The organism is Caulobacter sp. CCNWLW153, assembly GCF_036889365.1.
Lineage (GTDB): Bacteria > Pseudomonadota > Alphaproteobacteria > Caulobacterales > Caulobacteraceae > Caulobacter > Caulobacter radicis.
This window is the reverse complement of sequence record NZ_JBAKFV010000023.1, coordinates 1-53972: the sequence shown is the minus strand read 5'-3', so window position 1 is coordinate 53972 and position 53972 is coordinate 1. Positions and strand designations below refer to the sequence as shown.

The window sequence follows — 53972 nt, the reverse complement described above, 5'->3', positions numbered from 1 at the left end:
GAAGCCGTTCAAGGCCGTCCAGTTCGACCTGTCGGGCGAATGGTACTTCCGTCCGGAAGCCCTGGTCGCCCTGGCCTACTACTACAAGGACGTCGACACCTACATCGGCTGGACCCAGACGCCCGAGACCTACAACGGCACGACCTACGCCGTGGCCACTCCGGTCAACGGCGGCGGCGGCTACATCCAGGGCGTCGAGGCGACCTTCCAGACGCCGTTCTTCTTCCTGCCGTCGGGCCTCGACAAGTTCGGCATCTACTCGAACTACGCCTTCGTCGACTCGGACCTGAACGAGATGACGCCTTCGACCAAGCCGCTGTCGCTGACGGGCCTGGCCAAGCACACCGCGACGGTCGACCTCTGGTACTCCAACGGTCCGATCGAAGCCCGCCTGGGCTACAAGTACCACAGCCCGATGACCGTGATTTACGGCTGGAACGGCTCGGAACTGCAGACCCTGGGCACCGAAAAGACCCTGGACTTCAGCACCTCGTACCAGATCAACGACATGGTCGGCGTGCGCTTCCAGGCCAACAACCTGACCAACCGCGCCATGCGCACCTACCGCGACGGCGACGAGAACCGCCTGGGTCGCTACGACATCTATGGTCGTCGCTTCCTGATGGACGTCACGGTGAAGTTCTAAATCCGTCTATCCTCCCCCTCGCTTCGGCGAGGGGGTCTTTTCCAGGACGTCATTCCTCCCCGACGATCCTTTGCTGGGGGAGGAAACCTCGCCGGTTTCCTCCCTTCTTTTTTGCTTTGAGAGGTCCCCGATGGTCGAGTTCAGCCGCCGGCAAGCCCTGGCCGCCACCGCAGGCGTCGCCGCTTTCGCCGCCGCGTCTTCCGCCCACGCCGCCCGAGCCGCCAAGCCCGCCGCCGCTTCCGCCAAGAAGGCAGCCCCGGTCGTCGTCGATCTTGGCCCGCGCGAGCGCACCAGCCTGGACTTCGACTGGAAGTTCCACCTCGGCCACGCTCAGGATCCCGCCCGCGACTTCGGCTACGGCGCCAACCAGCGCACCTACGCCAAGGCCGGCGCCGACGCGCCCAACTGGTGGGTGGCCGCCGCCGCCCAGAAGGACTTCGACGACAGCGCCTGGACCCCGGTGACCGTGCCGCACGACTGGGCCGTCACCCTGCCGTTCGAGAACAACCCTGACTACAAGCCCAGCGGCAAGCCCGACGACGAGGACCTGCGCGCCGCCCACGGCTACAAGGCCATCGGCCGTGAGTTCCCCCAGAACAGCATCGGCTGGTACCGCAAGAAGTTCACCCTGCCGGCCGTCGAGACTGGCACGCGCCTGTCGATCGAGTTCGACGGCGTCATGCGCGACGCCGTGGTGATGGTGAACGGCTACGTCCTCGAGCACGAGGAAAGCGGCTACGCCAGCTTCCGCGTCGACATCACCGACATCGCCAATGTCGGGGCTGAGAACCTGATCACCGTCCGCGTCGACGCCAGCCTGGGCGAAGGCTGGTTCTACGAAGGCGCGGGCATCTATCGCCACGTCTGGCTGGTCAAGACCGCCCCGGTGCACGTGCCCCAATGGGGCGTGTTCGTGAAGTCCAAGGTCGACGGCACGCTGGAGATCGAGACCGACCTGGCCAACGAAGGCGACGAGGCTGTCGCGTTCGAGTTGGTCCACACCGTGCTGGACGGCGCGGGCAAGCCGGCCCTGGCCGTGGCCCCGGCCGCTGGCCGCCTGCCGGGCTGGCAGCGCCAGTCGCTGTCGCAGACCGTGACCCTGGCCAATCCGGTGCTGTGGTCGCTGGAGAACCCGCACCTCTACACGCTGGTCACCGAGGTGAAGGTCGGCGGCGCCGTGGTCGACCGCTACGCCACGCCGTTCGGCGTGCGCTCGGTGCGCTTCGACCCGAAGGAAGGGCTGTTCCTCAACGACAAGCACGTCAAGCTGCAAGGGACCTGCAACCACCAGGACCACGCTGGCGTCGGCGCGGGCATCCCCGACACCCTTCAGACCTGGCGGATCGAGCAGTTGCAGTCGATGGGCTGCAACGCCTATCGCGCCTCGCACAACCCGGCCACGCCCGAGCTGATGGACGCCTGCGACCGCCTGGGCATGCTGTTCATCGCCGAGACGCGCCGCATGTCGAGCGATCCGACCTCGCTGGACGAGATGGAGCGGCTGATCCGCCGCGACCGCAACCACCCGTCCATCATCCTGTGGTCGATCGGCAATGAGGAGCCTCAGCAGGGCACGGCGCGCGGCCGCAAGGTGGCCAAGACCATGCGCCGCCTGGTCAACCGCCTCGACCCGACCCGCGGCGTCACGGCGGCCATGGACTCGGGCTTTGGCGACGGCATCACCGCCGAGCTCGACGTCATCGGCTTCAACTACCGCCACGAGAAGATGGACGACTTCCACGCCCGCTTCCCGAACCTGCCGATCATCGGCAGCGAGAGCGGCAGCACGGTCACCACGCGCGGCGAATACCTGCGCAGCGACGCCAAGAGCTACGTTCCGGCCTACGACACCGACCACCCCTGGTGGGCGACCACGGCCGAGAAGTGGTGGAGCCACGCGGCAGACCGTCCGTGGATGGCCGGCGGCTTCATCTGGACCGGTTTCGACTATCGCGGCGAGCCGACACCCTTCAACCGCTGGCCCAGCATCAGCTCGCACTTCGGCGCGCTCGATACCTGCGGCTTCCCGAAGGACAACTATTACTACTATCGCGCCTGGTGGCGGAAAGAGCCGCTGCTGCACCTGTTCCCGCACTGGAACTGGGAAGGCCAGGAAGGAAAGCCTGTTCCGGTCTGGGTCCACAGCAACTGCGACAAGGTCGAGCTGTTCCTGAACGGCAAGAGCCAGGGCGTGCGGGAGGTGAAAGCCAACCACCACGTCGAATGGTCCGTGCCCTATGCCCCGGGCGTGATCGAGGCCCACGGCTACAAGGACGGCAAGGTGATCCTGCGCCAGCGCCGCGAGACCGCCGGTCCCGCCGCCGCCGTGCGCCTGACCACTGAACGCGCGGCCCTTGCGGCCGACGGCCAGGACGTGGGCATCCTCAAGGTCGAGGTGGTCGACGCCAAGGGCCGCGTGGTTCCGAAGGCCGAAGACCTGGTCACCTTCGCGGTGACCGGCCCGGGCGAAGTGATCGGCGTCGGCAACGGCAACCCGACCAGCCACGAGAGCGACGTCGCCAGCCAGCGCAAGGTCTTCAACGGCCTGGCCCAGGTGATCGTCCGCACCAAGCGCGGCCAGGCCGGCGAAGTGCGGGTGCTGGCCTCGGCCCCGGGCTTGAAGCCGGCGTCGCTGGCGCTGAAGGCGGGCTGAGGCTTCCGCGCAAGATCCTTGCGCGAGGTGCGGAATTAGGGGTGGACGCTGGGCGTTAGCGCGGCAGTATCCACCCCTTCTTTCGCAAGCTTCGCCAGGATCGCCCATGCGCCGCCCGACCAAACTGCTGCTCGTTTCGCTGCTGGCCCTGGCGGCGGCGAGCCCGATGGCCGGCGTCGCCGCCGTGCGAGAGGCGCCCCAGGCCCTGTTCACCGGCCGTGATCTGTTCGGCCTGGAAGTCGCCTCCGATCCGCAGATCCGTCCCGACGGCGACCTGATCGCCTATGTCCGGGCCTCCAACGACATCATGGTCGACCGCGCCGTGCGCTCGATCTGGCTGGTCGACGCGAAGACCGGCGCCCAGACGCCGCTGGTGGCCGGGCAGGGGTCGGCGATGTCGCCCCGCTGGTCGCCGGACGGTCAGCGACTGGCCTATGTGCTGGTGACGCCCGACGCCGGCGCCCAGCTCTATGTGCAATGGGTCGCCACCGGCCGCACCGCGCGCCTGGCCACACTGGTCGAGGCGCCCAGCGATCTCACCTGGTCGCCCGACGGCAAGACCATCGCCTTCACCATGCTCACCGCCGACGACGGCGCCAAGCTGGGTTCGGCCCCGGAAGGCAAGCCCGAGAACGCCAAGTGGGCGCCGCCGCTGACCGTCGAGACCCGGGTCACCTTCCGTGGCGACGGCGAGGGCACGCTGAAGGCCGGCTTCTCCAAGATCTACACCGTGTCGGCCGAGGGCGGCGCGCCGCGCCAGCTGACCTTCGGCAAGTTCGACGATCGCGGGCCGCTGTCCTTCACCAAGGATGGCCGCTACCTGCTGTTCTCCGCCAATCGCGCCGAGGGCTGGGAGCGCAATCCGGCCGAGGCCGAGATCTGGCGCCTGACCCTGGCCGACGGCGCGCTGAAGGCCCTGACCACCCGCGTGGGCCCCGACGCCAATCCGGTGGTGTCGCCCGACGGCCGGCAGGTGGCCTATGTCGGCTATGACGACGCCCGCCGCCGGGGCTACGAGAACACCCGCCTCTACGTGATGGACATCGACGGCGGGAACAGCCGCGTGCTGACCGGCGACCTCGACCGCTCGATCGACAACCCGGTGTGGTCGGCCGACGGCCGCAGCCTCTATGTCTCCTACGACGAGAACGGTTCGGTGCGCGTCGCTCGTGTCGGCGCGGCTTCGGGCGGCGTGGAGACGGTGGTCGCCGGCCTGACCGGCGCCGGCCTTGACCGGCCGTATAGCGGCGGCGCGTTCAGCGTGGCCCGCGACGGGACCGTGGCCTTCACCCAAGGCTCTACCAGCCGTCCCTCCGACATCGCCGTCGCCAGGAAGGGCAGCGAGGCCAAGCGCCTGACCGCCCTCAACGCCGACCTGCTGGGCGCCAAGACCCTGGGCAAGGTCGAGCCGCTGCCGGTGAAGTCGTCCTTCGACGGCAAGGACATCGGCGCCTGGATCGTCACCCCGCCGAACTTCGACCCGGCCAGGAAGTATCCGCTGATCCTCGAGATTCACGGCGGGCCGTTCTCGGCCTATGGCCCCAGCTTCTCGACCGACAACCAGCTCTATGCGGCGGCCGGCTATGTGGTGGTCTACGCCAACCCGCGCGGCTCGACGTCTTACGGCGAGGCCTTCGCCAACGAGATCGACCGTAACTATCCCAGCCACGACTACGACGACCTGATGAGCGCGGTCGACGCGGCCGTCGCCAAGGGCTTCGTCGACAGCGACCGGTTGTATGTGACCGGGGGCTCGGGCGGCGGCGCCCTGACGGCCTGGATCGTCGGCAAGACCAACCGCTTCGCCGCAGCCGCCACCCAGAAGCCGGTGATCAACTGGTCCAGCCAGGTGCTGACCACCGACGCCTACAGCTTCATGGCCTCGTACTGGTTCGGCAAGATGCCGTGGGAGGACCCGCAGGGCTATTGGGCCCGCTCGCCGCTGTCGCTGGTCGGCAACGTCAAGACCCCGACCCTGGTCGTGGTCGGCGACCAGGACCTGCGCACGCCGGTGGCCGAGTCCGAGCAGTATTACCAGGCCCTGCAACTGCGCGGCGTGCCGACGGCGCTGGTGAAGGTGCCCGGCGCCAGCCACGGAGGCCTGGCCGTTCGGCCCTCGCAGTCGGCGGCTAAGGCCTCGGCGATCCTGGCCTGGTTCGAGAAGTTCCAGACACCGCCGAAGTGAAGATCCTCCCCCTGAAGGGGGAGTTGGCCCGAAGGGCCGGAGGGGGAAGTTCCTGACGAGGTCCAAGCGGCTGCTGACATGCCGCTATCACTTCCCCCTCAGTCGCTCCGCGACAGCTCCCCCTTCAGGGGGAGCATCTGGCGCCCAAAGAAAAAGCGGCGGGGCCTTTCGACCCCGCCGCCTGATCTTGTCCTGGACCCGAAGGCTTAGAACTTGGCCTTCACCGCCACGTAGAAGCGGCGGCCGAGCACGTCGTAGGTCGACGGATCGGTGTTGGCCTGCACGTAAGAGGTGAAGTACGGCGGCTGCTTGTCGGTCAGGTTGGTGACGCCGCCCCGGATCGAGTAGGTGTCGTTGATCTGCCAGCTGCCGTTCAGGTCGAAGTAGTCGACGGCGTCGATCTTCTCCGAGGAGTCGGCCGCGTCGACCATCTCGCCGATGTGGCGCCAGCGCACGCCCACGTCCACCGGACCCACGACCCAGCTGGTCGAGGCCGCGAACTTCCACTCGGGGTGGGAGACGGCCACCGAGCTGATCGAGGTGTTGCCGATCGTGCCCTTCAGCTCCTGGAATTCCTCGCCGGCCAGGCTCTGGACCTTGAAGCTGTCGAGGTAGTTGCCCACAACGTTGAACTTCAGCATGCCGTATTTGTCGTCGAGGCCGACCGCGCCCAGGCCGAAGGCCCAGTCCGCCTGGAAGTCGACGCCCGTGGTCTTGTAGCGAGCCAGGTTCAGGTTGGTCAGGGTGAGGGTGTCGATCTCGCCCGTCGAGCTGTTGCGCGAGAACAGGCTGCAATAGTAGGCGCTGTTGGCGTCGCCGTTGTAGCACTTGTCCAGCACGGTCGAGGCGTCGATGGTGCCGATCGCGTCCTTGATGTCGATCGAATAGTAGTCGACCGACAGCGACAGGCGTTCGAACAGCGGGTTGTCGAAGCGCGGCGACCAGACGAAGCCGACATTGTAGGTGTTGGCGGTCTCTTCCTTCAGGTCCGGGTTGCCGCCGGTCAGGGCGTTCACCTGGCTGTTGGCGTAGGTGTAGCTGTCGATGATCGCCGACGGCACGCCTTGCGACAGGCAGAGCGTGCGGACGTTGGCGGCGTTGGCGCCGGTCCGGTAGCTGCTGTTGTAGGCGCAGGGGTCTTCGCTGATCGACGGGTAGTCCTGGTTCTGCGGCGAGTAGAGCTCGCCGATCGACGGGGCGCGGACGGCGCGTTGGTAGCCGCCGCGGATGCGGAAGCCGTCGACGACTTCCCAGTCGCCGTCGACCTTGTAGGCGCCGACGGTGCCGATGGTCTGGTAGTCCGACATCCGGTAGCCGGCGTCGAGGTTCAGCGACTTGATGAACGGCAGGTCCTTCAGGACCGGCACCAGGATTTCGCCGTACAGCTCGTAGACGTCGGTCGAGGCGTCGATGGCGTCGGCGGCGTTGAAGCCGACCACGTCGCCGGTCGAGAGCAGGCTGTCGGGCACGTACTGGAAGCTGTCGAACTTGTAGTCCGCGCCCCAGGCGCCGCGCACTTCGCCGGCCGGCAGGTTGAACAGGCCGCCCTGGAAGTTCAGCTCGACCATGCGCTGTTCGGCGGCCGTCCAGTTCTTGGTCGTGCGCGAGATGTACGAGCGGCACGAGTCCGACAGGGCGTTGTTGCCGAACGGGTCATAGCCGCCGGTGCAGATGCTGGCGCCGCCGTCGGCCGCGTCGAGCAGGGTCTGCACCGCCGAGTGGCTGACGTTGCCCGACTGGGTCTCGTTCTGCTCCGAGCGGCCGAATGAGGCGTACAGGTCGTAGGTCCAGTCCTTGAAGCCGGTCGCGCCACGGACGCCGCCGGCCAGCTGGAAGACGTTGAAGGTGGTTTCCGAGATCCGTGAGCCGACGTCGGTGAAGCGCTTGCGCAGCAGGAAGTCGGCGGTCGGGTCGGCGCGGCTGGCCAGGATGGTCGACAGGTCGGTCGGGATGAAGGGGTTGGTGACCGGCACCGAGAAGCCCGTCGAACCGGCGGCCGGCGACGGGGCCAGGATGGTGCGCGAGTCGTAGTGGGTGAAGTTGAACGAGCCGTAGACCTCGGCGTGCTCGTTGACCTCGTACTCGGTGGCCGCATAGGCCGAATAGCGGGTCAGCGGCAGCTGCAGCAGGTTCAGGGCGCCGGTGTTGTAGGTGCCGTTCACGGGGATCGTCGAATAGTCGATCGCGTCCGAGCCGGTGTAGTTGACACCGTTGTAGAACAGCGTGCCGTCGTCGTTGAAGCCGAGGTTGGCCGAGCGGCCGACCGAGCCGGCGGCGTAGCCGTACTTGGCGAACACGGCGTCGATGGCGGCCTGGCTGGGCAGGTTCGTGCCGGTGGCGTCATAGCGGCCGTACGGGGTGGTCGACGAGGCGCCGGAGACCTTCGCGAAGTCGCGGGCGGCGTTGTAGACCTCGCCGCGCTGCGAGTAGCTGACCGAGAACACGGCGTGGCCCTTGTCCTCGGCGTACTTGCCGCCGGCGGTCAGGCTGAGCGAGCTTTCCTTACCGTCGCCCTGCTCGGTGATCCCGTACTGGGCGTCCATCTGCAGGCCGGTGAAGTTCTTGTTCAGCTTGAAGTTCACCACGCCCGACAGGGCGTCCGATCCATAGGTCGCCGAGGCGCCGCCCGAGATTACCTCGATGTTCTGGATCAGGGCCGAGGGAATGATGTTGACGTCGACGGTGCCGTCCGAGTTCGACGGAACCACGCGGTGGCCGTCGATCAGCACCATGGTGCGCTGGGTCCCCAGCCCGCGCAGGTCGATGTTGGCCTGGCCGCCGTTCGACGGGTTGTTCGAGGTCGACGACACGGCCGGCACGAACTGCGGCATCTGGTTGAGCAGGGTGTCGACCGTGACCGAACCGGTCTTCTCGATCGCTTCCTGGCCCATGGTCACGATCGGGCTGTTGGAGACGTAGTCGCGGCGCGCGATGCGCGAACCGGTGACCACCACTTCTTCGACGGCGGAGGCGTCGTCGGTCGTCTGGGCCTGCGCCAGCATCGGCGCGGTCGTCATGGCGATGACGAGCGCGGAAGCGCCCAGCAGATAGGTATTTCTAGCCATTCATAGTCCCCAGTATTCGCCAAGGCTTCGCGGCCAAGGCCATGGTGGCGGAATAAAATTTCGCCGTGGGGCAGGGATGGGCGGGGTTTGTTTCGCGATTGTGAGGTGAAAGTTCTGTAACGTTCCGATGAATTGCCAGAACGTCGGGATGTGGTTTGTCTCCAATCGTATACCGCAGGCTTTCGGTTGGATCGGATATCTGGCGGAAACCTAAGGCGCGATCTTTGAAGTAAATCGCCGTTTTGTGTTGTGCTTGACGCAAACTGGCCGCGTGGCCCGGCAGCCACACCCCGTGTTCGTCTTTCGCCATGGCGGCGGCGGCGCCCAAACTGTAGTCTTCGCGCCATGTCCGATGCTTCCGCCCGCCTCCGATCCGCCCTGGAATGGCGCGCGCCGGGGCGCGCCGCGCCGACCGACCGCTGGACCCCCAAGGAGGTCGCCGTAGGCCTGTCGTTCGACGGCCGGCCGCACACCGTGCTGATGGCCACGCCGGCGCAGGTCGAGGACCTGGCGCGCGGCTTCACCATCACCGAGGGCGTCGCCCGCGCCGACGAGATCGTTTCGGTCGAAGCGCGGACGGAAGATCTCGGCATCCTGGTCGATGTGCGCCTCGCCGAGGGCGTGGTTCGCCGCAAGGCCCGGCCGCGCAATCTGGAAGGCCGCTCCAGCTGCGGTCTGTGCGGCGTGCAGCGCCTGGCCGATGCGGTCCGGCCGCTGCCCCCCGCCGTCGAAGGCGCTCGCATCGCTCACGCGGCGGTGCCGGCCGCCCTGGCCAACCTGGAAGTCGCCCAGGCCCTGGGCCGCAGCACCCGCGCCACCCACGCGGCGGCCTTCTGCGATGTCGACGGCCGGGTGCTGCTGCTGGCCGAGGACGTCGGCCGCCACAACGCGCTGGACAAGCTGGCCGGGGCCATGGCGCGCGAGGGTCGCGACGCCGGGGCTGGCTTCGTTCTGGTCACCAGTCGCTGCTCGTTCGAGATGGTCGAGAAAGCCGTGCGCATGGGCGCGGGCGCGATCGTCGCGGTGTCGGCGCCGACCGACCTGGCCGTGAGCCGGGCCGAGGAATCGGGCCTGACCCTGGTCGCCCTGGCTCGGGCCGACGGTCACATGGTGTTTTCCCGTCCCGACCGCCTGGTCGAGGCGGCGCTGGAGGTTGCGTGATGGCCGATGACAGCAAGATCCCGGGCGTGAAGCCCTATGACGCGCCGGCCGGCGGCTGGGGCGCGCTGAAGGCCGTGGCCGGCGCCCTGGCCGACCAGGAGGCCATCGTCGAGGGCGGCAAGACCCTGATGCGGGCCAACCAGCCGGAGGGCTTCGACTGCCCCGGCTGCGCCTGGCCCGATCCCAAGCACACCTCGTCGTTCGAGTTCTGCGAGAACGGCGCCAAGGCGGTGGCCTGGGAGGCGACGACGAAGCGCGCCACGCCCGAGGTCTTCGCCGCCCATACCGTCAGCGAGATGCTGACCTGGAGCGACCACGCCATCGAGGACCTGGGCCGCCTGACCCATCCGATGGCCTATGACGCCAAGAGCGACCGCTACCTGCCCATCGAGTGGAGCGAGGCCTTCGCCCGCACAGGCGCGGCCATCCAGGCGCTGGAGAGCCCGCACGAGGCCGAGTTCTACGCCTCGGGCCGCGCCAGCAACGAGGCGGCCTTCCTGTTCCAGCTGCTGGGCCGCAAGGTCGGCACCAACAATTTCCCCGACTGTTCGAACATGTGCCACGAGCCGACCAGCGTCGGCCTGCCGGACTCGATCGGCATGGGCAAGGGCTCGGTCAGCCTGGAAGACTTCGACCACGCCGACCTGATCCTGTGCTTTGGCCACAACCCCGGCACCAACCATCCGCGGATGATGGCGACCCTTCGCGAAGCGTCGCGCAGAGGCGCGACGATCATGGCCTTCAACCCGCTGGTCGAGCGGGCTCTGGAGCGGTTCGCCTCGCCGCAGGACCCGGTCGAGATGGCGACCCTGTCGTCCACCCCGATCGCCTCGCGCTATTATCAAGTGAACGTGGGCGGCGACGCGGCCGTGGTGCAGGGGCTGGTGAAGGCCGTCCTGGCCTTCGACCACGCGGCGCGCGCGGCCGACGAGCCGGCCGTCCTCGACGACGACTTCATCGCCGAGCATACGGCGGGCTTTGACGCCCTGGCGGCCCACCTCGACGCCCTGTCCTGGGACGAGATCGTCGCTGTCGGCGGCCTGTCGCGGGCCGAGATCGAGGAAGCAGCGGCCATCTACGCCCGGTCCAGCGCCACCATCCTCTGCTACGGCATGGGCCTGACCCAGCACCGCAACTCGTCCAGCACCGTGCAGCAGCTGGTGAACCTCTTGCTGCTGCGTGGAAACATCGGCCGGGCGGGAGCGGGGATCTGTCCGCTGCGAGGCCACTCCAACGTTCAGGGCGACCGCACGGTCGGCATCTGGGAGAAACCGTCGGCGGCGCTGCTCGACTCCCTGGCCAAGGTGTTCGGCTTCACGCCGCCGCGCGATCACGGCCACACCGTCGTCGAGGCCATCGAGGCCATGGGGGCGGGGCGGACCAAGGTGTTCGTCGGCCTGGGCGGCAACTTCGCCGTCGCCGCGCCCGATCCGGTCCGCACCCACGTGGCCATGCGGATGGTCGACTTCGCGGCCCACATCGCCACCAAGCCCAACCGCACGCACCTGCTGGTCGGCCGCGAGGCGCTGCTGCTGCCGTGCCTGGGCCGCACCGAGATGGACCTGCAGGGCGGGGTGCGCCAGTCGGTGACCGTCGAGGACTCGATGTCGATGGTCCACGCCTCGCGCGGCCTCAACCCTCCCGCCTCCGAGCACCTGATGTCCGAGCCGGCCATCGTCGCCGGCGTCGCCCGCGCGGCCCTGGGGGCTGATGATCCCGTCGACTGGGAGGGGCTGACGGCCGACTACGACCGCATCCGCGACCTGATCGAGCAGGTCTTCCCGACCCAGTTCACCGACTACAACACGCGCATCCGCCAGCCTGGCGGTTTCCGCCTGCCGGTGCCGCCGGCCGAGCGCAAGTGGACCACGCCGTCGGGCAAGGCCAACTTCCTGCCGCACACGGGACTGGACGATCCGCGCCGGGGCGACGCCTCGGTGATGCTGCTGACCACCCTGCGCAGCCACGACCAGTACAACACCACCATATACGGCGAGAACGACCGCTATCGCGGGGTGTTCGGTCGGCGCGACGTGGTGTTCGTCAATCCGGAAGACCTGGCGGCGCTGGGCGTGGCGGAGGGCCAGCGCATCGATCTGGCGGCCGCCTTCGATGAAACCGGCGCGCGAGTCGTGCGTGGCTTCACGGCCGTGGCGCGAAAAATTCCGCGTGGGTGCGTGGCCGCATACTATCCGGAAACCAATGCTCTAGTAGCACTTGAGGATCACGACCGGCGTAGTGGCACGCCGGCCTACAAGTCAGCGCCTGTGCGGTTAACCCTGCACGGCGGCTGACTGAGGGCCGCCGATCCACGCCCGGCGTAGTCCGCAAGGACGGGGAGCAGGGTGCTGGATACGGGATTGCAGGCGCGGGTCATCGAGGTCGCCGACCTCAACACCGCCGAGCGCGCGCGCTGGAACGCCCTGCGCGCCGCCGAGCCGGTGCTGGGCGGTCCGTACTTCGATCTCCGCTATGTCGAGGCGGCCGCGGCCTGCGCGCCCGGCTCGCGGATCGCCGTGCTGGAGCGCGGCGACCGCATCGTCGGCTTCCTGCCCTTCCAACGCCGCGGTTCGTCGATCCAGCCGCTCGGCGCGCCGATGAGCGATTTCCACGGCCTGATCGCCGAGCCCGATGTCTGCCTGCCCGCCGTGCTGGCGCTGCTGGGCGTCGAGCGGATGCGGGTCAGCGGCCTGATCTCGCCCGTGCCCCTGCCTGAACTTTCCGTGCGCTACGCCATGGCCGCCGACCTGTCGGCCGGCTTCGAGGCCTATCAGGCCACGCGCAGTTCCGCCTTCCTGAAGGACAAGCGCCGCCGCGCCCGCGCCCTGGAGCGCGATCACGGCCAGATGGTCTTCACCTTCGAGCGGCCGGCGCTGGATCTGCTGGCCTGGCTGGTGGCCCAGAAGCGCGCCCAGATCCGTCGCACCCACCAGCATGACATCTTCGCCTGCGGCTGGACCATCGATCTCCTGAACCGCCTGGCCGAGTCCGAGGCCGATGACTTCGGCCTGCGCCTGGCCGTGCTGCGCGCCGGCGGGACGATCGTGGCGGCCGAGCTCGGCCTGACCGCCGGCGACCGTCATCACCTGTGGTTCCCGATCTACGACCCGGCCTTCGCGCGATACTCGCCGGGCGCCTTGATGACGCTGGAGACCCTGCGGGTCGCGGCCGAGCGCGGGATCGCCCGCGTCGACTTCGGGCCCAGCGAGGAAGCCTACAAGGAAGACTTCGCCGTGCCGATGGAGCCGGTGCTGGAGGGCGCGGTGGCCATGCGGCCGTCGCTGATGACCCACCTGCGCGGCGCGCCTGGCGTCGAGCGCATCGACGAGGTCGGCAAGCGTCTGGCCCGCCGTCTTGACCGCATCGCCGCCTGCGAGCCTGGCCTGATCGGCCAGGTCAAGGGCGGCGCCAGTTTCGTCACCGGCCTTGGCCGGCGTCACCCGGCCGTCGGGGCCGGGATCGGCGTCGGCATCGGCCTCGGCTTGAGTCTCGGCCTGCTGGCCGACTGAGGGAGGAGTAAGGCTTATGACCCGTCTCGTCGCGCCCTGGTCGGACGACCAGATCCAGGCCTTTCGCAAGGCCCCGATCACCTTCCGCCACAACCTCGCCGAAACAGGCCTGTTCGACGACGACGCCCTGGCGCGCCTGCTCGACGCCTATCCGGCCGAGCTCTACGACATCAACCTGTTCGACTTCGACGCCGAGGGGCAGGCGACCATGCGCACCGGCGCGCGCGGGCGGTTGCCGGGGCGCGAGGTGCTGGAAGGCGTCAAGCAGGGCCGCATCTGGGTGCAGCTGCGCCGGGCCGAGGCCTGGTATCCGGCCCTGACCCCGCTGATGAAGCAGGCCTTCGACGAGATCGCGGGCGAGGCGAGGGGCTTTTCCCCCGTCCAGCTGAACGGCCAGCTGATCATGTCGGCCCCGGGCGCCAAGGTGCCGTTCCACGCCGACGCGCCGGGCGTCATCCTGTTCCACCTGCGCGGCCGCAAGCGGATCTGGATCTATCCGGTCGACGAGGCCCACATGCCCCAGCAGGGCATGGAGAACATCATGCTCAAGCAGCAGACCGAGGACCTGCCGTACAGTCGCGACATGGACGCGGCCGCGACGGTGTTCGACCTGGAGCCGGGCATGGCCGCTAGCTGGCCGCTGCATGCGCCGCACCGGATCGAGAACCTCGGCACCTTCAACGTCTCGCTGTCGGTGGACTACCAGACCTGGGGCTCGCGCCTGACCAACGGCGCCCACTTCGCCAACGGCATGCTGCGCCGCTGGGGCCTGCCGGTGGCGGCCATGGACAAGACGCCGATGGCGGCGCGCGCGGGCCTCTGGGCGGCTTCGCTGGGCCTCAAGCGGCTGGGCCTGGTCGAGGACAGGATCAAGGGTTTCGAGCGCAGCTTCGAGATCGGCGACGCCCAGAAGGCGGCCTGACGCGGTTCGTGACAACAGCGTCATGACCTCGAATTAAGTCGTGCGGCGCGGCCTCGCCGACTAGCGTTCCCTCAACGCAAAGCCATCCGAGGGGACTTAAAGATGCGCGCAATCATCAGCCTGGCCGCCGGCGCGGCCGTTGTCGCCCTGGCCGGCGCGGCCGCCGCCGAGCCGACGGTCAAGATCAAGGACGCCGTCGCCCGCGTCACCATCATTCCCGAAGCCCGTAGCGACGTGAAGGTCGAGTTCCTGACCACCAATGGCGGCCTGCCGCTGGAAGTGCGCAAGGTGGGCAGCCAGACGATCATCGACGGCAACCTGCGCCTCAAGCGCATCCAGAGCTGCAACAGCCGGGGCGAGGGCTCCGCGGTCCGGGTGCGCGATCTCGGCGAGGTCCAGTGGAAGGATATCCCGCAAGTGGCCATCCGTGTGCCGATGAACGTCTCGGTCGGGGCTTCGGGCGCGGTCTATGGCAGTGTTGGCCGTAGCGACAGCGTCGAGCTGGCCAACGCCGGCTGCGGGGATTGGACCATCGCCAACACCCGGGGCAAGCTGGAGATCAGCCTGGCGGGCTCGGGCGACACCAAGGCCGGCAGCGCCGCCAAGGCCGAGATCAACCTGGCCGGCTCGGGCGACATCAGCCTGCAGGACGTGTCGGACCTTGAGGTTTCGATCGCCGGCTCGGGCGATGTGAAGGCCGCGTCGCTGCGCGGCGGCGATCTCGACGTCAGCATCGCCGGTTCGGGCGGGGTGAAGATCACCGGCGGCCGGGCCCGCGACATCGACGTCAGCATCATGGGCTCGGGCGACGTGAACTTCGGCGGCGAGGCCGACCGGGTGTCGCTGTCGGTGGCCGGCTCGGGCGACATCCGCGTGGCCAAGGTCAATGGCTCGGTCAAGAAGTCGGCCATGGGCTCGGGCAACATCTATATCGGCCAGTAGCCCAGCGAACCGGGGGCGCCGTTCGGCGCACATCGGTACATATATATAAAAGAGAACGCCCCCGGAGCTTTCGCTTCGGGGGCGTCTTGCTTTCGTCGGAACCCGCCCGGGTAGGAGGGGGAGGGCGGGTCCCTTGAAACGCTGTCCGTGATCTTCCGGTGGGCGCCGGAAGATCACGAAGCTTCCGGCTTAGCGGACCAGGAAGCCGAACAGGTCGCTGCCGGTGGCCAGGTCGGCGCCAGCGGCGTTGCGGGCCTTCAGGCTGCCGCCGAAGGTGTAGCGCAGGCCAACCTTCACGGCGTCCGACTTCAGGTCGGCCAGGTCATCGGCTTCGCTGTGGGTGTACTTGGCGAAGGTCGACCAGCCGGTGTTGGCGAACTTGTATTCGCCACCGACGTTGATGTCCCAGATGTCGGCGTCGACGAGGCCATCGACGTTCGACCAGCCGAGGCCGGCGTCCAGACGGAAGTCGTCCGAGACGAAGTAGTTGGCGCCGGCGCGGACGGTCCACAGGTCGGCGTCCAGGTCGTTCGACTGACCGTAGGCGGCGAGACCCGTCAGGGTCACGTTGCCGAGGTACTTCTGGGCTTCGCCGCCGACGGCCCACAGGGTGTCGTTCGACGGGCGCGACAGGGCGGTGAAGCCGCCGATGCGCAGGCCGTTGCCGACGACGGTCGTGGCGTGCACGGCGCCGGTGGCGACGGTGCGTTGCGAGACGTCGCTGTCGGCGATCGAGACGTCGGCGGCGCCGGTGATCGTCCACGAACCGGTCGGGATGGCGACCGAGCCGTCGATGACGACCGAGGTGCCGTCGGCGTCGCCGGCGCGGGTGTCGATGTTGTTGTAGTCAACGGCGGCGCCGACCGAACCGATGTTCTGGGCGAAAGCGGGAGCCGAGACGGCGACGGCCAGCACGGCGGCGGCGGCGAACAGTTGGGTCTTCATAGTGGGTAATCCCCTTACTCATGTGGTCTCGACGGCGGGCGGTCGTTTTGGGGAGGGCCTCCCTACCGTCGAGCGGGGCGGATCTATGAAGGTTCGATGACGGCCGCAAGGCTCTGTCAGACCGTTCGGGGCGTTATGGTGCGCAAATACTACACTTGCAGGAACGAATTGAGTTTCTATACGCGCGGGTCGCGCACAAAGATTGTGTGTATCGGGCTCAAGTCGGTGAACATTGCTTTTTGGTCAGCCGCGTTTTGGCCATAAGTGTTAAGCCGCCGTGGTCGAGGCGAGGGCTTTACGTCTTGTTAAACAAGCCGGCGCGAAAGCCCGTCGGGACCGCTTGACGAAACCGATTCAGGCACGTAAAAGCGCCCCTCTGTTGGACCGGCTGTGAGCTCTAGGGCTCAAACGCGGTTCGCAAGCGACCCGTAACCAGGCGTCCTTCTCATCCAGAGGAGGGTTCTCCTCGGAGGACGGCGTGGTTGCGGATCACCGGCCCTCGCAAGCGATTGCGCGGGCCAATTTGTTTTGCGGACGCTGCGTTCGGACGTCTCGAAAGAGGAGTCCGGGTTGGTCTTTGAAATGGTTCGAGACGCGGGCGCAGCCCACTAGGAAACCGAGCGATATGGATCGTCAGAACATCCGCATCCGGCTCAAGGCCTTCGATCACCGCGTGTTGGATCATTCCACGCGCGAGATCGTGAACACGGCCAAGCGCACGGGTGCGACGGTGCGGGGCCCCATCCCCCTGCCCACGCTTATCGAAAAATTCACCGTCAACCGTTCGCCGCACGTCGACAAGAAGTCGCGCGAGCAGTTCGAGATCCGTACGCACAAGCGCGTCCTCGACATCGTTGACCCGACTCCGCAGACCGTGGACGCGCTGATGAAGCTCGACCTGTCGGCCGGCGTTGACGTCGAAATCAAGCTGTAAGGAGGGCCGAACTGATGACTCTCCCCGCTAACCGCACCGGCCTGATCGCCAAGAAGCTCGGCATGACCCGCTTCTTCGACGACGCCGGTCAGCACGTGCCGGTCACCGTCCTGTCGCTCGACGGTTGCCAGGTCGTGGCTCAGCGCACCGTCGAGAAGGACGGTTACACCGCCCTGCAACTCGGCGCCGGCGCCAAGAAGCCCAAGAACACCTCGAAGGCCGAGCGCGGCCACTTCGGCAAGAACTCGGTCGAGCCCAAGCGGGTCGTCGCCGAATTCCGCGTCGACGAAGCTGCTCTGATCGAAGTGGGCGCGGAATTCACCGCCGACCACTACGTCGCCGGCCAGAAGGTCGACATCCAGGGCGTCACCGTCGGTAAGGGTTTCGCCGGCGCCATGAAGCGCTGGAACTTCGGTGGTCTCCGCGCCACCCACGGTGTCTCGGTCTCGCACCGTTCGCACGGTTCGACCGGTAACCGCCAGGATCCGGGCCGTACGTTCCCGGGCAAGAAGATGGCTGGTCACCTCGGTCAAGAAACCGTCACCACCCTCAACGTCACCGTCTGGAAGGTCGACGTCGAGCGCGGCCTGATCCTGGTCAAGGGCGCCGTCCCGGGCCACGAAGGCAGCTACGTGAAGATCCGCGACGCCGTGAAGAAGGCCGCTCCGGCCGATCTGCCGCGTCCGGGCGCCTTCCGTAAGGCTGGCGAAGCCGCTCCGGCTGCTGAAACCCCCGCTGAAGAGGCCCCCGCGGCGACGACCGAAGAGGGCGAAGGCTAATGAAACTCGACGTCATCAAACTTGACGGCGGCAAGGCCGGCTCCCTGGATCTCGACGACGCCATCTTCGGCATCGAAGACATCCGCGGCGACATCCTGCAGCGCGTCGTCACCTGGCAGCTGGCCAAGCGCCGCTCGGGCAACCACAAGATTCAAGTCCGCAACGAGGTCTCTCGTACGGGCAAGAAGATGTACAAGCAGAAGGGCACCGGCGGCGCTCGTCACGGCTCGCGTCGTGCGGCTCAGTTCGTCGGCGGCGCCAAGGCTCACGGCCCGGTCGTCCGCAGCCACGCTTTCGACCTGCCGAAGAAGATCCGGGCCCTGGCTCTGCGCCATGCCCTGTCCTCGAAGGCCAAGGCCGGTTCGCTGGTCGTGCTCGACAGCGCCGTTCTGACCGAAGCCAAGACGGCCGCCCTGCGCGCCAACTTCGACAAGATCGGTCTGAAGAACGCGCTGGTCATCGCCGGTCCGGAAGTGGACGCGAACTTCAAGCTCGCCGCCCGCAACATTCCGAACGTGGACGTGCTGCCGAACGCCGGCCTGAACGTCTACGACGTGCTGCGTCGCCACACCCTGGTCCTGACCAAGGACGCGGTGGAAGCGATCTCGGCTCGTTTCGCTGAGAAGGAAGCCGCGTAATGGCCGCTACCGCCCGCCACTACGACACGATCCTGTCGCCGGTGATCACCGAAAAGACGACCCTGCTCAGCGAGCAGAACAAGGTCGTCTTCAAGGTGGCCGCCGATGCGTCGAAGGACGAAATCGCCGCCGCAGTCGAAGAGCTGTTCAAGGTCAAGGTCACCAAGGTCAACACCCTGGTCACCAAGGGCAAGACCAAGCGCTTCCGTGGCATCGTCGGTCGCCGCACCGACGTCAAGAAAGCGATCGTGACCCTGGCCGAAGGCCAGTCGATCGACATCACGACGGGGCTCTAAGACATGGCCTTGAAGCACTTTAACCCGACCAGCCCCGGCCAACGCGGCCTGGTGCTGATCGATCGCAGCGAACTCCACAAGGGTCGCCCGGAAAAGAAGCTCGTCGAGGGCCTCTCCAAGTCGGGCGGTCGTGGCGGCAACGGCCGTATCGCCGTTCGCTTCCGCGGCGGCGGCGCCAAGCGCCTCTACCGTCTGGTGGACTTCAAGCGTCGTAAGCAAGGCACGGCCACGGTCGTTCGCCTCGAGTACGATCCCAACCGCACCGCGTTCATCGCCCTGATCAAGTATCAGGACGGCGAACTGGCCTACATCCTGGCCCCGCAACGCCTCAAGGCCGGCGACGAAGTCGTCACCGCCGAAAAGGTCGACGTGAAGCCGGGCAACGCCTCGCCGCTGCGTACGCTGCCGATCGGCACGATCATTCACAACGTCGAGCTGAAGCCCGCCAAGGGCGGTCAGATCGCCCGTTCGGCTGGCGCCTACGCCCAGCTGGTCGGTCGTGACGCCGGCTACGCCCAGATCCGCCTGAACTCGGGCGAGCTGCGCATGGTCCTCGACACCTGCATGGCCACCGTCGGCGCGGTTTCGAACCCCGACCACATGAACGAAAACCTCGGCAAGGCCGGTCGTGTTCGTCACATGGGTCGTCGCCCGCACGTCCGCGGCGTTGCCATGAACCCGGTCGACCACCCCCACGGTGGTGGTGAAGGCCGCACCTCGGGCGGTCGCCACCCGGTGACCCCGGCTGGTAAGCCGACCAAGGGCGCCAAGACCCGCGTCAACAAGGCCACGGACAAGTTCATCATCCGTTCGCGCCACAAAGCGAAGAAGGGCCGCTAAGCCATGACCCGCTCCGTCTGGAAAGGCCCGTTTGTCGACGGGTACCTCCTGAAGAAGGCCGACGCCGCTCTCGCGTCGGGCCGCAAGGACGTCATCAAGACCTGGTCGCGTCGTTCGACCATCATGCCGCAGTTCGTCGGCCTGGTGTTCGGCGTGCACAACGGCCAGAAGCACGTCCCGGTCTCCGTGTCGGAAGACATGGTCGGCATGAAGTTCGGCGAGTTCGCTCCCACGCGTAACTTCCCGGGCCACGCCGCCGACAAGAAGGCCAAGAGGAAGTAATCATGGCCAAGCAAAAGCAAGCTCGCCGCCTGGAAGGCGTTGAGGCGATGGCTAAGGTGCGCACCCTGCGCACCAGCCCGCGCAAGCTGAACCTGGTCGCTCAGTCCATCCGTGGCCTGAACGTCCAGCGCGCTCTTAACGAGCTCGAATTCAGCCACAAGCGTATCGCCCAAGACGTCCGCAAGGCGCTGTACTCGGCGATTTCGAACGCCGAGAACAACCACAACCTCGACATCGACTCCCTGGTCGTCGCCGAGGCCTATGTGGGCAAGAACCTGGTGATGAAGCGCTTCTCGCCCCGCGCCCGCGGTCGTGCGACGCGCGTGGAAAAGCCGTTCTCCGAGATCACGATCGTGGTCCGCGAACTGGGTGAGGCCGCCTAATGGGTCAGAAAGTCAATCCGGTCGGGCTGCGGCTCGGCGTGAACCGCACCTGGGACAGCCGTTGGTTCTCCGACGGCGACCAGTACGGCAAGATGCTGCACCAGGACCTGGCCATCCGCGCCGCCCTGAAGAAGCGCCTGTATCAAGCTGGCGTCTCGCGCATCATCATCGAGCGTCCGCACAAGAAGTGCCGCATCACGATCTATGCCGCTCGTCCGGGCGTCATCATCGGCAAGAAGGGCGCTGACATCGAGAAGCTCCGCAAGGACCTCTCGGTGATGACCGAAGGCGAAGTCCACCTGAACATCGTCGAGATCCGCAAGCCGGAAACCGACGCTCAGCTGGTCGCCGAGTCCATCGCTCAGCAACTCGAGCGCCGGATCGCCTTCCGTCGTGCGATGAAGCGTTCGATCCAGTCGGCCGTGCGTCTCGGCGCCAAGGGCGTCCGGATCAACGTCTCGGGCCGCCTCGGCGGCGCCGAAATCGCCCGCATGGAATGGTACCGCGAAGGTCGCGTTCCGCTGCACACCCTGCGCGCGGACATCGACTACGGTTTCGCTGAAGCCAAGACCACCTACGGCATCATCGGCGTGAAGACCTGGATCTTCAAAGGCGAAGTGCTGGAGCATGACCCGATGGCGCTGGACAAGCGTCTCGCTTCCGAATCCGGCCCGGCCGGTGAAGGCGGTGGACGTGAGCGCGGCGATCGCCCGGACCGCGGCGACCGCGGCCGCCGCAATCGGGACTAAGGATAGAGCGCTATGCTGTCACCGAAGAAAACCAAGTTCCGCAAGCAGTTCAAGGGCCGTATCCACGGCGCCTCGAAGGGCGGCACCCTGCTGAACTTCGGCTCCTACGGCCTCAAGGCCGTTGAGCCGGAGCGCATCACGGCTCGCCAGATCGAAGCTGCTCGTCGCGCCATCACCCGCCAGATGAAGCGTCAAGGCCGCGTCTGGATCCGTATCTTCCCGGACGTGCCGGTCACCGGCAAGCCGGCCGAAGTCCGGATGGGTAAGGGCAAGGGCGCCGTCGACTACTGGGCCGCTCGCGTGGCCCCCGGCCGCATCATGTTCGAAATCGACGGCGTGCCGGACGATATCGCGCGTGAAGCGCTGCGCCTCGGCGCGGCCAAGCTGCCGATCCGCACTCGTGTGGTCACCCGCCTCGACGCGGGCGTGGCCGTGGAGGCTTGAGGCTCATGAAGATCGCCGAAATCCGGGGCCTGACCCCCGATCAACTCGCCGAAACCCTGATCAACCTGAAGAAAGAGCAGTTCAACCTGCGCTTCCAGGCCGCCACGGGTCAGGTCGAGAAGACCCACCGCGTGAACGAAATCCGCAAGGATATCGCGCGGATCAAGACCGTGCTGCGCGCCAAGGCCGCGGCGTAAGGAGAACGATATGCCCAAGCGTATCCTCGAAGGGGTCGTCGTCTCCGATAAGGGTGACAAGACCGTTGTGGTGAAGGTGGAACGCACCATCGTTCACCCCCTTCTGAAGAAGATCGTGCGCCGCTCTAAGAAGTACCACGCGCACGACGAAGCCAATGTGTACAAGACGGGCGAAACCATTCGCATCGTCGAGTGCGCTCCGAAGTCCAAGCTGAAGACCTGGGAAGTGCTTCCCAAGGCTTCGGCCTAAGTCTGGAAGGTCTAAACCATGATCCAGATGCAAACTAACCTGGACGTCGCCGACAACTCTGGCGCTCGCCGGGTCATGTGCATCAAGGTGTTGGGCGGCGCAGGCCGTCGCTACGCCAGCGTTGGCGACGTCATCGTCGTCTCCGTGAAGGAAGCCATCCCGCGCGGTCGCGTGAAGAAGGGTGACGTTCTGCGCGCCGTCGTGGTTCGCGTGAACCAAGGCCTGAAGCGCAAAGACGGTTCGATGATCCGCTTCGACAAGAACGCGGCCGTCATCGTCAACAAGCAGAGCGAGCCGGTCGGCACGCGGATCTTCGGCCCGGTTCCCCGTGAACTGCGCGCCAAGAACCACATGAAGATCATCTCCCTCGCGCCGGAGGTGCTGTAATGGCTGCTAAGATCAAGAAGGGCGACCGCGTCGTCGTTCTCGCCGGCAAGGACAAGGGCAAGCAAGGCGCTGTGACCCAAGTCCTGCCGAAGGAAAACCGGGTTGTCGTGGAGGGCGTGAACATGGTCGCCCGCCACACCAAGCCGACCCAAGCCGACCCCCAGGGCGGCATCAAGCACAAGGAAGCCGCGCTGCACGTCTCGAACGTCGCCGTCGTGGATTCCAACGGCAAGGCCACCCGCGTCGGCTTCAAGATCGAAGGCGACAAGAAGGTGCGCGTCGCCAAGACGACCGGCGAGGTGATCAATGGCTGATCAAGCTTACGAGCCCCGGCTGAAGACCGTCTACCGCGAGCGCATCCGCGCCGCGCTGAAGGAGCAGTTCGGCTACACCAACGAGATGCAGATCCCCAAGCTGGACAAGATCGTCCTGAACATGGGTATCGGCGAAGCGGTGGCCGACTCCAAGAAGGCTCAGCTGGCCCTGAAGGAACTGGAAGCGATCGCCGGCCAAAAGCCCGTCGCGACCCGCGCCCGCAAGTCCATCGCCGGCTTCAAGCTGCGCGAAGGCATGGTGGTCGGCGCGAAGGTCACCCTTCGCAAGGACCGGATGTTTGAATTCCTCGACCGCCTGGTCACGATCGCGCTGCCGCGCGTGAAGGACTTCCGTGGTCTGAACGGCAAGAGCTTCGACGGCCGTGGCAACTACGCCATGGGCCTGAAGGAGCACCTGGTGTTCCCGGAAATCAACTATGACCAGATCGAACAGATCTGGGGCATGGACATCATCGTCTGCACCACTGCGAAGTCCGACCAGGAGGCCAAGGCTCTCCTGAAGGAATTCCAGTTCCCGTTCGTCAACTAAGAGAGCGGGAAGGGAAAGAAACCATGGCCAAGAAAAGCGCCGTCAACCGCAACGAAGCCGTCAAGGCTCTCGTCAAGCAATACGCCGAGAAGCGCGCCGCGCTGAAGGCGATCGCCAACGACGAGACCCTGCCGCTCGAGGAACGCTTCGAGGCTCGCCTCAAGCTGGCTAAGCTGCCCCGCAGCAGCTCGCCGATCCGCATCCGCAACCGCTGCGAAGTCACGGGCCGTCCGCGCGCCTATTACCGCAAGCTTAAGATGAGCCGTGTGGCCCTTCGCGAACTCGGTTCGCAAGGCCTGATCCCCGGCCTCGTCAAGTCGAGCTGGTGAGGACGATCAGATGTCGATGAACGACCCCCTGAGCGACATGATCGCTCGCATCAAGAACGCCGCCCTGCGCAAGCGCAACAAGGTCTCGACGCCGGCTTCCAAGCTGCGCGCCCGCGTCCTCGACGTGCTGGCCGACGAGGGTTACATCCGCGGCTACTCGCTGGTCGAGAAGCCCGGCGCGTTCCCCGAATTCGAGATCGAGCTCAAGTACTTCGACGGTGAGCCCGTGATCGCCGAGATCAGCCGCGTGTCCAAGCCTGGCCGTCGCGTCTATTCGTCGATCAAGGACCTCAAGCCGATCAAGAACGGCCTGGGCATCTCGATCCTGTCGACGCCGAAGGGCGTCATGTCGGACACCGCCGCGCGCGACGCTAACGTCGGCGGCGAAGTCCTCTGCCGCGTCTACTAGGCGCGGGAGGGAAAGAGCATGTCACGTATCGGTAAGAAAGCCGTCGCAATCCCCTCGGGCGTGCAAGTCACGCTCGCGGGTCAGACGGTCACGGTAAAGGGCCCGAAGGGTCAGCTGTCGTGGACGATCGCCGACGAAGTCGAAGTCAAGCAAGAGGGCTCCGAGCTCCTGCTGACTCCGCGCGTCGACACGAAGCGCGCCAAGGGCATGTGGGGTCTGTCCCGCACGCTGGTGGCCAACATGGTGCACGGTGTCACCACCGGCTTCGAGGAAAACCTCGAGCTGGTCGGCGTCGGTTACCGCGCGGCCATGAAGGGCACCGCCCTCAGCCTCCAACTCGGTTTCAGCCACGATGTGGACGTTGAGGCTCCGGCCGGCGTCACCTTCGCTGTGCCGAAGCAAACCGAAATCAAGATCGCCGGCATCGACAAGCAGGCGGTCGGCGAGATTGCCGCGAAGATTCGTCGCATTCGTCCGCCTGAGCCCTACAAGGGCAAGGGCGTGCGCTATGCTGGCGAGAAGGTTCGCCGCAAGGAAGGCAAGAAGAAGTAAGCCATGGCGCTCTCTCCTCGTGAATCGGCGGCCAAGCGCGCTCAGCGCAACCGGACCCGCCTCAAGTCGCTGGCCAACGGCCGTCCGCGTCTGTCGGTCTTCCGCTCGTCCAAGAACATCTACGCCCAGGTCATCGATGATGAACGCGGCGTGACCCTGGCGTCGGCTTCCACCCTGGAAGCCGAAGGCAAGGGCGCGGATAAGGACGCTGCGGCCGCCGTCGGCAAGCTCGTCGCCGAGCGCGCGATCGAAAAGGGCGTCAAGGACGTCGTCTTCGATCGTGGCGGCTACATCTTCCACGGACGGGTGAAAGCCCTGGCCGACGCCGCGCGCGAAGCCGGCCTGAACTTCTAAGGGAAACACAATGGCTCGTGGTGACCAACAGCGCGGTGAAGGCGGTCAACGCCGTGACCGTCGCGACCGCAACGCCCCCGAAGAGCGGGTCGACAGCGACATCGTCGAAAAGCTCGTCCACATCAACCGCGTCGCCGCCACCGTGAAGGGCGGCCGTCGCTTCAGCTTCGCCGCTCTGATGGTCGTTGGCGACCAAAAGGGCCGCGTCGGCTTCGGTCATGGCAAGGCGCGTGAAGTGCCGGAAGCCATCCGCAAGGCGACCGAAGAAGCCAAGAAGACCATGATCCGCGTCCCGCTCCGCGAGTCGCGCACCCTGCACCACGACGGCGCTGGCCGTTGGGGCGCTGGCAAGGTCATGATGCGCGCTGCCCCTCCCGGCACGGGCGTCATCGCCGGTGGTCCGATGCGCGCGGTTCTCGAAACCCTGGGCGTCCAGGACGTCGTGGCCAAGTCGACGGGTTCCTCGAACCCGTACAACATGGTGCGCGCCACGTTCGAAGCCCTGAAGGTGCAGTCGTCGCCCCGCCAGATCGCCGCCAAGCGCGGCAAGAAGGTTGGCGACATCCTCGGCCGTCGCGCCGACGGCGCTTCGTCGCCGGAAGCCATCGAGGGCTAAGTCATGGCTGAAGCTAAGCAAGTCACGGTCCGCCAAACGGGCAGCCCGATCCGTCGTGAAAAGGACCAGCGCGCCACGCTCGCCGGTCTGGGTCTCAACAAGCTGGGCCGCGTGTCCACGCTCGAAGACACCCCGTCGGTCCGCGGCATGATCCGCAAGGTCGCGCACCTGCTGGAAATCGTCGAGTAAGTCTGTTACACGACGACCCAAGATCGCCACCCCGGTGAAAACCGGGGTGGTTTTCGTTTGAAGAAACCGCCCGAAAGGGCAGCCGAGTCCGGCCATCTGGCCGGGCGCAGATCTCCAAGGAGAGGCACATATGACCAAGCTGAACGAACTGGCTCCGGCTCCCGGCTCCACCAAGGGCCGCATGCGCGTCGGCCGCGGCCCGGGCTCGGGCAAGGGCAAGACCGCCGGTCGCGGTGTGAAGGGCCAGAAGGCGCGCTCGGGCGTCGCCATCAACGGCTTCGAAGGCGGCCAGATGCCGCTGCACATGCGCATGCCGAAGCGCGGCTTCAACAACCCCTTCCGCCTCGAGTTCGCCGAAGTGAACCTGTGGCGCCTGGAACAAGCCGTCGAAGCCGGCAAGCTGAAGGCCGGCGCTGAAGTCTCGGTCGCCGACCTGGTCGCCGCCGGCGTCATCCGTCGCGAGCTCGACGGCGTGAAGCTGCTGGGCAAGGGCGAGATCAAGTCGGCCCTGAAGCTGACCGTCTACTCGGCCACCGAAGCCGCCATCAAGGCCGTCGAGGCCGCCGGTGGTTCGGTCACCGTGACCAAGAAGGCCAAGGCGCAAGCCGAAGCCTAAGACCACAGAGTCATCCCGGGCCGTCTCGCCAGATCGTCCTGGCTGACGGCGCGGGAGCCGGGCGGGGTAGGGGCCTTTGCGCACCAATCCGCCATAAAGCCCCATCGGGATGACGTTCTTTCGAGGCTCGCCGTGACATCACGGCGAGCCTCACCTATGTGTGGCTCCGCACTGGGGCCTAAGCCATGAGCGTCGGCGATTCCGCCGATCTCCGGCCGGGCCCCGTACAATACTTGGAGCGCGCTTCGCTTCGTCAGTTACGACGAACCGGCCGCGCTCTCGTCGTGGGGAATTGAATGGCCTCGGCCGCCGAACAGCTCGCAGCCAATATGAACTTCGGGTCCTTCCAGAAGGCCACCGAACTTCACAAGCGCATCTGGTTTACGCTTATCGCCCTGGTGGTGTTCCGCCTGGGCACCTACGTGCCGATCCCGGGCATCAACCCGGACGCCTTCGCCAGCGCCTTCGCCGGCCAGTCGAAGGGCATCCTGGGCATGTTCAACATGTTCTCGGGCGGCGCCGTCGAGCGGATGGCCATCTTCTCGCTGAACGTGATGCCCTACATCAGCGCCTCGATCATCGTGCAGCTGATGGGTTCGGTGTATCCGCCGTGGGAAAAGCTGAAGAAGGAAGGCGGCGAAGCCGGCCGCAAGACCCTCAACCAGTATACCCGCTACCTGGCCGTCATCCTGGCCCTGGTGCAGTCGTTCTCGATCGCCGTCGGCCTGCAGAGCCAGCCGAACCTGGTCTATTCGGAACTGCCGGGCTGGTTCTTCGTGCTGTCGACCGTGGTCTCGCTGACCGGCGGCACCCTGTTCCTGATGTGGCTGGGCGAACAGATCACCAGCCGCGGCGTGGGCAACGGCGTGTCCCTGATCATCTTCGCCGGCATCGTCGCGGCCCTGCCGCGCGGTCTTGGCCAACTGTTCGTGACCGCCCAGAACACCGGCAACTACTTCCCGCTGATGGTGATCTTCGTGCTCGCCGTGGCGGTGATCTTCGCCATCGTGTTCATGGAGCGCTCGCAGCGCCGTCTGCTGGTGCACTATCCCAAGCGCCAGCAAGGCAACCGCATGGTCGGCGGCGACAGCTCGTTCCTGCCGCTGAAGATCAACACCGCGGGCGTGATCCCGCCGATCTTCGCCTCCAGCTTGCTTCTGCTGCCGACGACCGCCATGCAGTTCCTGAACCCGGCCAACCTGCCCAACTGGGCGCAGTGGCTGCCGCCCGTGGTCGGCGCCATGCAGCACGGCCAGCCGCTGTTCATGGCCAGCTACGCCGGCCTGATCATCTTCTTCTCGTTCTTCTACACCTCGGTGGTGTTCAATCCGGACGAGACGGCCGAGAACCTGCGCAAGTACGGCGGCTTCCTGCCGGGCATCCGTCCGGGCAAGCGCACGGCCGAGTACCTCGACTACGTGCTTACCCGCCTGACGGTGATCGGCGCGGCTTACATCACCGCCGTCTGTCTTTTCCCGGAAATCCTGATGGGCGCTCTTGGCAACAAGAACTTCGCCCTGGGCGGCACCTCGATCCTGATCGTCGTGACCGTGACCATGGACACCGTGGCCCAGATCCAGTCCCACCTGCTGGCGCACCAGTACGAGGGCCTGATCAAGAAGTCGAAATTGCGCGGCGGCCGCGGCGGCCGCTGACGCAAGCGTGAAACCACCCGGAAGCCGGATTGTCACAATCCGGCTTCCGTTTTCTTTGAACGCATTCTAGGTCTGCCCTCGGTGAGGGGCGTCAGACCCTGGGAAACGCGTGAAGGGGCTTTTATGAACTTGATCCTGTTTGGCCCTCCCGGGGCGGGCAAGGGCACCCAGGCCAAGCGGCTGGTCGAGCAACGCGGCATGGTCCAGCTGTCGACCGGCGACATGCTGCGCGCGGCCATCGCCTCGGGCTCGGAGCTCGGGCAGAAGGTCAAGGGCGTGCTGGATCGCGGCGACCTGGTCACCGACGAGATCGTCATCGCTCTCATCGAGGAGCGCCTGCCCGAGGCCGAGGCCGCCGGCGGCGCCATCTTCGACGGCTTCCCGCGCACCGTGGCGCAGGCCGAGGCGCTGGACGTCATGCTGGCCAAGCGCGGCCAGAAGATCGACTCCGTCGTGCGACTCGAAGTAGACGAGCCGGCCTTGATCGAGCGGATCACCAAGCGATACGCGGAGCAGGGGCGGTCGGACGACAACCCCGAGACCTTCGTGAACCGTCTGGCCCGCTACAACGCCGACACCGCGCCGTTGCTCCCGTACTATCGCGAGCAGGGCAAGCTGGTGGAAGTGGACGGCATGGGGGCGGTGGAAGCCGTCGCCGCTTCGATCGACGCGACCCTGACGGTCGTGGCGTAAGTTTTAATGGAATCCGTCCTCATGACGGATTCCGCCATTGACGGATGCGCAACGATCCCTATAACGGGGCGCTTCCGCGAAAGGGCGCGATCTGTGCGCGTCGGTCTGGGTCTTCGGATCGGGCCGAGCGCGCCGTTCGCGTCTTTGGTGCGTGACTAGGAGAACATTAGACGTGGCCCGTATCGCAGGCGTCAACATCCCGACGAACAAGCGCGTTGTCATCGCGCTTCAGTACATTCACGGCATCGGCCCGAAGTCCGCTCGTGACATCGTCACGACGGTGGGCATCGAGGACGCCCGTCGCGTCAATCAATTGACCGACGCGGAAGTCCTTCAGATCCGTGAGACGATCGACCGTGATTTCACCGTGGAAGGCGACCTGCGTCGCGAAAACTCGATGAACATCAAGCGTCTGATGGACCTGGCCTGCTACCGCGGCCTGCGTCACCGCAAGGGCCTGCCGGTCCGCGGCCAACGCACCCACACGAACGCTCGTACCCGCAAGGGTCCGGCCAAGCCGATCGCCGGCAAGAAGAAGTAAGGTAGCCTGACCGATGGCCAAGGAACCGGGTCGCGTTAAAAAGCGCGAACGCAAGAACATCACCTCGGGCGTGGCGCACGTGAACGCCTCGTTCAACAACACCATGATCACCATCACGGACGCTCAGGGGAACACCATCTCCTGGTCGAGCGCCGGCATGATGGGCTTCAAGGGCTCGCGCAAGTCGACCCCGTACGCCGCTCAGATGGCCGCCGAAGACGCGGGCAAGAAGGCTGCGGAACACGGCGTGAAGACCCTGGAAGTCAACGTTTCGGGTCCGGGTTCGGGTCGTGAATCGGCTCTGCGCGCCCTGCAGGCCGTTGGCATGACCATCACGACGATCCGCGACGTCACGCCGATCCCGCACAACGGCTGCCGTCCGCCCAAGCGCCGTCGCGTCTAGTATTTTTTAGATCCAATTCTCCTTCGCCGGCTGCGTCAAACGCGGCCGGCGAGTCGCGTTCAAGGGACACCACGTGATCGAAAGAAACTGGAACGAGCTGATCCGTCCTGAGAAGCCGCAGATCGAAACCGGCGCCGACGCGACCCGCAAGGCTCGCATCGTCGCTGAACCGCTCGAGCGTGGTTTCGGTGTGACGCTCGGCAACGCCCTGCGTCGCGTTCTCCTCTCGTCGCTGCAAGGCGCCGCCGTCACCGCCATCCAGATCGATGGCGTGGTGCACGAATTCTCCTCGCTCGAGGGCGTTCGTGAAGACGTCGTCGACATCGTTCTGAATATCAAGCAACTCGCCGTGCGCATGCACGCCGAGGGCCCCAAGCGCATGACCCTGCGCGCCTCGGGCGCCGGTCCGGTCACCGCTGGCCAGATCGAAACCCCGGCCGACATCGAGATCCTGAACCCCGACCACGTGCTCTGCACGCTGGACGAGGGCGGTTCGGTGCGCATGGAATTCACGGTCAACACCGGCAAGGGCTACGTCCCGGCCGACCAGAACCGTCCGGAAGACGCGCCGATCGGCCTGATCGCCGTCGACGCCCTGTACTCGCCGGTCAAGCGCGTGGCCTACAAGGTCGAGCCGACCCGCGAAGGCCAGCGCCTGGACCGTGACAAGCTGACCCTGGAAGTCGAGACCAACGGCGCCGTCACTCCGGTGGACGCCGTGGCCTACGCCGCTCGCATCCTGCAAGACCAGCTGCAGATCTTCATCACCTTCGAAGAGCCCAAGGCCAAGGCCGCGGACGAAACGAAGCCCGAGCTGCCGTTCAACCCGGCCCTGCTCAAGAAGGTCGACGAGCTGGAACTGTCGGTCCGTTCGGCCAACTGCCTGAAGAACGACAACATCGTCTACATCGGCGACCTGATCCAGAAGACCGAAGCCGAGATGCTCCGCACCCCGAACTTCGGCCGCAAGTCGCTGAACGAGATCAAGGAAGTTCTCGCCGGCATGGGTCTGCACCTCGGCATGGACGTGCCGAACTGGCCGCCGGAAAACATCGAAGACCTGGCCAAGAAGTTCGACGACCAGATCTAAGACACTATCGCGCTGAATCCGGGCCGCCTTCCGTTCCTTTGGGACTGGAGGCGGCCTGGGCCTTTTGAAGCCGCCTAGCGGTGGAGGGCCCCGGCGCTTCGTTCTGACCCGGCCGGGATGCGAGCTGGGACTGGTGACAACAGGCGCTTCTTTCGCGCCGCTCGGGCCAAGAGCCCAGGAGATACAAAATGCGTCACGGTTACGCCCACCGCAAACTCGGCCGCACCTCGGCTCACCGTACCGCCATGTTCGCCAACATGTCGGCCTCGCTGATCAAGCACGAGCAGATCGTCACCACCCTGCCGAAGGCCAAGGAACTGCGCCCGATCGTCGAAAAGCTGGTCACCCTGGCCAAGCGCGGCGACCTGCACGCTCGTCGTCAGGCCATCAGCTCGGTCCGCGACGTGGAACAAGTCGGCAAGCTCTTCGCCGTGCTCGGCCCGCGCTACAAGGACCGTCAGGGCGGCTACATCCGCGTCCTGAAGGCCGGCTTCCGCTACGGCGACAACGCGCCGATGGCCGTGATCGAGTTCGTCGATCGCGACGTCTCGGAAAAGGGCAAGGACTCGGGTCCGGTCTACGCCAACGAAGCCGACGACTAATCTTCAGCCCAGGCTGAAACGAGAAGGCCCCGGAGCGATCCGGGGCCTTTTTGCTGTCTGGGGTACCGGGTGTTCAAAACCCTCTCCCTCTGGGAGAGGGAGCATGCGGTCACCGGCTGACGATGATCCCGTCGAACTCGGGCAAAGCCAGCTTCAGCTTCTCGCGCGCGAAGCCGCCGGCCGTCAGCGGACCGTGCACCGTTCCCGGACCGTCCTTTGCGGCTTCCACGAAGTAGAAACGCGGCGTCTCGTCGGGCAGGTCGCGTCGGGCGATGACGACGTAGCGCTCGTCGCCGCCGTACTGGTCGATGCGTGGCCCAAGTACGGTGTCGCAGGTCAGGGCGTCGCGCTCCCAGCACAGGCGCAGGGCCTCGCCGCGCGCGTCTGACGCCAGCCGATATCGTCCGGCGACGATCTCGTAGGTTCCCTGGAAATCGAGCCAGCCCACGCCGCCCGCGCCGCGCACGTAGCGGACGTCGCGCTCGACCCACTTGCCTTGCAGCCGCACCTTCTCGCGGCACAGGGCGACGTCGGGGATCGAGGTCATGCGGCAGGCGGCGGGCTTGCGCTCTGTGGGGGAGGGGGCGGGCGTCGGGGCCGGCAGCCTGCGCGCCTCGGCCAGCGCCGCCTCGCGGGCGATGGCGGCCTTCTCGATGGTCGCCTGCTGCCCGGGCGAGAGCGTGAAGTCCGGCTGGGCGGCGCAGGCGGCGCCGGCGATGGCCATGAAGGCCGCCGCCCACGAAAGCCGGGCGGCGGGGAAGGAAACCGATCTCGTCATTCCCGCGTCAGGTCCTGCCGCTGGAAGAGGGCCAGGGCCGCGGCCGTCAGGCCGGCCAGCCAGGCTGCGAGAAAGCCGAGGGCCAGGGCCCAGGGCGCCGGTTCGTCGACCACGCTGCGCTGTGTCAGGAGCACGGTCTTCAGGAGGTCGCCGGAAAAGGCCGGGATGGCCAGGGCCTTGAGGCTGGGCTCGTGCAGCTGGCTGGCGACGATCGACTGGACGGCGGCGAACACCAGCCCGACGATCAGCGCGCCCATGGTCGAGCGGGTGACGACGCCGACGACGGCCGACAGGGCCGCCAGCACCATCAGTTGCAGCCAGCTGATCGCGAAGGTCCCAAGCAGGTCGACGCCCGCCGAGCCGCGATAGGCCACCAGGGCCCCGCCGCTGGTGGCGGCGCTGAACAGCCCGCCCAGGGCCGCGGCCAGGGCGTAGAGCACGAGGCTGATCGCCACCGCCCCCGCCACCGTCGCCAGCTTGGCCAGCAGCAGATTCACGCGGCCGTTGCGCGGGGTAAGCAGCCGCCAGGTCTCCCAGCGGTAGTCGCCGGCCAGCACCGCGGTCGACAGGATCAGCACGAACAGCCCCACCACCGGCGAGGCCCCGTCGGCCAGCGCCTTGACCATGCGCCCGACCAGGTCGACCGGGATGGGCGGGGCGCCCTTCATCAGGCTGCGCGCGAAGAGCTCGCCGCCGATGTTGAGGGCCAGGCCCGCGATCGGGGCGAACAGCACCCCCCAGAACAGCGTGCCCCGATCCTTGAGCAGGCGGAAGCGTTCGGCCGAGATGGCGTCAGCGAGCATCGGCCGGCTCCTTGGCTTGCAGGATGTCGAGATAGGCGCTTTCCAGGTCGGCCTCGCGCCAGCGGGCTTCGTGGATGTCGACGCCGGCGCCCACCAGGGCGCGGATCAGGGCGGGGGCCTCGTGGCGCTCGATCTGGGCCAGCACGGCGTCGGGGCCGTCGGCCGCGCCCTGCTCGCCGAGAATCTCCAGCACCTGGGCCACGGGGCTGGCGACCAGGCGCAGAGCCGGCTTGCGACCGGCCAGGGTCTCGACCGGGCCCTCGGCCACCAGCCTGCCCTTGGCGAGGATCGCCACGCGGTCGCAGACGCGCCGCACCTCGTCCAGCTGGTGGCTGGCCAGGATGATGGTCGCGCCTTCCTCGGCGGCCAGGCGGCGGATCAGTTCGCGGATTTCCTGGATGCCGGCCGGGTCCATGCCGCTGGTCGGCTCGTCCAGGATGGCCAGGGTGGGGCGGGTGAAGAACACCGCCGCCAGGCCCAGCCGCTGCTTCATGCCCACCGAATAGGTCGAGGTCTTGCGGTCGGCCGCGCCGGACAGGCCCACCCGATCCAGCCAGCCGTCGATGTCGACGTCGCGGGCGCCGCTCTGCAGCGCCAGCATCTTCAGCGCGTCGCGGGCGGTCAGGTAGGGCGGATAGCGCGGCGTCTCGATCATCGCGCCCACCTGGCGCAACGACGAGGCGTGGCCGGCGGGCGAGCCCGACAGTCGCGCCACGCCCGAGGTCGGCCGCACCAGGCCCATGGCGATGCGGAAGAGGGTGCTCTTGCCCGCGCCATTGGGACCCAGCACGCCGAACACGCCGCCGGCGGGGATCTTCAGGGTCAGGTCGTCCAGCGCCCGCACGGCGCCGTAGGTCTTGGTCAGCCCTTCGGCCTCGAGCGCGAAACTCATGCGGCGCGGGCCTGGCTCGGCGACATCGGACGACTCCCTTATGAACTTGCCGCGACTATGGGCGATGGAACGCAGGTCGGCCAAGTTGTTTGGCGACTGCAATACGAATTGTCGCCGAGCTGTCCTATAGGGGCGGGAGACTTTGCTTCAGGGCCCGGCCATGACCGTTCTTTCCCGCTTCGCCGCATTCCTGGCGATCGCCGTCCTTTCCGGCTGCGCAACCGCGCCGCGCCCCGTGGCCGAAGGCCCGCCGGCCCGGGCCTCTGCTGCCAAGGCGCCGCTGACCATCCTGGTCTCGATCGACGGCTTCCGCGCCGACTACCTGGATCGCGGCGACACCCCGACCATGAAGGCCCTGGCCGACGACGGCGTGCGCGCGGCCATGCGCCCGTCGTTCCCGTCGCTGACCTTCCCCAACCACTACACCCTGGTCACCGGCAAGCGCCCCGACCACAACGGCATCGTCGGCAACACGATGGAGGATCCAGAGATCCCCGGCGTGACCTTCACCCTGAGCAACCGCGACGCTGTGACCGACAGCCGCTGGTGGGAGATGGCCAAGCCGATCTGGGTCAGCGCCGAACAGCAGGGCGTCAGGACCGGCACCATGTTCTGGCCGGGCTCGGAAGCCCAGATCGACGGCGTGCGCCCGACCAAGTGGGCCGTGTTCGACCAGAAGAAGCCGTCCAACGACCGCGTCGACACCCTGCTGTCGTGGATCGACGAGACCAAGGACGTCCCCCTGGGCCTGGCCACGCTCTATTTCGACGTCGTCGACAGCGCCGGCCACCGCTACGGCCCGGACTCGACCGAGGTGCGCAAGGCCGCCGCCGACGTCGACGCCGCCATCGCCCGCCTGGTGGAGGGGCTGAAGGCGCGGGGCCTCTATGAGACCAGCAACATCGTCATCGTCGCCGACCACGGCATGGCCCCGCTGCCGGGCAAGCAGCGCGTGGTGCTTGACGAGGCGGTCGACCTCTCCAAGCTGCGCTACGTCGGCCTCGGCGCCATCGCCGGCATCTATCCCAACAAGGGCGAGGAGGCCGCCGTTGTCGCCGCCCTGACCAAGCCGCAGGCGCACATGACCTGCTGGGAAAAGGCCAGGATCCCGGCCCGCCTGCACTATGGCAGCAACCGTCGCATCGCCCCGATCGTCTGCTCGGCCCAGACCGGCTGGTACATCACCACCGCCGAGTCGCAGGCCAAGCGCACCAGCCCCGAGCGTGACGGCGGCGCCCACGGCTTCGACAACGCCGATCCCCTGATGCAGGCGGTGTTCGTCGCCCGCGGCCCGTCCTTCAAGTCTGGCAAGACCCTGCCGGTGTTCGACAATGTCGACGTCTACCCGCTGCTGGCCAAGGTCACGGGCGTGCGTCCCGAGAAGGTCGACGGCCAGCTGGCCCCGGTGGCCGGCGCGCTGCGCTGACAGAAGCAGTCCGGCCGGCCTTCGCGGCCGGCCGGACCTTTTCCTTCAGGCCTTGGTCAGGGATGGTTCGGCGAGCAGGGCGCGCTCGTCGAGCCTGGAGATCACGGCGCTGCTGCGCTTCTGGCTTTCGGCCAGGGACGCCCGCACCTCGCGCAGGCCCCGCGTGGCCAGCACCTCCACGTCGCGCAGCCAACCCTTCAGGTCGTCCTTGCCCTCCTGCGCGGCCGCCGCCAGCACGGCCGCGCCCACGACCACGTCGGCGAAGATCTTGGGATCGACCTCCAGCCGCGCGTCCAGCACCTCGGCGCGCTGCTTGACGCGCTGGCCCGGGTTCCAGGGATAGACCTGCTCCTGCAGCACCTCCCACAGCGGCCGTAGCGGCTGGATCCTGTCGAGCACGATCGGCAGGAACTGCAAGGTGAAGCAGCCGCCCCTGACGCTGGCGAAGTAGTGGTCGGCCAGGCCCGCCAGCTTGAGGTGCCAGCGCACCCGCAGCTCGGGCAGGATCTTGCGGTCCAGCCTGGGCAGGAACTCGATCATCTGCGGCTTGCGGGCCATGGTCCGGAAGGCCTCGTAGATCACCAGGATCTGGCGGTCGTGCGGGACCAGCCAATAGACGAGGTTGCGGAAGTAGGCCTTGATCGGCTCGTAGTCGTCCGTCTGTCCCGGCAGCAGCGTGGCGAGGAAGCCCTGCCGCTTGCGGGCCTCGGGCGAGCCGCTGTCGCCGATCAGGTTGACGTTGAAGAAGTGGTGCCAGGTGGAATCCACGGCCACGCGGCCCAGGCGCCGGCCCGCCCGTTCGACCAGATGGCCGTCATAGGCGCCGATCACGCCGAACAGCTTGGTCTCGGCGGTCGGCTCCTTGTCGGGATCGTGGGTCATGTGCCCGCCGATCACCTTGCCCTGGGCGACCACCACCGGCGCGATGCGCTGGGTGGCGCCGATGCCGACCGGATACTCTTCCTCGCTGTAGTCGGGCGTGGGGCCGGGCACGGGGATGCTGATGGTCTGGGACAGGCTGGCCGGGACCTCGCACTGGCCCTCGTGCGCGTGATCGGGCAGGCGCCGGACCACCCCGCCGGGCGCGCACAGCAGCGGATGCGGATAGTTGCGGCGGAAGTAGCGCCCGGAGACCGAACTGAACCAGCGAGGATAGATCTCCTGGCCGCGGTTGTCGGACTGGTCGTCGAACTCGTAGTTCGCATCGGCGTCGTCGGGGCCCTCACGAAGGGTGTCGTGGCGCAGTTCGAGATCGGGCTCGCCGATCGTGCCGACCGGGGCGACCGGTTCGCCCAGCGGGCCGGCGCTGGGCCAGTGCCAGCGGCGCATCGAGCGCACGCGCGGGATCTGGCGGCACAGGCTGGCGCCGAGGTCTTCGTGGTCGCCGGTGGCGAACACCCCGCCGCCGCGATCCATGAACCTGGCGATCGCCGCCACCTCAGCGGCGCTGGCGTTGGCCGCCCCGTCGCGGGTGATCGGGAACATGAAGATCTCGTCGTACTGGTTGAGATCGTGGGTCGAGAAGTCGAAGTCGACCAGGTCGGCCCCCGTGCCGGGAACATTGTCCCGATGGGCCTTGGTGATCTGGATGTTGAAGCCGTCCCAGCTGGTGGTCTCCAGCACATGGACGAACTCGCCGAGGTGGAACTGCTCGGCGCCGTTGGCGGGCAGGGTGCGGCGGTATCCGCCGCTGTAGGAGTCGGTGACGATGAGGATCTTGACCGTAGGCATGCGCGTGCTCTCCGTCTTTCAGGGCAAAACGCTGAAGCAGACTGGGTCACAGGGCGCTCGCGCCGACCGACGTCGCGGCCGGGCCCCCTCCAGGCGCGGGGCGCGGCGCACATAGGCCGCGCTTGCGTGCAAACTCACAAGTCGAAATTTCCAGCCGTAACAACCTTGTGTTGCTTTCGTCGTGATTGTTGCAATTAGTTTCGATTTGGGTGAAATATTGTCGGTATCTGAAAATGGGAGGTTCGCATGACCCGCCTGACTTCGGCGCTCTGCTACAAGGATCCCAAGGCCGCCCTGAAATGGCTGGAGGCGGCGTTCGGCTTCGAACTCGTGCTGCTGATCGAGGACGGCGACGGCAATCTCGCCCACTCGCAGATGACGTTGGGCGAGGCCAACGTGATGGTCGGCAACGAGTGGAGCGCCGACCACGCCAGCCCGGCCTCGCTGGGCGGCAAGAACACCCAGACCGTGCATATCCACATCGAGGACGACGTCGACGCCCACTGCGAGCGCGCCCGCGCGGCGGGGGCGGAGATCCTGATGGAGCCGGCCACCCAGTTCTACGGCGACCGCACCTATCGCTGCCGCGACCTCGAGGGCCACATCTGGACGGTCGGCCAGACGGTGAAGGCCGTCACCCGCGAGGAGGCCGAGGCGGCCACCGGCCTGAAGATCCAGGGCTGGGCGTGAGCCCGGAAGACTTTCGCCGGCTGGCGCTGGCCCTCCCGGGCGTGGTCGAGGGCGCGCACATGGGCACGACGGATTTTCGCGTCGGGCGCATCTTCGCCACGCTGGGCTATCCCGACGCGGGGTTCGGCATGGTCCAGCTGACCCGCGACCTGCAGGAGATGCTGGTCGCCTCCGAGCCGGCCGTCTTCGTTCCGGTCAAGGGCGGCTGGGGCCTGAAGGGGGCGACCAATGTCGTGCTCGACGCCGTCGACGAGATCACGCTGAAGAGCGCTCTCGAACAGGCCTGGCGGCTGAAGGCCGGCAAGCGGCTGCTCGCCCAACTGGACGCCCGCGCATGAGCCTGGATCGCACCCTGGCGGCCCTGGCCGAGCCGCATCGTCGGCGCACGGTCGAGCTGCTGGCTGACGGTCCGCGCCGGGCCGGCGATCTGGCCGAGGCGCTGGGCCTGTCGCCGCCGGCCATGAGCCGCCACCTGCGGGCCCTGCGCGAGGCGCGGCTGGTCGAGGAGAGCCATCCGCCGTTCGACGCCCGGGTGCGGGTCTACGCCCTGCGACCCGAGCCGATGGCCGAGCTTAAGGCCTGGGCCGCCGCCGCCGAGGCGCTGTGGAGCGACCAACTGCTGGCGCTGAAGGCCCATGTCGAGGCAGACGAGACATGAGCGCCCGCATCCTCGTGGCCTTGCGCATGAAGGCCGCGCCGGAGCGGGTGTTCGACGCCTTCGTCGGCGAGATCGGCGCCTGGTGGCGGCCCAACCCCTTGTTCTCGTTCACGCCGCGCTCGCCGGGCGTGCTGGTCTTCGAGGGGCAAGGGGAGGGCGCGCGCCTGGTCGAGCGCCTGGCCTCGGGCAAGACGTTCGAGATCGGCCGCGTGCGGGTCTGGACGCGCGGCCAGCGGTTGGTGTTCGGCTGGCGGCAGGCCGCGTTCGCGCCCGGCATGGACACCGAGGTCGAGGTCACCTTCGAGGCCGTTGGCGCGGAGACGCGGGTGACAGTCCAGCATCGCGGCTGGGAAACCGTTCCCGCCGAGCACGTGGCGCGGCACGGCTTCCCCGACCAGGTCTTCCTGCTACGCCACGGCCAGTGGTGGACTGGGCTGCTGGAGGGACTGAGAGCTCATCTAACTCCTCCCCCGTAAAACGGGGGAGGGGGACCGCCCCCGGGTCGCGCGAAGCGCGCGCCCGAGGACAGGCTCCGCGGTGGAGGGGGCGGCGGCGCGCACGGCGCTCCGTCCCTCGCCCCCTCCGTCCCTCGCCCCCTCCGTCCCTCGCCCCCTCCGTCCCTCGCCCCCTCCGTCACGCTGCGTATCCGCAGCGCGCCACCTCCCCCGTTTGCATGGGGGAGGAGTGGCCGAGCCCTCTTGTCGAATATCCGGCAGGCGGTCAAACATCCCGCCCCCGGGAGGCTCCATGTCCGAACCTATCGCTCATCCGGCCCGTAAGGCGGCGCTGGGCTTCATCTTCGTCACGGCCCTGATGGACGTGCTGTCGCTGGGCCTGATGATCCCGGTCCTGCCCAGCCTGGTGAAGGAGATGGCCGGCGGCCAAACCGATGCGGCCGCCCAGTGGACGGCCGCGTTCGGCATGGTCTGGGGGACGATGCAGTTCTTCTGCTCGCCGATCCTGGGCATGATGTCCGACCGCTTCGGGCGGCGGCCGGTGATCCTGATCTCGATCTTCGGCCTCGGGATCGACTATATCTTCATGGCCCTGGCTCCGACCCTGTGGTGGCTGTTCGTCGGCCGCATCATCCATGGGGCCACCGCCGCCAGCTTCTCGGCGGCGGGCGCCTACATCGCCGACGTCACGCCCGAGAAGGGCCGGGCCAAGGCCTTCGGCCTGATCGGCGCTGCCTGGAGCGTCGGCTTCATCGCCGGCCCGGCGCTGGGCGGCCTGCTGGGCAAGATCGACCTGCACCTGCCGTTCTGGGTGGCGGCCGCGATGGCGCTGCTGAACTGGCTCTACGGCCTGCTGGTGCTGCCCGAATCCCTGCCGCCGGAAAAGCGCATCGCCCGCTTCGACTGGAGCAAGGCCAACCCCGTCGGCTCGCTGAAGCTGCTGGGCTCGCATCCCGACCTGCCGCGCCTGGGCGTGGTCAGCTTCCTGATGCAGCTGGCCCACAACGCCTATCCCAGCGTCTTCGTGCTCTACACCGGCTATCGCTACGGCTGGGACACCGCCCAGATCGGCCTCCTGATGATGCTGTCGGGCATACTGGGCGTGATCGTCCAGGCCCTGCTGATCGGGCCGATCGTCGACCGGCTGAAGGAGCGCGGGGCGGTGATCGTCGGCCTCGTCTGCTTCGTCGTCTCGTTCGCGGTCTTCGCCTTCGCGCCCAACGGCTGGATCTTCGCCTCGGGCCTCGCCGTCAGCGCCTTCGCCGCCCTGATCCAGCCCGGCCTGATGGGCATGATGACCAAGCGCGTCGGTCCCAGCGAACAGGGCCAGTTGCAAGGCGCCAACTCGGCGATCATGGGGCTGACGGCGATCATCGGTCCGGCGCTCTACGGCCTGTCGCTGGCCTTCGCCGTGCGCCACGAGCAGACCCTGCACCTGCCGGGCCTGCCGCTGGTCATCGCCGGGCTCCTGGCCCTGGGCGGCCTGATGGTGATCCTGAACACCCGCAGGGCCCGTCCGCTGGCGGTCGGGGAACCGGGCCTCGATCCCGCGCGCTGAACGCCTTGATTGCGCCCGAAAACTTCGCTGTTTAAGGGGCGAGAGCGCGTGCCTGGCTCTCGCAGACCGGGCGCGCCGCAAGATCTGACGGAGCCATCGACTTGTCCAAGCCCGCCCTTCGCGTACTGCTTCCGACCCTGGCCCTCTTGGCCGCCTGCTCGGATCCGGCTTCGCGCAGCCAGGCCCAGTCCATCCCGGAACTCGCCCAGCCCACCCGCAAGGCGCCTACCGATCCGGGCTCGATGAAGGCCTCCTTCGCCCCGGTGGTGAAGAAGACGGCCCCGGCCATCGTCAACGTCGCCAGCCGCCGGGTGGTGCAGCGCCAGCAGTCGCGCGACCCGTTCTGGGACTTCTTCATGGGCGGGGCCGGCGGCACGCCGCGGGCCCAGGTGCAGGGCTCGCTCGGCTCGGGCGCCATCGTCCGCGCCGACGGGGTGATCATCACCAATCACCACAACATCGAGAACATGAGCGACATCACCGTGCAGCTCGCCGACCGGCGCGAGTTCCCGGCCACGGTGCTGCTCGACGACCCGCGCTCGGACCTCGCGGTGCTCAAGATCGACACCAAGGGCGAACGCCTGCCGACCATCGCCATCGATGACCAGGAACAGCTGGAGGTCGGCGACCTGGTGCTGGCCATGGGCAATCCGTTCGGCGTCGGCCAGACGGTGACCAACGGCATCGTCTCGGCCCTGGCCCGCACCGACGTCGGCGCGGCCGAGTTCGGCAGTTACATCCAGACCGACGCGGCCATCAACCCGGGCAATTCCGGCGGCCCGCTTGTCGACATGGACGGCGATCTGATCGGGGTGAACACCTTCATCATCTCGCGCTCGGGCTCTTCCAGCGGCGTCGGCTTCGCCATTCCGGCGGCCGTGGTGCGCCAGGTGGTTTCGACCGCGCTCGGCGGCGCCCACAGCGTCGTGCGGCCGTGGCTGGGCGTGCGCGGCCAACCGGTCACCGGTGATCTCGCCAAGAGCCTGGGCATGACCACCCCGCGCGGCGTGCTGGTCTCCGACATCTATCCGGGCGCCTCGGCCGACAAGGGCGGCATCAAGGAAGGCGACGTCATCCTGTCGATCGACGGCCAGGCGGTGAACGACGAGGGCGGCGGCGCCTTCGCCATCGGCACCCACAAGATCGGCGACCGCGTGCCGGTGCAGATCCGCCGCGGCGACCGCGAGCAAACCCTGACCATCCGCGCCGAGGCCGCGCCGGAAGTCCCGGCCAAGGACGAGCGCACGATCAGCGGCCGCAATCCCTTCGACGGCGCGACGGTGATGAACCTGTCGCCCGCCGCCGCCCAGGACATCGGCGCCGACGTCTTCGCCGGCAAGGGCGTGCTGGTCACCAAGGTCGGACAGGGCTTCGCCTTGAACGCCGGCCTGCGCCCGGGCGACTTCGTGCGCGAGGTCAACGGCAAGGCCATCAACACCACCGCCGATCTCGCCGCCGCCACGCGTGGCGACGCGGCGACCTGGAACGTCGTCATCGAGCGCAATGGCCAGCGCATCGCGGCCCGTTTCCGGACCTGACGCCTTCGACCCTCTCCCTTCGGGGAGAGGGTTTCCGCTGACCGCGGAACCTCCTAAATCTCCACCCATGTCCGATCTCTTCCAAGCCGCCGGCCTGACGCCCCACGCGCCCGCGCCGCTGGCCGACCGCCTGCGTCCGCAAAGTCTCGACGAGGTCGTCGGCCAGGAGCACCTGCTCGGCCCCGACGGCCCGATCGGCCGGATGGCGGCGGCCCATCGCCTGGCCTCGATGATCCTCTGGGGGCCGCCGGGCACGGGCAAGACCACCATCGCCCGCCTGCTGGCCAAGGCCGGCGGCTACGAGTTCATGCAGATCTCGGCGGTGTTCTCCGGCGTCGCCGACCTGAAGAAGGCCTTCGAGCAGGCCCGCATGCGCCGCCAGTCGGGGCAGTCGACGCTGCTGTTCGTCGACGAGATCCACCGCTTCAACCGCGCCCAGCAGGACGGTTTCCTGCCGTTCGTGGAGGAGGGGATCGTCACTCTCGTCGGCGCGACGACCGAGAACCCCTCGTTCGAACTCAACGGCGCTCTCCTGTCGCGCTGCCAGGTGTTCGTGCTCAAGCGCCTGGACGAGATCTCGCTGGAGGCCCTGCTGGCCAAGGCCGAGGCGGCCGAGAACCGCAAGCTGCCGGTCGACGCCGAGGCCCGTCAGGTGCTGATCGCCATGGCCGACGGCGACGGCCGCTATCTCCTGACCCTGACTGAGACCCTGCTGTCGATCGGCACGGACACGCCGCTCAATCCGACCCAGCTCGGCCAGCTGCTGCAGAAGCGCCGCCCGGCCTACGACAAGGACCGGGAAGAGCACTACAACCTCATCTCGGCGCTGCATAAGTCGGTGCGCGGCTCCGATCCGGACGCGGCCCTCTACTGGCTGGCGCGGATGCTGGAGGGCGGCGAGGATCCGTTGTTCATCGCCCGCCGCCTGGTGCGCATGGCCAGCGAAGATATCGGCGCGGCCGACCCGCTTTCCCTGCTGCTGACCACGGCCGCCAAGGACGCCTACGACTTCCTGGGCAGCCCGGAAGGCGAGCTGGCCCTGGCCCAGGCCGTGGTGCACATGGCCAGCGCGCCCAAGTCCAACGCCGTCTACACCGCCTACAAGGCCGCCCGGCGCGCCGCCAAGGAGACCGGCAGCCTCACGCCGCCGGCCCATATCCTCAACGCGCCCACCAAGCTGATGAAGACCCTCGGCTATGGCGACGGCTACGCCTACGACCACGATGTCGAGGGTGGCGTCTCGGGCCAGAACTACTTTCCGGACGGCATGGCCCGTCCGAAATTCTACGAACCCAAGCCGATCGGCGCCGAAGCCAAGGTCAAGGAACGCCTCGACCACTGGAGCCAACTGCGCCGGGGCGGTAAGTGACGGCGATGTCCAAGCCGCCCCGCCGTCCGCCCGCCGCTCCCAAGCCCAAGGCCTCCGACACCCCGATCCAGCTGACGCCCGACGAGATCGCCTTCACGCGCTCGCTGGTGATCCACGAGGACGACAGCGTCTTCGTGCTGAACAAGCCCGCCGGCCTGTCCAGCCAGGGCGGCCGGATCAAGGCCCATACGCTGGACGACCTGCTCTGGGCGCTGGCCCGGCGCGACCGGCCGCGTCCGCGCCTGATCCATCGCCTGGACCGCGACACCTCGGGCGTGATCCTCACCGCCCGCACCAAGCCGGCGGCGACCTTCCTGGGCAAGGCCCTGATGGGCAAGCGCTTCCGCAAGACCTACCTGGCCATCGTCGCGCCCGGCGCGCCCGAACCGCGCGGCGGCCAGATCGATGCGCCCCTGCGCCGCGAGTCGATCGGCCGCGAGGCCTACATGCGCGTCTGCGAGGACGACCATCCCGACGCCGAGACCGCCCGCAGCCGCTATCGCACGCTGGCCGCCAACGGCCAGGCGGCGCTGGTCGAGCTGTCGCCCGACACCGGCCGCATGCACCAGCTGCGCGTCCACATGGCCTCGATCGGTCGGCCGATCGCGGGCGACAGCCGCTACGGCGGGACGCTGATGCTGGCCGGCGCGCCCGTGCCGCGCCTGATGCTGCACGCCGCCCGGCTGGTGTTCCCGCACCCCGAAGGCGGCGAGCGGCGCATCGAGGCCCCGCTGCCCGACGACTTCAAGGCCGTGCTGGAAAAGCTGGACTTGGCGCCGCCGGAACGCTGAACTTGGCCGGGCCGTTTGAGAGGCAAGGGAGAAACGCCATGAAGACTCCGCTCGCTCTTGTCGCCTGCGCTCTCATCCTCGGAGCCTGCGCCACCGCCCAGCCCACGATCTATCGCCCGCAGGCCAGCGCCTCGGACGTCGGCTTCGCCCAGTACAAGATGGAGGACGGCCGTTACCGTGTGACCTTCCGCGGCGGCCCCGGCGCGCCGGTGGGGCAGGTCACCGACTATGCCCTGCTGCGGGCGGCCGAACTGGCCCTGGCCGACGGCTATGCCTGGTTCCGCGTCGCCGACCGCGTCACTCAGTCGACGGGGGGAGGGGGCGGCCCCACCTTCTCGGTCGGCGGCGGCTCGGGCAGCTACGGCCGCCGCTCGTCGGTGGGGCTGGGCGTCGGCACGAGCTTCAACCTCGGCCCGAAGCCCGCGCTCAGCACCACGCTGGAGGTCGTGTTCGGCAAGGGGCCGCGCCCCCCGGGCGAGGCCTATGACGCCCAGAGCGTGGTCAACACCATCGGCAAGGGCATGGGGCGGATCTGAGGACGATCCGCGTAGAGGCAGATCAGGCCGCGTTGCGCGCCGCGTAGGGGTGCGTCGCCCGCAGCGAGGCGTGGGTCAGGCCGGCGGTCTCGGCGGCGGCGAAGTAGCCTTCCGCCGGAAGCCCTTGCAGGCTGACCATCGGCGCCAGGCCCCTGGCCTCGCGGCCGAAGGCCATGATGTCCATGGCGATCTTCTCGGCTGGGCCGCCCAGGTCGCAGGCGTCCAGCGTCAGGCCGGCCAGGCGCGCGTCGCGCAGGTGCTTGAAGGCTTCCTTGTCGGGCGGCACGCGGGCGATGACGCCGCGGGTCAGGGCCTTCAGCAGGCCGACCACTTCCAGCAGGCGCCCCGCGGGTGTGCCGCGGGTGACGTCCACCAGCTCGATCATCACCCCGCCGCGCAGCAGGGCGAGCGACAGGCCCGAGGTGCCGGTCAGCAGGTCGCGGCCGCGCTGGGTGCCCAGGGTGCGGAACGAGGCCGGCAGCACCAGTTCGGGTTTTTCGTTGCCTTGCGCGGCCTTGGCGAAGGCCGCGCCGTAGCGCAGCGTCGCCTCGTCGATGAAGGCGATGTCCTTGTCGGCCAGCTTGGTGATCGCGCGGCCGCTGATCGAGCGGCCGGTGCCCAGGTGGGTGACGATCGGCTCGACGCGGATAGCGGTGGTGATGTTGCGGCGCAGGCCGATCACGTGCTCCAGCGCGAAGTCGACGCGCAGGGCCGCGCCGCCGCTGGTGGTGAAGGCCACCGGGGTGCGGCGCATCTCGTCGCTGACGTCGATGTCGGTGCGGAACGGCGAGCGTTCGGAGTCCCGGCGGGCGCGGGCGGCCAGCACCACGGAGGGATCGATCGGGCGGCAGACGACGCCGCCGGCCTCGATGCCGATCACCGAGCGCACGCCGATGTCGCGCAGCTCGGCCGCGCCCAGCAGGTGGGTCAGCACATCCTCGAGGATGCGGATGCTGGCGGCCTGGGCCGACAGGCCCTGGTCGTTGTGCGTGGCGATCAGGAAATCGTCCTCGCTGACCCGGCCGCGCAGGTCGGCGCGGTCCAGGTGCTCGTTCAGCTTGCGCTCGACATAGGTCCAGACGTCGGTGCGCTTCTGGTCCCACCAGTCGCCGGCCCAGCGGCGGATGGCCTTGATGCTGATCACGTTGACCGCGCCGCGGCCGACCAGGTCCGAGCCGGCCAGGCGGTTCAGCATCGCCGGCGGCAGGGCCAGGCGTTCGGTCGTGTCGTCCTTGGGAGGCAGGGAGGCGGGCATCTGACCGTGGGATTCGCGAGTGGAGCCCCTAGGTTGCGCCCGCCGCCGTTAACCCGGGGTGCAGGAAGAGGGTTGAGGCCATCTTTACCTTGTCGCAAAGCCTTGCCCCATAAGGGCCTTTTTGGTTTCGGGGCGTTAATCCTCGACGAGGTCCTTCATCGCGAAACTGACCGGCACGACGCAGCCCTTGGCGCCCTCGGCCGACGGCGCCGGACGCGCTCGGCGCAGCATGGCGGCCGCCGCGGCGCCGAAGGCGTCGACCGGCTGGGCGGCCAGGACCTGGACGGCGTCGATCCGGCCCTCGGGCGAAACGTCGAAGCGCAGGCTGGCCCAACCCTCCACGCGTTCGCGGGCCAGCGCGGGCGGATAGGCGCCCTGGGTCGAGATGTTCAGGGCTTCGCGGGCGACGCCGCACGCTTCGCCCTTGGCGGGAGCCGCGGCCTTGACCGGGCGGGCGGGCAGGGCGTCGGGTGACGGCGCGCGCCGGGCCGACGAGCGCATGGGCGCTCCCGAGGGCCTGGGGCGGGCCGCATAGGTGACATAGCAGCCGTTCACCGGCCGTCCTGGATGGAAGCGGGAGCCGGCTGCCGATGCGCCGGCCAGGTCCGCGAGCATCGGATCGCCGCCCTGGGCGACGACGCGGACGTTGCGCACCTCGCCCTCGGCGTCGATGTCGTACAATAGGCCGGCCCAGGGCGCGACGAAGTCGCGGTCGTCGAACGAGCGCAGGTCGGGATAGCTGATCTGGGCGGGCAGGCGCTGGGGAGCCTTGCCGCAGTCGCCGCGCGCCGAGATCTCGCGTAGGGCCGCCGACGGGGCGTCGCGGCGGCGCCTGGCGACGATCTCCAGCAGCGTCGCCGTCGAAGCCTGAGGCAGCGGCGTATAGCTGCGCGACACCTCGACCCGGCAGTCGGCGACCGGCGGGCCGGCCATGAACCGCCAGCGCGCGAACGCGGCGACCATGTCCTGCGAGGTCATGCTGTCCGCCGCCGGCCTGATGTCGACGGGAGCCCCGTTGGCGTCGATGGCGAAGGTCAGGGCGGCAGTCGGGCGATCATCGCGCGTCGGAGCCCCGGGCGGCGAGCCCCTGGGCGCCAGGCCCACATTGACCTCCGGCGGGAACTGCGCGCCGTGCACCGCCCCGACGTTGCGGGTCGCGCAACGCGCCACGGTTGGCGAGGGGCCGTAGGTGACAACCCGGGTGACGAGCTCGCGTCGCGCTTCGCTGATCGGCGGAATGGAGAGGGGCGGGGGAAGGGGCGGATCGAACGCCAGCGCCGGAACGGCGCCGAGCGCCAGGAGCAAGGGCGCCAGGGGCATGACGAGCATGAGACGCATACTCTATCTCCGCGAGTGTTGCGCGCCGACCTATGCAGCCGGTATGGCCAAGGTCAAGGCGGCCTTGGCGTTCTCACCTTGGCGATCATGGCCGCTCGGCGCATAAGGGGGCCATGACCAAGGTGCTTCTCGTCGCCGTGGGCGGCGCCGCCGGCTCCGTCGCCCGCTATCTCGTGGGCGTGGCCGCGCTGCGCTGGATCGGACCGGGCTGGCCCTGGGGAACCATGACCGTCAACATCGTCGGCGGCTTCCTGATGGGACTGCTGACCGGCTGGCTGGCGCTCAAGGCGGCCGGACAGCAGGAAACGCTCCGCGTGTTCCTGGGCGTCGGGATCCTCGGCGGTTTCACCACCTTCTCCGCCTTCTCGCTGGACACCGCTCTGATGATCGAGCGGCGCGCCTACGGGCAGGCCTTTTCCTACACCGCCGCCAGCGCGATCATCGCGCTCGCGGCCCTTTTCGCGGGCCTTTATCTCGCCCGCAGGATGTTCGCCGCATGAAGGAAGTCCGCACCCTCTACGTCGACGGCGGGGAGGACGGCGTTCGTCTGGACCGCTGGTTCAAGCGTCGTTGGCCGCACCTGAACCACATCCAGCTCAACAAGCTGTTCCGCTCGGGCCAGGTCCGGGTCGACGGCTCGCGCGCCAAGGCCGACACCAAGCTGGCGGCCGGAAGCCAGATCCGCGTCCCCCCGCTGCCCGACGCGCCCGATCCCTCCGAGAAGGGCAAGCTGTCGGCGCGCGACATCGCCTACGCTCGCTCGCTGGTGCTCTATGAGGACGAGGACGTCCTGGCCCTGAACAAGCCGGCCGGTCTGGCCGTGCAGGGCGGCACCAAGACCACCCACCACATCGACAAGCTGCTCAGCGCCTGGGGCGAGGGCGTCGATCGCCCGCGTCTGGTCCACCGCCTCGACCGCGACACCTCCGGCGTGCTGCTGCTGGGCAAGACGCCCAGCGCCGCCGCGCGCCTGTCGGGCGCCTTCGCCAAGCGCAAGGCGCAGAAGACCTACTGGGCGATCGTCGCGGGCAACCCGCACCCGCTGGAAGGCGTCATCGAGCTGCACCTGGCCAAGCGCGGCCTCAACGACCGCGAGATCGTGGTGCCCGCCGACCCCAAGGACAAGGACGCCTCGCCGGCCGAGACCGAGTTCGTCACCATCAGCCGCGCCGGTCCGCGCGTCACCTGGATGGCCCTGCGCCCCCACACTGGCCGCACGCACCAGCTGCGCGCCCACATGAAGGCCATCGGCCACCCGATCCTGGGCGACCCGAAGTACGGCGACGAGAAGTCGGCCCAGCTGTCGGAAGGGCTGAAGCTGCAACTGCACGCCCGCTCGATCCTGCTGCCGCACCCCAGCGCGGGCATGCTGCATGTCGAGGCGCCGCTCAGCGCCGAGATGAAGGCCGGCTTCGCCAAGTTCGGCTTCACCGAGGACGAGGCCGACCAGGATCCGTTCGCCCGCCGCCAGACCAAGCGGCGATGAACCAAGGCCTGGTCCAGCAAGCCTGGGACCTGCTCGGGCGAGGCCAGGCCGAGCAGGCGGTCGCCCTGACCGCGGCCGGCGCGGCGCGGCCGACGGCCATGCCGGGCCTGCTGATCGTCCACGCAGCGGCGCTGAAGGGCGTGGGCCGTCACGCCGAGGCCCTGCCGTTCAACGAGCGCGCCGTCCGGGGCGCGCCTCAGGACCGCCTGGCCTGGTACAATCTGGCCGCCACCAACGGCGATCTCGGCCGTCAGGCCGAGGCCGAGGCGGCGGTCCGCAAGGCCATGTCGCTGGGCCTGGAGGCGCCGGAGGCCAGGCTGGTGCTGGCCCGCGCCGTGCAGTTCCAGCATCGCTACGACGAGGCCGAGGCGATCTTCCAGGATGCGATCGCCCGCCGTCCCAACTTCGTAGACGCCCACCGGGATCTGGCCCAGCTGCGCTGGATGCGCACCGCCGATCTCGACCACGCCCTCTCGCCGCTGAAGGCGACCCTGGCGCGGCAGTCCGATCCGCGCCTGCTGCACGTGCAGGCCCTGGTCGAGGAGTTCGCCGGCCGCTTGCCACAGGCGTTGGACACGCTGCGGCTTGGCCTGCGCCGACACCCGAACGACCTGCACCTGCTGGTCACCGCCGCCCACGCCGCCGCCGAACTGGGCGAGACGGCGGAAGGCCTCGCCCACGCCCAGGCCGCCGCCCGCCTGGCGCCGGGCGCGGCGCCGGTGCTCAAGAGCCTGGCCGAGGCCCTGCTGGCCGCCGGCGACGCGACCGCCGCCGCGTCGGTCGCGGGTTCCGTGCTACAGGCCTTTCCGTACGACCAGCACGCCCTGTCGCTGCAGGCCCTGGCCTGGCGGATTCTCGGCGATCCCCGCTACGGCGCGCTCTACGACTACGACGCCTTCGTGCGGCCCTATACGCTGCCGACGCCGGAGGGCTGGAGCGATCTGACGAGCTTCCTGGCCGACCTGCGCAGGCGCCTGGGAGAGCTGCACGACCTGGAAACCCACCCGCTTCAGCAGTCGCTGCGCGGCGGCGCCCAGGTGCAGTCGCTGCACACCTCGCGAGAGCCGATCTTCCAGGCCTTCTTCGCCAGCGCCCGCGCCACCGTCGAGCGCTACGCCGCCGAGATCGGCGAGGGGAGCGATCCCCTGCGCATCCGCCGCACCGGCAAGGCGGTGGTGCAGGGCGGCTGGTCGGTCAGCCTGAAGCCCAACGGCTTTCACACCGACCACGTCCATCCGCAGGGCTGGGTGTCGTCGGCCTTCTACATCGACCTGCCGCCGGGCGTGGACGATCCCGACAAGCGCGAAGGCTGGATCAAGTTCGGCCAGCCCGGCTGCGCCACGTCGCCGAAACTGGCGGCCGAGCATGCCGTGAAGCCCGCGCCTGGCACGCTGGTGCTGTTCCCGTCCTACATGTGGCACGGCACCGTGCCCTTCACCGGCGACACGCGCCGCCTGACCATGGCCTTCGACGCCGTTCCGGGGTGAGGGAAAATCCCGGAACTCTTCTTCCGTAAAATCCCCGCTTTCGCGGGGATTTTACGGGTGTTGGTTCGGGGGAAGCTCCTCAAACCAGGCCCGTCACGGCCTTCGCCCCCGCGCTGTCGGCGAACACCTTCTTCTCCACGTCAGCCCGATCCACGCCCAGGTGGTCGATCAGCACGCCCTTGAACAGGCCGCGCATGTCCAGCGTAGGCGCCACGTCGCGGTTCTCGAACAGGGCCGGCTCGGCCAGGGTCGGCCAGTCGCCGATGATGCCGCCGCGCTTCAGCGCGCCGCCCAGCACCAGGGCGGTCGAGCCGGTGCCGTGGTCGGTGCCGCCGGTGCCGTTGGCGCGGGCGGTGCGGCCGAACTCGGTGACGGCCACCACCACCGTGTTCTTCCATTCCGGCCCCAGGCCTTCGTGCAGGCCGTCCAGCACCGCGTCCAGATAGGTCAGCCGCGTGGCGATCTGGCCGACCTGGCCGGCGTGGGTGTCGAAGCCGTCCAGCGACAGGGCGGCGATCTGCGGGCCGTCGGCCTGGCGCATGAAGCCGGCCAGGGTCGAGCCCAGCTTGCGGGCGGCGTCGCGGCCCTGGCGGTTGTCGGCGGGGCGGCCGCCCGGGCGGTTCATGGCCGGCGTCGACGCCATCATCATGCCGCTCTGCGCCGCCGGCGCGGGGGGCGGGGCCAGGGCCGTCATCGCCGCCTGGGCCATAGCCTCGGTCTCCAGCCCGCGCGCGAAGGCCGGGCCCAGCAGCGGGTCGCCCTTGTAGAGGTCCTGCAGCAGGGTGGGCAGGCGCGCGGCCTCGTCGACGCCCTTGCCCGGCGACCAACTGGCGGCCTGCACCTTGCCGCGCAGGATCAGCGGGGCGGTGGTCCCCACCGACAGGGCCTCAGTCTTGCCGGGCCCCATCACTTCCAACGTTCGGTTCAGCCAGCCGCTGTCGGCGCCGTAGACCTTGGCCTCGCCGGTCTCAAGCACGTCCTGGGCCTCGAAGTGCGAGCGGGCGCGGTCGGGCGTGGCGATGGCCGGGGCGATCCGGGCCTGCCCCTGCCTGGCCAGGGCGTGGACGCTGGTCAGCGACGGGTGCAGGGCGAAGGTGTCGTCCAGCTTCAGCGCCTCCTCGGGCTTGATCGCGATGGCGCCCCGCAGGGCGGCATAGCCGGGATCGCCGATCGGCGGGGCCACCGACAGGCCGTCCATGCCGCCGCGGCAGACCACCACGACCAGCTTCTTGGCGCCGTCGGCGGCGTGGGCCTGGCGGCCGACGAAGCTGACGGCCACGCCCAGGCTGGCGGCGGCGGCCAGGAACGAGCGGCGGGAGGGCGAGGGGGAGCGATCGGTCATCGGCGTTGGAACTCCGGACTCATCACCAGCAGGGCGAAGGCTTCGCGGCGGGTTTCGGCGCGGGCGACGGCGCGGGCCGTGGGCTCGGAGAGCCGCGCGCCCAGCGCCGAGCGGGCCAGGGCGTCGGGATCGCGGGTGTCGGCCACGGCGGCGGCGAACCCCTGCGCCCACTGCATGCGCTTGACCAGGCCGTCGGGCGAGGCCCAGGCGCCCGCCTCGTCGGGCCAGCCCTTGGGCGCGGGCGGATAGAACGGCTTTTGGCCCAGGCTGGTCAGGATGGGGTTCAGCCGCTCGAAGGACGCCGGCCGGCCGCCGATCGCGCGCCAGGTCGAGATCACGAACTCGTACGGCGTCTTGATCTTGGCCGGGGTCGGGTCCCAGGCCTCGGGCGCGGCGATCAGGGCCTTGGCCACCTCGTCAAGCTGGCCGCCGGTCTCGATCCAGCGCGTCTCCAGCCGTTTGACCAGGGCCGGCGGCGGATCGTCGGCGACGAAGTGACGGGCGATCTTGCCGCAGACATGGCGGGCCGTGCGCGGATCGGCCGCCAGGGCCTTCAGCACCGCGACGCCCTGGTCCTCGCCGCCTTGCGCATAGGCCTTGCCGAGGATCGAGCGAGCGCCCGGCTCGTGGGTGTTGGCGCGGAACACGAAGGCGCCGATGTCGGGATCCTGGGCGCGGCCGATGCTGAAGCCGGTCAGGGCGCGCGCGAACTCGGTGACGTCGGCCTGGCTGTAGCCGGCGTCGACGCCGACCGTGTGCAGCTCCAGGATCTCGCGCGCCAGGTTCTCGTTCAGTCCGGTGCGCCGGCCCTTGCGCGTCTGGTAGCGGGCGGCCGGGCTGCCGGGGCCCACCGACTGGGCCTGGTCCAGATAGGTCAGCATGGCCGCGTGGGTGCTGGTCGCCAGCAGCATGTCCTCGAAGCGGCCGAAGGCGTGCGGGCGGATGGCCTCGCGCTCGAACGGGCCGATGACGATCGAGGCCGCCTGCTTGGTCTGGGACACCGTGAAGTGGTTGGCGAAGAACAGCGCCCAGCGCTCGCGGAAGGCCGCCTCGGTGTCGGCCGCCAGCTGGGCGCGGGCCAGGAAATCGCTGGTGGTCTTCTGGCGGATGTAGCGCTGGACCTCCTTCTGGGCGTCGGACTTGGCGTTGGCCCCGGGCGCGTCGACCAGCGGGATCGGCTTCATGTCGTTCCCGGCGACCATCCGCGTTTCCTGGCGGGCCGCGCGGCGCTCCTGCCGAAGATCGGCGAAGGCGGCGTAGCGCACGGGCGCGCTCTCGCCGTCGTCCTTGGGAATGTCCGCGCCCTCGCGGCGGACCTGGTCTTCCAGGAAGCCGCGCGGATCGCCCCGCGCCGCCTCGATCTCGCCGGGCCGCGCGCCCAGGCCGAAGCGGGTGGCGGCGATGGCGGCCATCATGTCCTTGGACGGCAGGCTCAAGCCGGGCTCTCCCTTGCGATATGGCGTCCGATCGACCATTCAACGCACGTGGCGCGCAAGTCCGTCGCCAGCTTCCCGTGAAAATGAGCCGTTCCCGTGTCCGACAAGCCTGACCTGATCGAAAAGCCGCGCCGCTTCTACAAGGCCGCGGCCGCCGGCGACGCCAAGGACGGCCTCTATCCGGTGCTGTTGGACGGCCGCACGCCCAAGTCGCCGCAGAAGAAGCCGCTGGCCCTGCCGACCCTGGCGCTGGCCCAGGTCGTCGCCGACGAATGGGAGGCCCAGGAGAAGGTCATCGACTCCACGGCCATGCCCGCCACGCGCCTGGCCTTCACCGCCATCGACCGCATCGCCGAGACGCGCGCCGAGGTCGCCCGCGAGGTCGCCGCCTACGCCGGTTCGGACCTGCTCTGCTATCGCGCCGACGGCCCCACGCCGCTGGTCGAGCGCCAGGACCGCGAATGGGGCGCGATGCTGGATTGGGCCAAGGCCGAGCACGGGGTGGCGCTGGCGCCGGTCACCGGCATCATCCACGCGCCGCAGCCGCCGGCCGCGCTGGCGACGGTGGAAGCCCTGGCCCTGACGCTCGACGACTTCAGCCTGGCCGGCGTGGCCTACGCCGCCGGCCTGTTCGGCTCCACGGTCCTGGCCCTGGCCCTGCGCGCTGGCCGCATCACCGGCCAGAAGGCGCTGGACCTGTCGCGCCTGGACGAGATCTACCAGGCCGAGCAGTGGGGCGACGACCACGAGGCCGTCACCCGCGCCGCCAACCTGGCGATCGAGGCGGCCGTGCTGGAGCGGTGGTTCGCCGCCCTTCGTCGCTGAGAACGGGCTGGTGAGGAGCGGCCTCGTCTACGTTCTGGCCGCGATCTGCGAGATCGGCGGCTGCTTCGCCTTCTGGGCGTGGCTGCGGCTGGGACGCTCGGCGCTCTGGACCATCCCCGGCGTCCTGGCCCTGGTCGCCTTCGCCTGGCTTCTGACCCGGGTGGAAGCCGCCGCCGCCGGCCGGGCCTTCGCGGCCTATGGCGGCATCTACATCGTCTCGTCCATCGTCTGGATGCGGACGGTCGAGCAGGTCCGGCCCGACCGCTGGGACCTGATCGGCATGGCCGTGTGCCTGGCGGGCGCGGCGATCATCCTGTTTGGCCCGCGCGCCGCCTGACGGCTTCGCCTTGCCAGCCCCGCCGGGGCTCTTTACGCCTTTGGTTCCAGTCCCTGCGTGGAGCCGAAGACCTTGCAACACATCCTGGAAGAGCTGGAGCGTCGTCGGGAGCAGGCGCGGG

At 68.3% G+C, this 53972-nt stretch carries 61 protein-coding genes and 1 pseudogene (1 of these 62 running past the window's edge); 51 read left to right on the top strand and 11 right to left on the bottom strand.

Annotated features, from left to right (window positions below):
* From V6S85_RS25120 to V6S85_RS25110, 3 genes are all read left to right on the top strand, one after another.
* Window positions 1-646: the end of a TonB-dependent receptor gene (locus tag V6S85_RS25120; RefSeq protein ID WP_334350631.1), read on the top strand. The gene continues 2063 nt to the left of window position 1, outside the view; the window shows 646 of its 2709 coding nt (coding positions 2064-2709); the start codon falls outside the window, past its left edge; it ends in the stop codon at window positions 644-646.
* A gap of 130 nt (window positions 647-776) precedes the next feature.
* Complete coding sequence (gene galA / locus V6S85_RS25115) at window positions 777-3299, top strand: beta-galactosidase GalA (protein WP_334350630.1); 2523 nt, start codon at window positions 777-779, stop codon at window positions 3297-3299.
* 106 nt (window positions 3300-3405) lie between these two features.
* Window positions 3406-5484 carry a S9 family peptidase gene (locus tag V6S85_RS25110; protein ID WP_334350629.1) on the top strand — a complete coding sequence of 693 codons (2079 nt, stop codon included), beginning with the start codon at window positions 3406-3408 and terminating at the stop codon, window positions 5482-5484.
* A gap of 206 nt (window positions 5485-5690) precedes the next feature.
* Here V6S85_RS25110 and V6S85_RS25105 read toward each other — a convergent pair whose 3' ends face one another.
* On the bottom strand, window positions 5691-8549 hold the full coding sequence (locus V6S85_RS25105) for a TonB-dependent receptor domain-containing protein (RefSeq protein ID WP_334350628.1): 2859 nt from the start codon (window positions 8547-8549) through the stop codon (window positions 5691-5693).
* Window positions 8542-8877 (bottom strand): hypothetical protein, encoded by a 336-nt coding sequence (locus V6S85_RS25100; RefSeq protein ID WP_334350627.1) that lies wholly within the window; start codon window positions 8875-8877, stop codon window positions 8542-8544. Before V6S85_RS25100 ends, V6S85_RS25105 begins: the two co-directional genes overlap by 8 nt.
* Window positions 8878-8894: 17 nt before the next feature.
* Between V6S85_RS25100 and fdhD the strand changes: the two genes are divergently transcribed.
* The 5 genes from fdhD to V6S85_RS25075 all read left to right on the top strand — a co-directional run bounded on the left by fdhD (window position 8895) and on the right by V6S85_RS25075 (window position 15083).
* Window positions 8895-9710 (top strand): formate dehydrogenase accessory sulfurtransferase FdhD, encoded by an 816-nt coding sequence (gene fdhD / locus V6S85_RS25095; RefSeq protein WP_116565468.1) that lies wholly within the window; start codon window positions 8895-8897, stop codon window positions 9708-9710.
* Entirely contained in the window at window positions 9710-12004 is a 2295-nt protein-coding gene (locus V6S85_RS25090) for an FdhF/YdeP family oxidoreductase (protein WP_334350626.1), read from the top strand. The genes fdhD and V6S85_RS25090 overlap by 1 nt, the downstream gene beginning before the upstream one ends.
* 51 nt (window positions 12005-12055) lie before the next feature.
* Window positions 12056-13219, top strand: coding sequence for a GNAT family N-acetyltransferase (locus tag V6S85_RS25085; RefSeq protein ID WP_334350625.1), 1164 nt, complete (start codon window positions 12056-12058; stop codon window positions 13217-13219).
* Between the two features lie 16 nt (window positions 13220-13235).
* Entirely contained in the window at window positions 13236-14141 is a 906-nt protein-coding gene (locus V6S85_RS25080) for a transcriptional regulator (RefSeq protein ID WP_334350624.1), read from the top strand.
* A 102-nt stretch (window positions 14142-14243) separates the two neighbouring features.
* Complete coding sequence (locus tag V6S85_RS25075; protein WP_334350623.1) at window positions 14244-15083, top strand: GIN domain-containing protein; 840 nt, start codon at window positions 14244-14246, stop codon at window positions 15081-15083.
* A gap of 189 nt (window positions 15084-15272) precedes the next feature.
* On the opposite strand, the gene V6S85_RS25070 is transcribed toward V6S85_RS25075, so the two are convergent.
* Window positions 15273-16028 carry a hypothetical protein gene (locus tag V6S85_RS25070; protein WP_116489700.1) on the bottom strand — a complete coding sequence of 252 codons (756 nt, stop codon included), beginning with the start codon at window positions 16026-16028 and terminating at the stop codon, window positions 15273-15275.
* Between the two features lie 625 nt (window positions 16029-16653).
* Here V6S85_RS25070 and rpsJ point away from each other — a divergent pair.
* From rpsJ to rplQ, 27 genes are all read left to right on the top strand, one after another.
* Window positions 16654-16962 carry a 30S ribosomal protein S10 gene (rpsJ, locus tag V6S85_RS25065; protein ID WP_004616952.1) on the top strand — a complete coding sequence of 103 codons (309 nt, stop codon included), beginning with the start codon at window positions 16654-16656 and terminating at the stop codon, window positions 16960-16962.
* A gap of 14 nt (window positions 16963-16976) precedes the next feature.
* Window positions 16977-17741 carry a 50S ribosomal protein L3 gene (rplC, locus tag V6S85_RS25060; protein WP_116489699.1) on the top strand — a complete coding sequence of 255 codons (765 nt, stop codon included), beginning with the start codon at window positions 16977-16979 and terminating at the stop codon, window positions 17739-17741.
* Complete coding sequence (rplD, locus tag V6S85_RS25055) at window positions 17741-18379, top strand: 50S ribosomal protein L4 (protein WP_116489698.1); 639 nt, start codon at window positions 17741-17743, stop codon at window positions 18377-18379. Before rplC ends, rplD begins: the two co-directional genes overlap by 1 nt.
* Window positions 18379-18675, top strand: a complete 297-nt coding sequence (locus V6S85_RS25050; RefSeq protein ID WP_116489697.1) for a 50S ribosomal protein L23 — start codon at window positions 18379-18381, stop codon at window positions 18673-18675. Before rplD ends, V6S85_RS25050 begins: the two co-directional genes overlap by 1 nt.
* A gap of 3 nt (window positions 18676-18678) precedes the next feature.
* Window positions 18679-19515 (top strand): 50S ribosomal protein L2, encoded by an 837-nt coding sequence (rplB, locus tag V6S85_RS25045; RefSeq protein ID WP_058348434.1) that lies wholly within the window; start codon window positions 18679-18681, stop codon window positions 19513-19515.
* A gap of 3 nt (window positions 19516-19518) precedes the next feature.
* Window positions 19519-19797, top strand: a complete 279-nt coding sequence (rpsS, locus tag V6S85_RS25040; RefSeq protein WP_012285669.1) for a 30S ribosomal protein S19 — start codon at window positions 19519-19521, stop codon at window positions 19795-19797.
* Between the two features lie 2 nt (window positions 19798-19799).
* Window positions 19800-20180, top strand: a complete 381-nt coding sequence (gene rplV / locus V6S85_RS25035) for a 50S ribosomal protein L22 (RefSeq protein WP_116489696.1) — start codon at window positions 19800-19802, stop codon at window positions 20178-20180.
* On the top strand, window positions 20180-20929 hold the full coding sequence (rpsC, locus tag V6S85_RS25030) for a 30S ribosomal protein S3 (RefSeq protein ID WP_058348436.1): 750 nt from the start codon (window positions 20180-20182) through the stop codon (window positions 20927-20929). The genes rplV and rpsC overlap by 1 nt, the downstream gene beginning before the upstream one ends.
* 12 nt (window positions 20930-20941) lie before the next feature.
* Entirely contained in the window at window positions 20942-21373 is a 432-nt protein-coding gene (rplP, locus tag V6S85_RS25025; protein WP_058348437.1) for a 50S ribosomal protein L16, read from the top strand.
* A 5-nt stretch (window positions 21374-21378) separates the two neighbouring features.
* Complete coding sequence (gene rpmC, locus V6S85_RS25020; protein ID WP_116565462.1) at window positions 21379-21570, top strand: 50S ribosomal protein L29; 192 nt, start codon at window positions 21379-21381, stop codon at window positions 21568-21570.
* Between the two features lie 10 nt (window positions 21571-21580).
* A complete protein-coding gene (rpsQ, locus tag V6S85_RS25015; RefSeq protein WP_101715813.1) occupies window positions 21581-21820 on the top strand; it encodes a 30S ribosomal protein S17 in 240 nt (79 codons plus the stop codon).
* Between the two features lie 18 nt (window positions 21821-21838).
* Window positions 21839-22207, top strand: a complete 369-nt coding sequence (gene rplN, locus V6S85_RS25010; RefSeq protein ID WP_058348440.1) for a 50S ribosomal protein L14 — start codon at window positions 21839-21841, stop codon at window positions 22205-22207.
* Window positions 22207-22521 (top strand): 50S ribosomal protein L24, encoded by a 315-nt coding sequence (gene rplX, locus V6S85_RS25005; RefSeq protein WP_101715814.1) that lies wholly within the window; start codon window positions 22207-22209, stop codon window positions 22519-22521. The genes rplN and rplX overlap by 1 nt, the downstream gene beginning before the upstream one ends.
* Window positions 22514-23071, top strand: coding sequence for a 50S ribosomal protein L5 (gene rplE / locus V6S85_RS25000; RefSeq protein WP_101719242.1), 558 nt, complete (start codon window positions 22514-22516; stop codon window positions 23069-23071). Before rplX ends, rplE begins: the two co-directional genes overlap by 8 nt.
* 23 nt (window positions 23072-23094) lie before the next feature.
* Window positions 23095-23400: a 30S ribosomal protein S14 gene (rpsN, locus tag V6S85_RS24995; protein ID WP_058348443.1), complete on the top strand. Its 306-nt coding sequence runs from the start codon at window positions 23095-23097 to the stop codon at window positions 23398-23400.
* Window positions 23401-23410: 10 nt separating this feature from the next.
* Window positions 23411-23809 carry a 30S ribosomal protein S8 gene (gene rpsH / locus V6S85_RS24990; RefSeq protein WP_058348444.1) on the top strand — a complete coding sequence of 133 codons (399 nt, stop codon included), beginning with the start codon at window positions 23411-23413 and terminating at the stop codon, window positions 23807-23809.
* A gap of 18 nt (window positions 23810-23827) precedes the next feature.
* On the top strand, window positions 23828-24361 hold the full coding sequence (gene rplF, locus V6S85_RS24985; protein ID WP_116489695.1) for a 50S ribosomal protein L6: 534 nt from the start codon (window positions 23828-23830) through the stop codon (window positions 24359-24361).
* A gap of 3 nt (window positions 24362-24364) precedes the next feature.
* Window positions 24365-24715, top strand: coding sequence for a 50S ribosomal protein L18 (gene rplR, locus V6S85_RS24980; RefSeq protein ID WP_058348446.1), 351 nt, complete (start codon window positions 24365-24367; stop codon window positions 24713-24715).
* A 10-nt stretch (window positions 24716-24725) separates the two neighbouring features.
* The gene (rpsE, locus tag V6S85_RS24975; protein ID WP_058348447.1) at window positions 24726-25331 is read left to right on the top strand and encodes a 30S ribosomal protein S5; all 606 of its coding nucleotides are present in this window, start codon (window positions 24726-24728) and stop codon (window positions 25329-25331) included.
* Window positions 25332-25334: 3 nt separating this feature from the next.
* Window positions 25335-25520 (top strand): 50S ribosomal protein L30, encoded by a 186-nt coding sequence (rpmD, locus tag V6S85_RS24970; RefSeq protein ID WP_058348448.1) that lies wholly within the window; start codon window positions 25335-25337, stop codon window positions 25518-25520.
* A 130-nt stretch (window positions 25521-25650) separates the two neighbouring features.
* Window positions 25651-26136 (top strand): 50S ribosomal protein L15, encoded by a 486-nt coding sequence (gene rplO / locus V6S85_RS24965; RefSeq protein ID WP_116489694.1) that lies wholly within the window; start codon window positions 25651-25653, stop codon window positions 26134-26136.
* A gap of 296 nt (window positions 26137-26432) precedes the next feature.
* Window positions 26433-27791 (top strand): preprotein translocase subunit SecY, encoded by a 1359-nt coding sequence (secY, locus tag V6S85_RS24960; protein WP_116565460.1) that lies wholly within the window; start codon window positions 26433-26435, stop codon window positions 27789-27791.
* Between the two features lie 123 nt (window positions 27792-27914).
* The gene (locus V6S85_RS24955; RefSeq protein ID WP_101719246.1) at window positions 27915-28484 is read left to right on the top strand and encodes an adenylate kinase; all 570 of its coding nucleotides are present in this window, start codon (window positions 27915-27917) and stop codon (window positions 28482-28484) included.
* Window positions 28485-28656: 172 nt separating this feature from the next.
* Window positions 28657-29025: a 30S ribosomal protein S13 gene (gene rpsM, locus V6S85_RS24950; protein ID WP_058348452.1), complete on the top strand. Its 369-nt coding sequence runs from the start codon at window positions 28657-28659 to the stop codon at window positions 29023-29025.
* 13 nt (window positions 29026-29038) lie between these two features.
* Complete coding sequence (rpsK, locus tag V6S85_RS24945) at window positions 29039-29428, top strand: 30S ribosomal protein S11 (RefSeq protein WP_058348453.1); 390 nt, start codon at window positions 29039-29041, stop codon at window positions 29426-29428.
* 73 nt (window positions 29429-29501) lie between these two features.
* Entirely contained in the window at window positions 29502-30518 is a 1017-nt protein-coding gene (locus tag V6S85_RS24940; protein ID WP_101719247.1) for a DNA-directed RNA polymerase subunit alpha, read from the top strand.
* Between the two features lie 188 nt (window positions 30519-30706).
* Entirely contained in the window at window positions 30707-31120 is a 414-nt protein-coding gene (rplQ, locus tag V6S85_RS24935; RefSeq protein ID WP_334350622.1) for a 50S ribosomal protein L17, read from the top strand.
* Between the two features lie 109 nt (window positions 31121-31229).
* Here rplQ and V6S85_RS24930 read toward each other — a convergent pair whose 3' ends face one another.
* Genes V6S85_RS24930 through V6S85_RS24920 form a run of 3 tightly spaced genes read right to left on the bottom strand, consistent with a single transcriptional unit; the run spans window position 31230 to window position 33593 of the window.
* Window positions 31230-31898: a hypothetical protein gene (locus V6S85_RS24930; RefSeq protein WP_334350621.1), complete on the bottom strand. Its 669-nt coding sequence runs from the start codon at window positions 31896-31898 to the stop codon at window positions 31230-31232.
* Window positions 31895-32701, bottom strand: coding sequence for an ABC transporter permease (locus tag V6S85_RS24925; RefSeq protein WP_334350620.1), 807 nt, complete (start codon window positions 32699-32701; stop codon window positions 31895-31897). Before V6S85_RS24925 ends, V6S85_RS24930 begins: the two co-directional genes overlap by 4 nt.
* The gene (locus V6S85_RS24920; protein WP_334350619.1) at window positions 32691-33593 is read right to left on the bottom strand and encodes an ABC transporter ATP-binding protein; all 903 of its coding nucleotides are present in this window, start codon (window positions 33591-33593) and stop codon (window positions 32691-32693) included. The genes V6S85_RS24925 and V6S85_RS24920 overlap by 11 nt, the downstream gene beginning before the upstream one ends.
* Window positions 33594-33753: 160 nt before the next feature.
* Here V6S85_RS24920 and V6S85_RS24915 point away from each other — a divergent pair, with 160 nt between their 5' ends.
* Window positions 33754-35019: an ectonucleotide pyrophosphatase/phosphodiesterase gene (locus V6S85_RS24915; RefSeq protein WP_334350618.1), complete on the top strand. Its 1266-nt coding sequence runs from the start codon at window positions 33754-33756 to the stop codon at window positions 35017-35019.
* Between the two features lie 45 nt (window positions 35020-35064).
* On the opposite strand, the gene V6S85_RS24910 is transcribed toward V6S85_RS24915, so the two are convergent.
* Window positions 35065-36750 (bottom strand): hypothetical protein, encoded by a 1686-nt coding sequence (locus V6S85_RS24910; RefSeq protein ID WP_116565450.1) that lies wholly within the window; start codon window positions 36748-36750, stop codon window positions 35065-35067.
* A gap of 246 nt (window positions 36751-36996) precedes the next feature.
* On the opposite strand from V6S85_RS24910, the gene V6S85_RS24905 reads away from it, so the two are divergent.
* From V6S85_RS24905 to V6S85_RS24865, 10 genes and pseudogenes are all read left to right on the top strand, one after another.
* Window positions 36997-37440, top strand: a complete 444-nt coding sequence (locus V6S85_RS24905; protein ID WP_116565448.1) for a VOC family protein — start codon at window positions 36997-36999, stop codon at window positions 37438-37440.
* Complete coding sequence (locus V6S85_RS24900; RefSeq protein WP_116565446.1) at window positions 37437-37778, top strand: MmcQ/YjbR family DNA-binding protein; 342 nt, start codon at window positions 37437-37439, stop codon at window positions 37776-37778. Before V6S85_RS24905 ends, V6S85_RS24900 begins: the two co-directional genes overlap by 4 nt.
* Entirely contained in the window at window positions 37775-38098 is a 324-nt protein-coding gene (locus tag V6S85_RS24895) for an ArsR/SmtB family transcription factor (RefSeq protein WP_334350617.1), read from the top strand. Before V6S85_RS24900 ends, V6S85_RS24895 begins: the two co-directional genes overlap by 4 nt.
* On the top strand, window positions 38095-38574 hold the full coding sequence (locus tag V6S85_RS24890; protein WP_334350616.1) for an SRPBCC domain-containing protein: 480 nt from the start codon (window positions 38095-38097) through the stop codon (window positions 38572-38574). Before V6S85_RS24895 ends, V6S85_RS24890 begins: the two co-directional genes overlap by 4 nt.
* Window positions 38561-38768 (top strand): annotated as a pseudogene (locus V6S85_RS26705) (hypothetical protein); the annotation flags it as partial. The gene V6S85_RS24890 and the pseudogene V6S85_RS26705, both read left to right, overlap by 14 nt.
* 77 nt (window positions 38769-38845) lie before the next feature.
* Entirely contained in the window at window positions 38846-40111 is a 1266-nt protein-coding gene (locus V6S85_RS24885) for a TCR/Tet family MFS transporter (RefSeq protein WP_116565442.1), read from the top strand.
* A gap of 101 nt (window positions 40112-40212) precedes the next feature.
* The gene (locus V6S85_RS24880) at window positions 40213-41649 is read left to right on the top strand and encodes a Do family serine endopeptidase (RefSeq protein WP_334350615.1); all 1437 of its coding nucleotides are present in this window, start codon (window positions 40213-40215) and stop codon (window positions 41647-41649) included.
* A gap of 67 nt (window positions 41650-41716) precedes the next feature.
* Window positions 41717-43018 carry a replication-associated recombination protein A gene (locus tag V6S85_RS24875; RefSeq protein WP_116565438.1) on the top strand — a complete coding sequence of 434 codons (1302 nt, stop codon included), beginning with the start codon at window positions 41717-41719 and terminating at the stop codon, window positions 43016-43018.
* 5 nt (window positions 43019-43023) lie between these two features.
* Window positions 43024-43809 (top strand): RluA family pseudouridine synthase, encoded by a 786-nt coding sequence (locus tag V6S85_RS24870; protein WP_116565436.1) that lies wholly within the window; start codon window positions 43024-43026, stop codon window positions 43807-43809.
* Between the two features lie 38 nt (window positions 43810-43847).
* Complete coding sequence (locus V6S85_RS24865; protein ID WP_334350614.1) at window positions 43848-44345, top strand: CC0125/CC1285 family lipoprotein; 498 nt, start codon at window positions 43848-43850, stop codon at window positions 44343-44345.
* Between the two features lie 22 nt (window positions 44346-44367).
* Here the strand turns inward: V6S85_RS24865 and V6S85_RS24860 are convergent, their stop codons facing one another.
* Both V6S85_RS24860 and V6S85_RS24855 read right to left on the bottom strand, forming a co-directional pair.
* Window positions 44368-45600, bottom strand: a complete 1233-nt coding sequence (locus tag V6S85_RS24860) for a hypothetical protein (RefSeq protein WP_116565431.1) — start codon at window positions 45598-45600, stop codon at window positions 44368-44370.
* A gap of 135 nt (window positions 45601-45735) precedes the next feature.
* Complete coding sequence (locus V6S85_RS24855; RefSeq protein WP_334350613.1) at window positions 45736-46938, bottom strand: TonB family protein; 1203 nt, start codon at window positions 46936-46938, stop codon at window positions 45736-45738.
* A gap of 113 nt (window positions 46939-47051) precedes the next feature.
* Here V6S85_RS24855 and crcB point away from each other — a divergent pair, with 113 nt between their 5' ends.
* From crcB to V6S85_RS24840, 3 genes are read left to right on the top strand one after another with little or no spacing between them, the layout of a single operon-like run.
* On the top strand, window positions 47052-47438 hold the full coding sequence (crcB, locus tag V6S85_RS24850; RefSeq protein WP_334350612.1) for a fluoride efflux transporter CrcB: 387 nt from the start codon (window positions 47052-47054) through the stop codon (window positions 47436-47438).
* Window positions 47435-48424, top strand: coding sequence for an RluA family pseudouridine synthase (locus V6S85_RS24845; RefSeq protein ID WP_116489675.1), 990 nt, complete (start codon window positions 47435-47437; stop codon window positions 48422-48424). The genes crcB and V6S85_RS24845 overlap by 4 nt, the downstream gene beginning before the upstream one ends.
* Window positions 48421-49911, top strand: coding sequence for a putative 2OG-Fe(II) oxygenase (locus V6S85_RS24840; protein ID WP_334350611.1), 1491 nt, complete (start codon window positions 48421-48423; stop codon window positions 49909-49911). The genes V6S85_RS24845 and V6S85_RS24840 overlap by 4 nt, the downstream gene beginning before the upstream one ends.
* A 79-nt stretch (window positions 49912-49990) precedes the next feature.
* Here the strand turns inward: V6S85_RS24840 and V6S85_RS24835 are convergent, their stop codons facing one another.
* Together V6S85_RS24835 and V6S85_RS24830 are read right to left on the bottom strand one after the other, a co-directional pair.
* The gene (locus V6S85_RS24835; RefSeq protein WP_334350610.1) at window positions 49991-51253 is read right to left on the bottom strand and encodes a DUF1501 domain-containing protein; all 1263 of its coding nucleotides are present in this window, start codon (window positions 51251-51253) and stop codon (window positions 49991-49993) included.
* Entirely contained in the window at window positions 51250-52689 is a 1440-nt protein-coding gene (locus V6S85_RS24830; RefSeq protein ID WP_334350609.1) for a DUF1800 domain-containing protein, read from the bottom strand. Before V6S85_RS24830 ends, V6S85_RS24835 begins: the two co-directional genes overlap by 4 nt.
* A 96-nt stretch (window positions 52690-52785) precedes the next feature.
* Between V6S85_RS24830 and V6S85_RS24825 the strand changes: the two genes are divergently transcribed.
* Both V6S85_RS24825 and V6S85_RS24820 read left to right on the top strand, forming a co-directional pair.
* Window positions 52786-53514 (top strand): ATP12 family chaperone protein, encoded by a 729-nt coding sequence (locus V6S85_RS24825; RefSeq protein ID WP_334350608.1) that lies wholly within the window; start codon window positions 52786-52788, stop codon window positions 53512-53514.
* 10 nt (window positions 53515-53524) lie between these two features.
* The gene (locus V6S85_RS24820; RefSeq protein WP_116565418.1) at window positions 53525-53851 is read left to right on the top strand and encodes a YnfA family protein; all 327 of its coding nucleotides are present in this window, start codon (window positions 53525-53527) and stop codon (window positions 53849-53851) included.
* Window positions 53852-53972: the final 121 nt, after the last annotated feature.

Excerpts from the sequence above, each read along its gene's own strand:
- galA (WP_334350630.1), top strand. The coding sequence starts at position 777 with ATGGTCGAGTTCAGCCGCCGGCAAGCCCTGGCCGCCACCGCAGGCGTC.
- V6S85_RS25110 (WP_334350629.1), top strand. The coding sequence starts at position 3,406 with ATGCGCCGCCCGACCAAACTGCTGCTCGTTTCGCTGCTGGCCCTGGCG.
- V6S85_RS25105 (WP_334350628.1), bottom strand. The coding sequence starts at position 8,549 with ATGGCTAGAAATACCTATCTGCTGGGCGCTTCCGCGCTCGTCATCGCC.
- fdhD (WP_116565468.1), top strand. The coding sequence starts at position 8,895 with ATGTCCGATGCTTCCGCCCGCCTCCGATCCGCCCTGGAATGGCGCGCG.
- V6S85_RS25090 (WP_334350626.1), top strand. The coding sequence starts at position 9,710 with ATGGCCGATGACAGCAAGATCCCGGGCGTGAAGCCCTATGACGCGCCG.
- V6S85_RS25080 (WP_334350624.1), top strand. The coding sequence starts at position 13,236 with ATGACCCGTCTCGTCGCGCCCTGGTCGGACGACCAGATCCAGGCCTTT.
- V6S85_RS25075 (WP_334350623.1), top strand. The coding sequence starts at position 14,244 with ATGCGCGCAATCATCAGCCTGGCCGCCGGCGCGGCCGTTGTCGCCCTG.
- V6S85_RS25070 (WP_116489700.1), bottom strand. The coding sequence starts at position 16,028 with ATGAAGACCCAACTGTTCGCCGCCGCCGCCGTGCTGGCCGTCGCCGTC.
- rpsJ (WP_004616952.1), top strand. The coding sequence starts at position 16,654 with ATGGATCGTCAGAACATCCGCATCCGGCTCAAGGCCTTCGATCACCGC.
- rplC (WP_116489699.1), top strand. The coding sequence starts at position 16,977 with ATGACTCTCCCCGCTAACCGCACCGGCCTGATCGCCAAGAAGCTCGGC.
- rplD (WP_116489698.1), top strand. The coding sequence starts at position 17,741 with ATGAAACTCGACGTCATCAAACTTGACGGCGGCAAGGCCGGCTCCCTG.
- V6S85_RS25050 (WP_116489697.1), top strand. The coding sequence starts at position 18,379 with ATGGCCGCTACCGCCCGCCACTACGACACGATCCTGTCGCCGGTGATC.
- rplB (WP_058348434.1), top strand. The coding sequence starts at position 18,679 with ATGGCCTTGAAGCACTTTAACCCGACCAGCCCCGGCCAACGCGGCCTG.
- rpsS (WP_012285669.1), top strand. The coding sequence starts at position 19,519 with ATGACCCGCTCCGTCTGGAAAGGCCCGTTTGTCGACGGGTACCTCCTG.
- rplV (WP_116489696.1), top strand. The coding sequence starts at position 19,800 with ATGGCCAAGCAAAAGCAAGCTCGCCGCCTGGAAGGCGTTGAGGCGATG.
- rpsC (WP_058348436.1), top strand. The coding sequence starts at position 20,180 with ATGGGTCAGAAAGTCAATCCGGTCGGGCTGCGGCTCGGCGTGAACCGC.
- rplP (WP_058348437.1), top strand. The coding sequence starts at position 20,942 with ATGCTGTCACCGAAGAAAACCAAGTTCCGCAAGCAGTTCAAGGGCCGT.
- rpmC (WP_116565462.1), top strand. The coding sequence starts at position 21,379 with ATGAAGATCGCCGAAATCCGGGGCCTGACCCCCGATCAACTCGCCGAA.
- rpsQ (WP_101715813.1), top strand. The coding sequence starts at position 21,581 with ATGCCCAAGCGTATCCTCGAAGGGGTCGTCGTCTCCGATAAGGGTGAC.
- rplN (WP_058348440.1), top strand. The coding sequence starts at position 21,839 with ATGATCCAGATGCAAACTAACCTGGACGTCGCCGACAACTCTGGCGCT.
- rplX (WP_101715814.1), top strand. The coding sequence starts at position 22,207 with ATGGCTGCTAAGATCAAGAAGGGCGACCGCGTCGTCGTTCTCGCCGGC.
- rplE (WP_101719242.1), top strand. The coding sequence starts at position 22,514 with ATGGCTGATCAAGCTTACGAGCCCCGGCTGAAGACCGTCTACCGCGAG.
- rpsN (WP_058348443.1), top strand. The coding sequence starts at position 23,095 with ATGGCCAAGAAAAGCGCCGTCAACCGCAACGAAGCCGTCAAGGCTCTC.
- rpsH (WP_058348444.1), top strand. The coding sequence starts at position 23,411 with ATGTCGATGAACGACCCCCTGAGCGACATGATCGCTCGCATCAAGAAC.
- rplF (WP_116489695.1), top strand. The coding sequence starts at position 23,828 with ATGTCACGTATCGGTAAGAAAGCCGTCGCAATCCCCTCGGGCGTGCAA.
- rplR (WP_058348446.1), top strand. The coding sequence starts at position 24,365 with ATGGCGCTCTCTCCTCGTGAATCGGCGGCCAAGCGCGCTCAGCGCAAC.
- rpsE (WP_058348447.1), top strand. The coding sequence starts at position 24,726 with ATGGCTCGTGGTGACCAACAGCGCGGTGAAGGCGGTCAACGCCGTGAC.
- rpmD (WP_058348448.1), top strand. The coding sequence starts at position 25,335 with ATGGCTGAAGCTAAGCAAGTCACGGTCCGCCAAACGGGCAGCCCGATC.
- rplO (WP_116489694.1), top strand. The coding sequence starts at position 25,651 with ATGACCAAGCTGAACGAACTGGCTCCGGCTCCCGGCTCCACCAAGGGC.
- secY (WP_116565460.1), top strand. The coding sequence starts at position 26,433 with ATGGCCTCGGCCGCCGAACAGCTCGCAGCCAATATGAACTTCGGGTCC.
- V6S85_RS24955 (WP_101719246.1), top strand. The coding sequence starts at position 27,915 with ATGAACTTGATCCTGTTTGGCCCTCCCGGGGCGGGCAAGGGCACCCAG.
- rpsK (WP_058348453.1), top strand. The coding sequence starts at position 29,039 with ATGGCCAAGGAACCGGGTCGCGTTAAAAAGCGCGAACGCAAGAACATC.
- rplQ (WP_334350622.1), top strand. The coding sequence starts at position 30,707 with ATGCGTCACGGTTACGCCCACCGCAAACTCGGCCGCACCTCGGCTCAC.
- V6S85_RS24930 (WP_334350621.1), bottom strand. The coding sequence starts at position 31,898 with ATGACGAGATCGGTTTCCTTCCCCGCCGCCCGGCTTTCGTGGGCGGCG.
- V6S85_RS24925 (WP_334350620.1), bottom strand. The coding sequence starts at position 32,701 with ATGCTCGCTGACGCCATCTCGGCCGAACGCTTCCGCCTGCTCAAGGAT.
- V6S85_RS24920 (WP_334350619.1), bottom strand. The coding sequence starts at position 33,593 with ATGAGTTTCGCGCTCGAGGCCGAAGGGCTGACCAAGACCTACGGCGCC.
- V6S85_RS24915 (WP_334350618.1), top strand. The coding sequence starts at position 33,754 with ATGACCGTTCTTTCCCGCTTCGCCGCATTCCTGGCGATCGCCGTCCTT.
- V6S85_RS24910 (WP_116565450.1), bottom strand. The coding sequence starts at position 36,750 with ATGCCTACGGTCAAGATCCTCATCGTCACCGACTCCTACAGCGGCGGA.
- V6S85_RS24905 (WP_116565448.1), top strand. The coding sequence starts at position 36,997 with ATGACCCGCCTGACTTCGGCGCTCTGCTACAAGGATCCCAAGGCCGCC.
- V6S85_RS24895 (WP_334350617.1), top strand. The coding sequence starts at position 37,775 with ATGAGCCTGGATCGCACCCTGGCGGCCCTGGCCGAGCCGCATCGTCGG.
- V6S85_RS24890 (WP_334350616.1), top strand. The coding sequence starts at position 38,095 with ATGAGCGCCCGCATCCTCGTGGCCTTGCGCATGAAGGCCGCGCCGGAG.
- V6S85_RS24885 (WP_116565442.1), top strand. The coding sequence starts at position 38,846 with ATGTCCGAACCTATCGCTCATCCGGCCCGTAAGGCGGCGCTGGGCTTC.
- V6S85_RS24875 (WP_116565438.1), top strand. The coding sequence starts at position 41,717 with ATGTCCGATCTCTTCCAAGCCGCCGGCCTGACGCCCCACGCGCCCGCG.
- V6S85_RS24870 (WP_116565436.1), top strand. The coding sequence starts at position 43,024 with ATGTCCAAGCCGCCCCGCCGTCCGCCCGCCGCTCCCAAGCCCAAGGCC.
- V6S85_RS24865 (WP_334350614.1), top strand. The coding sequence starts at position 43,848 with ATGAAGACTCCGCTCGCTCTTGTCGCCTGCGCTCTCATCCTCGGAGCC.
- V6S85_RS24860 (WP_116565431.1), bottom strand. The coding sequence starts at position 45,600 with ATGCCCGCCTCCCTGCCTCCCAAGGACGACACGACCGAACGCCTGGCC.
- V6S85_RS24855 (WP_334350613.1), bottom strand. The coding sequence starts at position 46,938 with ATGCGTCTCATGCTCGTCATGCCCCTGGCGCCCTTGCTCCTGGCGCTC.
- crcB (WP_334350612.1), top strand. The coding sequence starts at position 47,052 with ATGACCAAGGTGCTTCTCGTCGCCGTGGGCGGCGCCGCCGGCTCCGTC.
- V6S85_RS24845 (WP_116489675.1), top strand. The coding sequence starts at position 47,435 with ATGAAGGAAGTCCGCACCCTCTACGTCGACGGCGGGGAGGACGGCGTT.
- V6S85_RS24840 (WP_334350611.1), top strand. The coding sequence starts at position 48,421 with ATGAACCAAGGCCTGGTCCAGCAAGCCTGGGACCTGCTCGGGCGAGGC.
- V6S85_RS24835 (WP_334350610.1), bottom strand. The coding sequence starts at position 51,253 with ATGACCGATCGCTCCCCCTCGCCCTCCCGCCGCTCGTTCCTGGCCGCC.